Genomic DNA, 55367 nt, shown 5'->3' on the forward strand with positions numbered 1-55367 from the left:
GAAAGTAGCCGGCGAGATCCAGTCTTTGGTCCAGGTAGCGATACTTGCCGATTCGCGTTTTCGGAAGGTCGTCCACCAGGGCGACATCGAGTGAAAAACCGCTGCCCAGTATCGCGCCCAGATGTGTCTGGATGTAACGACACCTTTCCTGGCCATCCGTCCCGGGCTCAACCTGAACCGACAATCGCAGCGCGCCCGGCTTGTCCTGAATCACCTTGAACTCCCGAATGCCTTTCCACTCCATATCGTTGTAGTTGAAGATCGCCGGCGCGAGCGGAACAAGGTTTCCGTTCAGATCGACGACGTAGTCCTGAATGCGCCCTTCGATGTCACTGATCATCGTGTAATTTCGTCCGCACGCGCATCCGGGAGCGCCACGAACCACGACATCTCCGGTACGGTAGCGGATGAAGGGAAAAACCGGGTTGTTGAAACCCGTCACGACCATTTCGCCTTTGCTGCCGACGGCCGTCAGCGGCGTTCCATCGGCCGCCAGGACCTCGACGACTCCCACCTGCGGCAAGAAATGCAGGCTGTTCGAGTGCGGACAGCTGATGCCGACCGCGGAGCCCTCGGTATGGCCGAATGTATTCACCAGCCGTGTTCCGAACGCAGTCTCGATCACCTGTCGCTGACCGTCCGTCAGGTATTCGCCATCGCAGAAGATCGCGTCGAGCCTTGTATTCAACGCCAGCCCCGTCTCCGCCATCGCGTGGGCCAACGGCAAGATCGAGGACGGGCGGGTATGAATGTAGCGAGGTGCGAACCCGTCGATAGCCGCGAGATAGGCCGGTGCCGTGTTACGCGTGACGTGATAGCACGACATGACAAGCTTGCGCTCGTCCACCACGCGCCAATAGGTTCCCTGGCCAACGAGGTCCTCGTCGATCTTGTCGCCGTAGATCCGCACCGATCGATGGGAAAAGATGTCGAGCCCGAAGACCCGCATGTAGTATTCGGTATTGGCCTTGTCCCGGGCGAAGAAATCGTCGTCCGAGTAAACGGTGAGCGGGGTGCCGGTGCTCCCGCCGGTCGTGCGGTATCTCAGGCTCTCCTTGGTCGTGTAGTCCGCAACGAACGCGTCGTAGTTGCTCTGGATAAGCGTCTTGTCGATCAGGGGGAAGCGACGGAGATCGTCGAGCGACCTGATGTCTTGCGCGCTGAAGCCGGCTTTCTTCATGTGGTCGCGATAGAACGGCACATGGCGTTCGACATGCTCGACGAGGTGCTGCAGGCGTCGCAGCTGGAAATCGAGCTGCTTCTCGGCACTCCAGAATTGGCTATGCTCCAGAAACCCAACGCGCTCGTCGAATACCGGTGAATGAAGAGGGTTCATTGTCGCTCAGAGTCCCGATCTACGGCATGTCTCCGTGACGCCATCGGCGCCGGCCAGGCAGTCTGGACGCCTGCCCGTGTCCCGGCGCCAGGCCCGAGCGACGGAACGACCTCCATACCCGTTCTCCGCGATGGTGCGTCAAGGCACCAACCTGGTCGTTTCGGCGGCTGGATCGCAAGGGCTCATGCGCAGGATCAAGCGGGCGAGCTTCGAGGTTTACCGTGATGGCGGATGCCGGCCGCCGTTGCTCCGGCCGCTGGTAAAGCAAAGTCGCACAGCCGCGCAAGGTCAACTTGCCGGGCGGCCGCGGGGCGTCGGTCGGCAACCGCGTCAAACCGGCGGCCACGCCGATCCTTCTCGGCCGTCGCGATCGGCTGGCGGGGCGCTTGTCCTCCGCCGATGCGTGCCCGGAACAAGAGCCCGCAACCGACGCCGCCGGGTTGGGCCGCGCGAGCCCATGCCGCGCATCTGCGGCAAAAACCCTGCGAGCGGGCTGCGCGGCGCGCTTGCCGAAAGCGCATCCACGCCTGGCACGGCCCATGGGCGCAGCGCCGATCTTGCAGCTCGATCCCGGAAGTGGTGAGCCGTGCAGGATTCGAACCTGCGACCCACTGATTAAAAGTCAGTTGCTCTACCAACTGAGCTAACGGCCCACTTGAGGCCTGTTCCCTAGAAAAACCGCGCGGGGGGGTCAAGGGCAAAAACCGCGACGATCGCACCGTGCGGCTGGATTCGTTCCGGCCGCGGGGTTATATCCCCGGCCCATGGTCGAGACACCTCCACAGAACGGCCTGCCCTTCATGAAGATGCACGGGCTGGGCAACGACTTCGTCGTGATCGACGCGCGGGCTGGCGCGGTGCGCCCGGCCCCCGCTCTCGTCGCGGCCATCGCCGACCGGCACCGGGGCGTGGGCTTCGACCAGCTCGCGGTGATCGAGGCGGCCCAGGACGCCGATGCGCGGCTGACCTTCTACAACGCCGACGGCTCGCCCTCGGCCACCTGCGGCAACGCCACGCGCTGCATCGCGCGCCACCTGATAGACGAGACCGGAAAGGCCGAACTGACGCTCGTGACCGAGCGGGGCCGCCTCGCGGCCCGGGACGCGGGCGGCGGGCGGACCTCGGTGAACATGGGGCAGCCGGTGCTCGACTGGCAGGCGATCCCGCTGGCCGAAGCGGTCGATCCCGACCACCTGCCGCTCGCGGGCGACCCGGTGGCCACCGGCATGGGCAACCCGCACTGCACCTTCTTCGTGCCCGATGCCGAGGCGGTGGACCTCGCGACCTTCGGCCCCGCCCACGAAACCCTGCCGCTGTTCCCCGCGCGCACCAACGTGCAGGTCGTGCATCCGGCAGGCCCCGACCGGCTGCGGATGCGCGTCTGGGAGCGGGGCACGGGCATCACCCTGGCGTCGGGGTCGTCCTCCTGCGCCGTCGCGGTCGCCGCCGCCCGCCGCGGGCTGACGGGCCGGCGGGTCACGGTAGAGCTGGACGGCGGATCGCTCGATATCGACTGGCGCGCCGATGGCGTCTGGATGACCGGCGAGACGATGCATGTCTTCGACGGCGTCTTCACCCCCGCCTTCCTGGAGTCGGCCTGATGGACCGCGCCGCCCCCCGCTTCACCACGCTCGGCTGCCGGCTGAACGCCTATGAGAGCGAGGCGATGAAGGAGCTCGTGACCGCCGCGGGGGTGGAGAACGTGCAGGTGGTCAACACCTGCGCTGTGACGGCCGAGGCGGTGCGCAAGGCCCGCCAGGAAATCCGCCGGCTGCGCCGCGCGCACCCGCGCGCGACGATCGTCGTGACAGGCTGCGCCGCCCAGACCGACCCGGACCGGTTCGCCGCGATGGACGAGGTGGACCTCGTCCTCGGCAATGCCGAGAAGATGCGGGGCGAAACCTGGACGCGGCTGGCCGGGCCCGATTTCATCGGCGCCACCGAAAAGGTGATGGTCGACGACATCATGGCGGTGCGCGAGACGGCGGGCCACCTGATCGACGGGTTCGGCACGCGGTCCCGCGCCTATGTCCAGATCCAGAACGGCTGCGACCACCGCTGCACCTTCTGCATCATCCCCTATGGCCGGGGCAATTCGCGGTCGGTCCCCGCGGGCGTGGTGGTGGACCAGATCGCGCGCCTGGCGGAGCGCGGCTACAACGAGGTGGTGCTGACCGGCGTGGACCTGACCAGCTGGGGCGCCGACCTGCCCGGCGGCCCGCGGCTGGGCGCGCTGGTGCGGCGCATCCTGAACCTGGTGCCCGGCCTGCAGCGGCTGCGCATCTCGTCCATTGACTCCATCGAGGCCGACCCCGCGCTGATGGCCGCGATCGCCGAGGAAGACCGGCTGATGCCGCATCTGCACCTGTCGCTGCAGGCCGGCGACGACCTGATCCTGAAACGGATGAAGCGCCGCCATTCGCGCGCCGACGCCATCCGCTTCTGTCAGGAGGCGCGGCGCCTGCGCCCGGACATGACGTTCGGCGCCGACATCATCGCGGGCTTCCCGACCGAGACCGAGGCGATGTTCGACAACTCCCTGCGGCTCGTCGAGGAGTGCGGGCTGACCTGGCTGCATGTCTTTCCCTATTCCCCGCGCCCCGGCACCCCGGCCGCCCGGATGCCGCAGGTGGACGGCAATGCGATCAAGGACCGCGCCGCGCGGTTGCGCGCGGCGGGCAAGGCGCAGGTCGCAACCCACCTTGCCGCGCAGGTGGGCCGCACCCACCGCATCCTGACGGAAAGCCCCCGCATGGGCCGGACCGAACAGTTCACGGAAGTCGATTTCGCCGCCGACCGGCCCGTGGGCCGGATCGTCACCGCCAGCGTCACCGGCCATGACGGGACGCGACTTCAGGCGGAATAGGGTCTGTTTGTGTCCGAAATCACTCGTGAATGGACAGGCGCCGGGCGCTCGCCTATCTTTAAGGCATGCGAACAGGAACCGCCTGAGATGCCTCTGCCCCTCGCCCCGATCGCCAGCGTCGCGCTGCGCTACGGTCTCCGCTACGGCGCGGTTGCCGTGGCGGCCTATGCGCTCAGCCACCGCTCGCGCACGCCGCTGCGGCGCGACCAGCGCGCCGAGGATGCGATGGACGAGATGCACGAGGGGCTGCATTTCCGCCGCGAGGACGAACAGGTGAACAGCGGCGCGCGGTTCAAGCGCACGCTTCGCTTCGGCCATGACGGCCCCGGGGTCGAGATCGACGCCAGCGCGCTCGGCCGCGTCCGCCTCCGCCGCGTGTGATGCGGCTTTACGACAACCCGGCCTCGCCGTTCTGCCGCAAGGTCCGGATCGTCCTGATCGAAACCGGCCTGACCGACCAGGTCGAGATCGTGCCGGCGGCAGGCCACGCGCTCGACACCGGGCGCATGCCGCTCAGCGAGAACCCGCTGGGCAAGATCCCCGTTCTGACCCGCGCCGACGGCCCCGCGCTCTATGACAGCCGGGTGATCTGCCGGTATCTCGACGCGCTCGCCGGGGGCGGGCTCTACCCCGACAGCCGCCTGTGGGAGGTGCTGACGCTGGAGGCCACCGCCGAGGGCATCATGGATGCCGCGGTGCTGATGGTCTACGAACACCGCTGCCGCCCCGAGGCCGCGCAGAGCCCCGCCTGGGTCGAGGCGCAATGGTCCAGGATCACCCGCGCGCTGGACGCGGTCGAGGCGCGCTGGACCAGCCACCTCGCCGGCAAGCTCACCATCGCCCAGATCGCCCTGGGCGCGGGCCTGGGCTATCTCGACTTCCGCCATGGCGACCGCGACTGGCGGGCCGGCCGGCCCGCCCTCGCCGCGTGGGAGTCGCAGTTCGCCACCCGCCCGGCGATGCGCGAGACCGCGCCCGGCGCGTGACGGCGCGCTCAAAACCGCGTGAGCGAAACGGGCGCCGCAGGACGCAATCCCGCGCTGTCACTGCGGTCTAACGTCTCAGAACGCTTCTAAAACGCCAGATTCCTCTGGCTGCATGCACGGGCGGCGGGTATACGGCAGTCGACCGGATTCCGATCCGGCCTCCGGCCCGCGCTGCGCGACTATGTCCGCTGGACGCAAATAGGCGTGGAGGCTAGGTAACTCTGGTAAACGGCCGGGCTTTCAGCCCTGGCACGTTTTGTAGAATCGACCGGGCAACCGGTCATGGAAAGGAGCATTCTCGTGTCTCACGCAGAAGATACCGACGGCACCCGCCGCGATTTCCTTTACTACGCCACGGCGGGCGCCGCTGCTGTTACCGCGGGCGCGGCTGTCTGGCCGCTGGTCGACCAGATGAACCCCTCCGCCGACGTGCAGGCGCTGAGCTCGATCCGGGTGGACATCTCGTCGGTGATGGAAGGCCAGCAGCTGACGGTCAAATTCCTCGGCAAGCCCGTGTTCATCCGCCAGCGCACCCAGGAAGACATCGAGCTCGCCCGCTCGGTGGATCTCGACGACCTCGTCGACACGGTCGCCCGCAACCCCAACCTCGAGGGCAACGCCGCGGCGACCGACGACAACCGCACGCTGGATGCCGAGGGCAAGTGGCTGGTGATGATCGGCGTCTGCACCCATCTGGGCTGCGTTCCGATCGGCAACCAGTCGGGCGATTACGGGGGCTGGTTCTGCCCCTGCCACGGGTCGCACTATGACTCGGCCGGCCGCATCCGCAAGGGCCCGGCGCCCGAGAACCTCTACATCCCGGTCGCGGCCTTCGTGGACGAGACGACCATCCAACTCGGTTAAGGGAGCAGCCGATGTCCGGTATTCCTCACGATCACTACGAGCCGAAATCGGGCTCCGAGAAGTGGCTGCACCGGCGCCTGCCGGTCGTCAGCCTGATCTACGACACGCTCATGATCCCCACCCCCAAGAACCTCAACTGGATGTGGATCTGGGGCGTCGTCCTGTTCTTCGCCCTGGTGCTGCAGATCGTCACCGGCATCGTGCTGGCGATGCATTACGTGCCGCATGCCGACATGGCCTTCACCTCGGTCGAGCACATCATGCGCAACGTGAACGGCGGCCATTTCCTGCGCTACCTGCACTCCAACGGCGCCTCGCTGTTCTTCATCGCGGTCTACCTGCACATCTTCCGCGGCATCTACTACGGCTCCTACAAGACGCCGCGCGAGGTGACCTGGATCATCGGCATCCTGATCTACCTGGCGATGATGGCGACCGCGTTCATGGGCTACGTCCTGCCCTGGGGGCAGATGTCGTTCTGGGGCGCCACCGTGATCACCGGCCTGTTCGGCGCGATCCCGTGGATCGGCGACGACATCCTGATCTGGCTGCAGGGCGGCCCGGCGGTCGGCAACCCGACGCTGACCCGCTTCTTCTCGCTGCACTACCTGCTGCCCTTCGTGATCCTGGGGCTGTCGATCGTCCATGTCTGGGCGTTCCACACCACCGGCAACAACAACCCCACCGGGGTCGAGGTGCGCCGCAGCTCGAAGGCCGAGGCCGACAAGGACACCCTGCCATTCTGGCCCTACTTCGTGATGAAGGACCTGTTCGCCCTCGGCGTGGTTCTGATCGTGTTCCTCGCGGTCGTCGGCTTCATGCCCAACTACCTGGGCCACCCCGACAACTACATTCCGGCCGACCCGATGGTGACGCCGGCGCATATCGTGCCCGAATGGTACTTCCTGCCGTTCTACGCGATCCTGCGCGCCTTTGACGGCGAGGTCTGGGTGGTGCAGCTGCTCGACTGGATGTCCTTCGGCGTGATCGATGCCAAGTTCTTCGGCGTGCTCGCGATGTTCGGCTCGATCATCGTGATGGCGCTGCTGCCCTGGCTCGACACCTCGAACGTCCGTTCGGGCCGCTACCGGCCGATGTTCAAGATCGCGTTCTGGGTCTTCGTCATCGACTTCTTCGTCCTGATGTGGGCAGGCGCCATGCCGGCCGAGGGCCTCTACCCGACCATCGCGCTGATCGGTTCGGCGGTCTGGTTCGCCTTCTTCCTCGTGGTGCTGCCGGTGCTCGGCGTGATCGAAAAGCCGCTGCCGCAGCCCGAAACCATCGAGGAAGACTTCAACGCCCATTACGGCGAGGGGGCGGCCACCGGTTCCGCCGCCAGCCCCACCCCCGCCGAGTGACAGAAGGGATCGCATCAGATGTTGATGAAACGCACGATCGCCGCGCTGACCGCCCTGACCCTCGGGGCGGGCGGCGCGCTCGCCGCCGGCGAAGGCGGGCATGTCCGGGACTTCGATTTCTCGTTCGAGGGTCCCTTCGGCAAGTATGACCAGGCGCAACTCCAGCGCGGCCTGCAAATCTATACCGAGCTCTGCTCGGCCTGCCACGGGCTGGAACGGGTGCCGTTCCGCACGCTGGCGGACCCGGGCGGCCCGTCGCTGAGCCAAGAGGCGATGCGGGAATACACCTCGACCTGGGAAGTCTACGACGAGGCGAACGACGAGTGGGTCGAGGCCAAGCCGGTCGATCACTTCCCCGAGTCGATGGACCCGAACGCCCCAGACCTCAGCCTGATGGCCAAGGCGCGCGCGGGCTTCCACGGGCCGGGCGGCACCGGTCTCAACCAGCTCTTCAAGGGGATGGGCGGCCCGGAATACATCGCGACCTACCTGATCTCGTTCACAGACGATACGAAGGACGAGGCGGGCTCGTTCTTCTATTACAACGAGGTGTTCCCCGACAACTGGAGCCAGATGGCGCCGATCCTCTACGGCGAGGACGTGTTCTATGCCGACGGCACCGAGGCCACGATGGAGCAGGAGGCGCAGGACGTCGCCGCGTTCCTGATGTGGGCGGCCGAGCCCAAGATGATGCAGCGCAAGCAGGCGGGCTTCATCTCGGTCGGGTTCCTCACCGTGCTGACGGTGCTGCTCTACCTCACCAACAAGCGGCTCTGGGCGCCCTACAAGCCCAAGAAAGAGGTCTAGGCCGGGCACCGCCCGTCGGATCCGAAAGCGCGCCCCGCGGGGCGCGCTTTTTCGTTGCGGCACGGCTCAGCCGAGATAGGCGCGCAGCACCGGCGGCGGGTCGGACAACAGCGCCCCGGTCGGGCGCGGCGGCGTGGCGCGGCCCTCGGCGACCACCACCGTCTCCCCGGCGATGGCGCGCGCATCGGCCGGATCGTGCGTGACCAGCAGAACGGTCGCCCCGGTCTCGCCGGCGATCCGGGCCACAAGCGCCAGCATCTCGGCCTTCAGCGCGGGGCCGAGCGCGGCGAAGGGTTCGTCCAGCAGCATCAGCGGCCGGTTCCGCAACAGCATCCGGGCCAGCCCGACGCGCCCCCGCTGCCCGCCCGACAGCGCCGCCGGTTTCCGCGCCCCGAGCCCGGACAGCCCGACCCGGTCCAGCACCTCCTCGACCCGCGCCCGGTCGGCGGCCGTCAGCCGCAGGTCGGGCTTCAGCCCCAGCGCCACGTTCCGGAACGCCGTCAGGTGCGGAAACAGGTTGTTGTCCTGGAACAGCATCGACAGCGGCCGCGCGCCGGGCGGCCGCGGCGCAAGGTCCTCGCCGTCCCACAGCACGCGCCCCGAGGTCGGCGGCAGAAAGCCCGCGATCACGTCCAGCAGGGTGGATTTCCCGGCCCCGGACGGCCCCAGCAGGGCCACGATGCGCCCGGTCTCGATGGCCAGGTCGGCCTCCAGCCGGAACGCGCCCTGCGCGATCACCAGCCGCTCAAGCCTCAGCATTCACGCGCCCCCCACGGTCGAAGACCCAGAACAGCGCGAGGCTGAGGGCCAGCAACACCAGCGCCGCGCCCGCCGCCGCCTCCATCCGGTAGGCGCCCATCAGCCGGTAGAGCTGCAGCGGCAGCGTCGCCTGGGACGGGTCGGCGAAAAGCGCAATCACGCCCAGATCGCCCATCGACAAGGCCGCCGACAGGCCCAGCGCGAACCCGATGGGCCGGCGCAACCGCGGCAGCAGAACGAGGCGCAGCCGCGCCATGCCGGTCATCCCGACGCTGTCGGCCAGACGGCCGAAGCCCGCCTCGGTCTCGGCCACGGCCGGCACCAGCGCGCGCAGCGCGAAGGGCAGGCTCATCGCCGCATTCACCAGCGCCGTGACCGGCAGCGCCAGCGCGACCGGGTCGGCCACCGGGTACAGCAGGATGAACAGCCCCGTCCCCATCACCAGCGGCGAGGCCGCGATCGACAGCGTGCCCGCCGCCTGCAGCGCCGCGCCCCGCGCACGCCCCAGCCGCGCCGCCGCCACCGCCATCGGCAGCGCCAGCGCCAGCGTCAGCGCCGCCGAGCCCAGCGCGACGGCCAGCGACCGCAGCGCCGCCTGCCAGACCGAGGGCGGCAGCGCCGCGACCCCGCCGATCCCGCGCAGCAGGATCATCGCCAGGGGCAGGATCAGGAACAGCCCCGCCAGGGCCAGCCACGCGGTATCCTGCAGCCGAAGCGCCCGGCTGTCCGCGTCCCACCGCGCCACCGGCCTGTCGAGCCCCGCGCCGAAGCCCCCCGGCACCGTCACGGCAAGGGCCAGCACCGCGGCCAGCGCGCAAAGGCCGAACTGCAGCAGCGACAGGAGCGCGGCATGGCCCAGGTCGAACTCGAACCGGAACGCCTGGTAGATCGCCAGTTCCACCGTGGTCGCCCGCGGCCCGCCCCCCAGCGTCAGCGCCACGGCGAAACTGGTGGTGCAGATCAGGAAGACGACCAGGAACGCCCCCGGCAGAACCGCGCGCAGCATCGGCCATTCCAGGCGCCGCGCGACCTCCCCCGGCCCGAAGCCCAGGGCGGCGGCCAGCCGGAACCGCTCGGCCGGGATCGCCAGCCAGCCTTGCAGGATCAGCCGGGTCGCCAGCGGCAGGTTGAAGAAGACATGCGCCAGCACGACCCCTTCCAGCCCGTAGATGTCGATGGGGCCGAGGCCGAACACCGCCAGCGCCCGGCTGACCAGCCCGCCCCGCCCGAACACCGCCAGCAGGCCGATGACCGCAACGATCACCGGCAGGATGAAGGGCGCGCCCAAGAGCGTGATCAGCAGCCCGCGCCCCGGGAACCGCCGCCGCGCCAGGGCACGCGCGACCGGCACCGCCAGGGCGACGCTCAGCGCCGCCGAGATCAGCGCCTGTGTCACCGTGAACCGCAGCGCCGCCCAGTCCGCCGGGCCAAGCGCCGCCGCCCCCTCGGCCCGCCAGGCCACCGCGCCAAGCGTGCCCAGCGTCAGCGCCAGCATCACCCCGCCGGCGCCGACCCCGGCCCACACCCCTAGCGGCTGAGCGCGGCGCGCCATGCGGCCATCGCCTCGTCCCGAATGGCATCCGCCTCCCCGGCCGGAAGCAGAAGGGCGGTTTCGGGCCGGATCAGGGTCTCGAACCCGTCCGGCAGGCCGCCCTCGGGCGTCACCGCCGGATACATCCAGTTGGTCGTCGGGATCACCGACTGGAAGGCGTCGGACAGCATGAAGCCGAGGAAGGACCGCGCCAGGTCCGGCTGGTCCGAGCTGGCCACGCGCCCCGCCACCTCGATCTGCATGTAATGCCCTTCCTCGAACGCGGCGGCGGCCTTGGTCTCGTCGCCCTCCGCGATCAGGTGATAGGCGGGCGAGGTGGTGTAGCTCAGCACCATGTCGGCTTCGCCGTCGATGAACATGCCGTAGGCCTCGGACCAGCCCTTGGTGACCGTCAACACATGCGGCGCAAGCCCCGCCCAGATCTCGGGCGCGCGGTCGCCATACGCGGCCTCGACCCAGTAGAGCAGGCCGAGCCCCGGCGTGGAACTGCGCGGGTCCTGGATCACGATCTTCAGATCGTCGGACGCGGCGGTCAGGTCCTCGAAGCTGCCGGGCACGTCCTCCAGCCGGGCGGTGTCGTAGACGAATGCGAAATAGCCCCAGTCATAGGGCAGGAAGGTCTCGTCCTGCCAGTCCACCGGAAGGTCGAGCTCCGGCGGCTCGATCCCGTGGGGCGCGAAGAGCCCGCTCTCCGCGGCCGCCGCGGTCAGGTTGGTGTCGAGCCCCAGCACGACATCCGCCTCGGTGCGCGCCCCTTCCAGCCGCAGCCGCGCCAGAAGCGCGGCGCTGTCGCCGGCCGCCACGAAGCGCAGGTCGCAGCCGCAGACCTCCTCGAAGGCGGCTTCCACCTGCGGCCCCGGCCCCCATTCGGAGACGAAGCTGTCATAGGTATAGACGGTGAGCACGGGGGTTTGCGCCCAGGCCGCGCCGGCGCAGCACAGCCCCGCGGCGATGATCGGAAATCTCATGGTCCTCCTCCTTTGCAGGGGCGGACGGGCAAGGGTGGATGTTCTCCATGGACCTTCCCTCCGCCGGTTCTAACCGGGTCAGGTTCGACGGGTTCGCGCAGGCGCGCATCTCAGCCCCATGGGGCACCCCGAGGTAAGCCGAACCCTAGAGCGCGCCCCCGCCCCGCGCAAGGGAAAGCGCTTGAGGGGGAAGGGCGGCACGGCTATGCCGGAGGCGCTGAGAGGAGAGCCCGCCCATGAGCCTCAACACGTTCGGCCACCTGTTCCGGGTCACCACCTGGGGCGAAAGCCACGGCCCCGCGCTGGGGGCCACGGTGGACGGCTGCCCGCCGGGCGTCGCGCTGGACGCGGGCGCGCTGCAACACTGGCTCGACCGCCGGAAGCCGGGGCAGTCCAAGTTCACCACCCAGCGGCGCGAGGCCGACGCGGTCGAAATCCTGTCGGGCGTGTTCGAGGGACAGACCACCGGCACGCCGATCCAGCTGATGATCCGCAACACCGACCAGCGGTCCAAGGATTACGGCGACATCGCCGAGAAATTCCGCCCCGGCCATGCCGACATCACCTACTGGCAGAAATACGGCATCCGCGACCATCGCGGCGGCGGCCGGTCATCGGCGCGCGAGACGGCGGCGCGGGTGGCCGCGGGCGGCGTGGCGCGGGCGGCGCTGGCGGCGCTTGCGCCCGGGGTCACGATCACCGGCTACATGGTGCAGATGGGGCCGCACGCCATCGACCGCGACCGCTTCGATTGGGCCGAAATCGGGTCGAATCCGTTCTGGGTCCCGGATGCGCAGGCCGCCGCCGACTGGGCCGATTATCTCGACACGCTCCGCAAGGCGGGCAACTCGGTCGGGGCGGTGATCGAGGTCGCGGCCCAGGGCGTGCCCCCCGGCCTCGGCGCGCCGGTCTACGGCAAGCTCGACACCGATCTGGCGGCTGCGATGATGAGCATCAACGCGGTGAAGGGCGTCGAGATCGGCGAGGGCATGGCCGCGGCCGCGCTCACCGGCAGCGCGAATGCCGACGAGATATTCATGGGCGAGGATGGCCGCCCGGCCTATTCCTCGAACCATGCCGGCGGCATCCTCGGCGGCATCTCGACCGGCCAGGAGATCGTGCTGCGCTTCGCGGTCAAGCCGACCTCCTCGATCCTGACGCCGCGCCGGACGATCACGAAGTCGGGCGAACCGGCCGAAATCGTCACCAAGGGCCGCCACGACCCCTGCGTCGGCATCCGCGCGGTGCCGGTCGGCGAGGCGATGATGGCCTGCGTCCTGCTCGACCACCTGCTGCTGCACCGCGGCCAGGTGGGCGAAAACCGCGGGAAGATCGGCTAACGGAACTTCAGCACGACGAAGGCCGCAAAAGCGCGGCGATCGGATTTCGGAACCCTCTGGAAGGCGCTTATCGCCTCCTCGACCCGTTTGATGAGGACAAGCACCTCGCTTCGCGTGAAGCGCGACCCGGGATCGTAATCGGCGCGATGCCGCGCGTCTTGCGCCTCTATGAAGAGAGCCGCGAAATCCTCAACATCCTTCGGGAATCTCTTGATCGTTCCGTTCTTGCATTGGTTCTTGGCCTGACCGTGGTCGATTGCACGATAGGCCTGCAACCAGGCCGGCTGCGAGCGCGCGCTCTTGGTGCTGCCGATGAGCATATCGGCGGTATTCCGGCACATCGCGTGGAAGACCGCATAATAGGCCGTGCTGACTGCGCGTTTCAGATCGGTCTGCCGGGGTTTCCCTGTAGCCTTGGCCAATCGTCTGGCCGTGGCAATGAGATCGGTCGGCTTCAGGCCGCTTCCCCCTCGAAATCAGCCTGTGAGATGAATCGGGTGTAGGGGAAGCGCTCGTCTCCCAAGTCGAAGAGACGAGACCGAAGATGTCTCGTGATCCCTGACAGCTTCGCGGCGTCCAAATCCTTGATTTCGGAGTCGAAGACCACCCTGACGAAGAAGACCTGATCGCCGTCGTGATCTTGCCCTTCTTCGACATCGACCCGTACGATCCTGACGTCCGCAAAGCGGTCACGAACCACTTCCTCGATGGCCTTTGCAATATTTTCCATAGCTTTAGGCCCCGCTCTCCGCCGTGCGCGTCATTTTATAACATGTAAGTCGTCTTGTGAATCCCTCAACGGCCCGTCGTTTTGACGGCGCTGAGCGTCTGCTTCGACAGCTGCACCGCGAGGATGCCGGCCATGATCACCGCCACACCGGCCACGTCCAGCGGCCCCAGCCGTTCGCCCAGCAGGATCGCCGCGATCGTCACCCCGAAGAACGGGCTGAGAAAGTGGAAGGTCGCGGCCCGCACCGCGCCCACCCGGCGGACCAGCAGGAACCAGATCAGCGTCGCGATCAGGCCGGGGAACAGCGTGGTATAGGCGAAGGCCGCGATCAGCTTCCAGCTCCATGTAACGGCCCAGGTCTCGCCGGCGGCCAGGGCCGCGACCTCCAGCGCCGCCGCGCCCATCAGCATCTGCAGCCCCACGATCATCAGAACGTTGCCGCCCGAGGACGCGCTGCGCACGGCAAGCGTGGCGGCGGTCAGCGCGAAGACCCCGGCGATGCACAGCGCCAGCCCGTAGAGGTCCACCCCTTGCGTGATCCGGCTGCCCATGATGATCGCGACACCCGCGAACCCGATGGCCAGCCCCAGCATGCCCAGCGGCCGCACCCGCTCGCCCAGCACGATCCAGCCGAACAGCGCGACCAGCAGCGGCATGGTCGAGGCGATGATCGCGGCCATCGACGCCTCCAGCGTCTGCATCGCGACGAAGTTCAGGCCGAGATAGAGACCGTTCTGCGCGATCCCGAACAGCGCGGTCGCCTGCCATTGCGCGCGGGTCAGCCGCCAGCTCTGCCCCAGCGCCAGCGCGATCCCCACGCCCAGGCACCCGGAAATCAGGAACCGCAGCGCGAGCGCGCTGAGCGGCGGCGCATCCGCCACGATGATCCGCGCCGAGGTGAAGGCCGAGGCCCAGATGAAGGCGAAGGCCAGCCCCATCGCCAGCGCGCGGAAATCCATGCATCCTCCCGAAACGAAAAGGGTCGCCCATGGGCGACCCTATACCGTTTGCCGATCCCGACAAATGTGCAAGCGCTCAGTCGTTGACGCTGTCCTTCAGCGCCTTGGCGATGGTCACCTTGACGACCTTGTCGGCCTCTTTCTTGAACTGCTCGCCGGTGGCGGGGTTGCGCACCATGCGCTCGGGGCGTTCGCGGCAGTAGATCTTGCCCACACCCGGCAGGGTCACGGCACCGCCGGCCGCCACCTCGCGGGTGATGATTCCGGTGATCGCGTCCAGCGCGGTGGACGCGGTCTTCTTGTCGGCCCCCATCTCTTCGGCCAGGGCCGCAACCAGCTGGGTCTTGGTCATCGGTTTCGCCATGTACGGTCTCCTCGTCTTGCCCTCTATGGGGGCTCATTTGCGCAGAATAACGCGATATTGCGGATCAACACAACGATTTGTGGTCGAAAACCGTCCTTTCGGACGCATTTTGTGGGCATTTTCCGGCTAAAGGAACGCCGTTTCCTCGAAGCTGCGCAGTTTCCGGCTGTGGATGCGTTCCAGCGGCATGTCGCGCAGGAGTTCCATCGCGCGGATCCCGATCGCCAGATGGCGCGACACCTGCGTCTTGTAGAAGTCGCTGGCCATGCCCGGCAGCTTCAATTCGCCATGCAGCGGCTTGTCCGAGACGCAGAGCAGCGTGCCGTAGGGCACCCGGAACCGGAACCCGTTGGCCGCGATCGTGGCGCTTTCCATGTCCAGCGCGATGGCGCGGGATTGCGACAGGCGCTGCACCGGGCCGGACTGGTCGCGCAGCTCCCAGTTGCGGTTGTCGATGGTCGCCACGGTGCCGGTCCGCATGATCCGTTTCAGATCGAACCCTTCCAGCCGGGTGATCTCCTCCACCGCGTCTTCGAGGGCCACCTGGATCTCGGCCAGCGCCGGGATCGGCACCCACACCGGCAGATCGTCGTCCAGCACGTGATCATCGCGCAGATAGCCATGGGCCAGCACGAAATCGCCCAGCCGCTGGGAATTCCGCAAGCCGGCGCAATGGCCGACCATGATCCAGGCATGCGGGCGCAGCACCGCGATATGGTCGGTCGCAGTCTTGGCGTTGGACGGCCCCACGCCGATATTGACCAGCGTCACGCCCTGACCGTCGGCCCGCTTCAGGTGAAAGGTCGGCATCTGCGGCAGCTTCGCGGGCATCGGCAGCGGATCGTCGGGCCCCGAGATCTCGGCATTGCCGGGGCCGACCAGCGCGACATAGCCGCTGTCGGGATCGCGCAGCGCGGCCCGGGCGAAGGCTTCGAACTCCTCGACATAGAACTGGTAGTTGGTGAACAGCACGTGGTTCTGGAAATGCTCGGGCGCGGTCGCGGTGTAATGCGCCAGCCGCGCCAGAGAATAGTCCACCCGCTGCGCGGTGAACGGCGCCAGCGGCCGCGGCGCACCCTCGGCGGGCTTCGCCAGGCCGTTGACGATGTCGTCGTTCGTGGTGGTCAGGTCCGGCACGTCGAAGAGATCGCGCAGCGGAAAGTCCAGCACCCCCTCTTGCGGCACGGTCAGACCGGCATCGCCGCCCACCGCGAAATGCACCGGGATCGGCGTGTCCGACGGCCCGATCACCACCGGCTGGCCGTGGTTCCCGACCAGAAGCCCGATCTGCTGGCGCAGGTAATTGGCGAAGAGGTCGGGCCGGGTCACCGTCGCGGCATAGGTGCCCGGCTCGGCCACGTGGCCGAAGCTCAGCCGGCTGTCCACCTGCGCATGGGTCGCGGTGGAAAACCGGATCTCGGGATAGACGGCGCGGAACCGGGCGCGCGGGGTGCGGCCGGTCAGCGTTTCCCGGAACCGCGCGCGCAGGAATTCGGTCGCGGCGTCGTAGATCTCCACCAGCCGCGCGACCGCCGCCTCCGCATCGGTAAACGCCTCGGCTGCGGGCACATCCGGGCTCTCGACGGGCAGATCGACGGCGGTATCGGGCATTGGCGGTCTCGTTCGGCAGGGCGCTTGCGTCCGGGCTCAACTCTCACGCTTTGGGTGCGCCGCGCAAGCCCCGGAACCGCGCGGGGTTGCCCCGCCGGCCCTGCGGACCCATTTTCTGCCCCATGACAGACACTCTTCTTTCCATAGGTCACGGCTATTCCGCGCAGGCGCTGGCCGCCAGGCTCTGCCCCGGCTGGCGGGTCATCGGCACCACGCGCGACGCGGCAAAGGCCGCGGCCCTCCGCGCCGCGGGGGTGGAGCCGCTGGTCTGGCCCGGCACCGACCTCGCGCCGGCGCTGGACCGCGCGACCCATCTGCTCAGTTCCGTTCCGCCGGGGCCCCAGGGCGACCCGGTCGTGGCGGAACTGGAGGCGCAGTTGCGCGCCGCGGATCACCTGGAATGGGTCGGATATCTCTCCACCACCGGGGTCTATGGCGACCATGACGGCGGCTGGGTGGACGAAAGCACACCGCTTTCCCCCACGACCTCGCGCGGGCAGGCCCGCGTCGCGGCCGAGGCGGCCTGGGCCGCGCTGGGTCTGCCGCTGCACATCTTCCGCTTGGCGGGTATCTACGGCCCTGGCCGCTCGCCGCTGGACCGCGTGCGCGCAGGCACCGCGCGGCGTATCGTCAAGCCGGGCCAGGTCTTTTCCCGCATCCATGTCGAGGACATCGCGCAGGTGCTGGCCGCCTCGATGGCCCGGCCACGGCCGGGCGCGGTCTACAATGTCGCCGATGACGAACCCGCCCCGCCGCAGGACGTGATCGCCTTCGCCGCGCGGATGCTGGGCCGGCCGCTGCCGCCGGAAACCCCCTTCGAAGAGGCCGACCTCAGCCCGATGGCGCGCAGCTTCTATGCCGAGTCCAAGCGGGTGGCGAACAACCGGATCAAGGCGGAACTGGGCGTTCACCTGCGCCACCCGGACTACCGCACCGGGCTCGCCGCCGAAGTCGAGACCGAACGCGACGCCCGCCGCAAGGCCTGAGCCGGGCGCGCGGCGGCCCGGCCATCCCGCCGGGAAACGCCCGCAACCGCCGGGCGCCCGTGGACCGTCCGGGCGGCTACGCCCGTTTGGCCATGCGATCCGCCGCGCCGAGCACCTCGACCACCTTCGCCTCGATCTCCGGCGCGTTGAGCCCGGCCACCGCATACATGTCCGCCGGGCTCGCCTGGTCGATGAAGATGTCGGGCAGCACCATCGAACGATAGGTGAGCCCGGCGTCGAACACCCCGTTCTCGGCGAGCAATTGCGCGACATGGCTGCCGAAGCCGCCCACCGCGCCCTCCTCGATGGTAATCAGCGCGGCATGGTCGCGCGCAAGGCCCAGGATCATCTCCTCGTCCAGCGGCTTGGCGAAGCGCGCATCGGCGATCGTCGGCGTGATGCCGCGGGCCTCCAGCGCCTGCGCGGCCTCGCGCACCTCCTTCAGCCGCGCGCCGAAGTTCAACAGCGCGACCCGCTCGCCCTCCTGCACGATCCGGCCCTTGCCGATTTCCAGCGGCACGCCCTTCTCGGGCAGGTCCACGCCCACGCCCTCGCCGCGGGGGAAGCGGAAGGCGATGGGGCCCTCGTCATGGGCCACGGCGGTCGCCACCATGTGCACCAGTTCCGCCTCGTCGGCGGCGGCCATCACCACGAATCCCGGCAGGTTCGCCAGGAACGCGGTATCGAAAGCGCCCGCATGGGTCGGCCCGTCGGCGCCGACCAGCCCCGCCCGGTCGATGGCGAAGCGCACCGGCAGGCGCTGGATCGCCACGTCATGCACGATCTGGTCATAGCCGCGCTGCAGGAAGGTGGAATAGATCGCGCAGAACGGCTTTTGCCCGCCCGCCGCCAGCCCGGCCGAGAAGGTCACCCCGTGCTGTTCGGCAATGCCGACATCGAAACACCGCTCGGGGAACCGTTCGGCAAACAGGTTCAGCCCGGTCCCGTCGGGCATCGCCGCGGTCACCGCGCAGACCTTGCGATCCGCCCGGGCCTCGGCGATCAGCGCGTTGGCGAAGACCTTGGTATAGCTCGGCGCGTTGGCCGGCGTCTTCTTCTGCTCGCCGGTGGCGATGTCGAACTTGGCCACGCCATGCCCGCAATCGGGCGCGTTCTCGGCCGGGCCGTAGCCCTTGCCCTTCTTCGTGATCGCGTGGATCAGCATCGGCCCCGTCGCGCGCGCCTTGACCGTGCGCAGGATCGGCAAGAGCTGGTCGAGGTCGTGCCCGTCCACCGGCCCGACATAGGAAAACCCCAGCTCCTCGAACAGCGTGCCGCCCACGGTGACATGCTTGATCAGGTCCTTGGCGCGCTTGGCGCCCTCCTGGAACGGCGCGGGCAGGAAGTTCACGGCGCCCTTGGCGATGGACTTGAACTCCTGGAACGGCGCGCCGGTATAAAGCCGGTTGAGGTAGTTCGACATCGCCCCCACCGGCGGCGCGATCGACATCTCGTTGTCGTTCAGGATCACGATCATCCGGGTGCCCAGATGGCCGGCATGGTTCAGCGCCTCATAGGCCATCCCCGCCGACAGCGCGCCGTCGCCGATCACCGCGATCGCGTCGCCCACGCCCGCCTCGGGCGCGGTGCCCAGGTCGCGCGCGACGGCGTAGCCCAGCGCCGAGGAAATGGAGGTGGACGAATGCCCCGCCCCGAAGGCGTCGTACTCGCTTTCCTTCATCTTGCAGAAGCCCGACAGCCCGTCCTTCTGCCGAAGCGTGCGGATGCGGTCGCGCCGCCCGGTCAGGATCTTGTGCGGGTAGCACTGGTGGCTGACGTCCCAGATCAGCCGGTCGCGCGGCGTGTCGAACACGGCGTGCAACGCCACCGTCAGCTCCACCACGCCCAGCCCCGCGCCCAGGTGGCCGCCGGTTTCGGAGACCGCGGAAACCGTTTCCTGCCGCAGCTCGGTGGCGAGTTGCTTCAGTTCGGTATCCGACAGGGCTTTGAGGTCGGTCGGGCTGGAAACGCGGTCGAGCAGCGGTGTCTGCGGGCGGTCGGTCAAGGTTTCAGCCCTCCTGGGCGGGTTTCAGGTGTCCCGCGCAATAACGAAGCGGGCGGTCTCCCGCAAGATATCGGCCCGCGCGCCGAACGGGGCGAGCGCGTCGCAGGCCTCGTCCACCAAGGTGCGCGCCCGCGCTTTCGCGCCGTCGAGACCCAGAAGCGACACGAAGGTCGCCTTGCCCGCCTCGGCATCCTTCTGCACGCGCTTGCCGGTCTTGGCGGCCTCGCCTTCCACATCAAGGATGTCGTCGGCGATCTGGAAGGCCAGGCCCAGCGCGCTCGCATAGGTTGACAAGGGCGCGATCTCGGCCCGACCCAGCCGCGCGCCGGCCTCGGCCGACCAGCGGATCAGCGCGCCGGTCTTGTTGGCCTGCAACTCGGTGATCTCGTCCAGCGTCAGCGGCCGCCCGGCGCTTTCGGCGGCGATATCCTGCGCCTGGCCCAGCACCATCCCGTCGATCCCGCTGGCCCGCGCCAGCGACGACACCAGGTCGATCCGCACGCCCGCGTCCGGGTGGCAGGCGGGGTCCGACACCAGTTCGAAGGCCAGCGTCTGCAACGCGTCGCCGACCAGGAGCGCCGTGCCCTCGTCCCATTTCACATGCACCGTGGGCTGGCCCCGGCGCAGGTCGTCGTCGTCCATGCAGGGCATGTCGTCATGCACGAGGCTGTAGGCATGCACCGCCTCGATGGCCGCCGCCGCATGCACCGCGTCATCCGCCGGCACCCCGTAAAGCGCCGCGCCCTCGATCACCAGGAACCCGCGCAGCCGCTTGCCGCCCGACACCGCATAGCGCATCGCCCGCGTCACCGGCTGGTCGGCCCGGTCGGCCAGCGCCGCGATCAGCCGGGCCTCGATCAGCGTCGCGGCGTCCTTCAGCTGCGACTGGAACATCTCACATCCCCTCGACGGGGGTGGTGCCCGTGGCGTTGCCCTCGGCATCGGCCGTGATCTGGGCGACCTTTTCCTCGGCGGCCTTCAGTTTCTTCTCGCAGTGCCGTTTCAGCTCCGCCGCGTGTTCCGACAGCTTGATCGAGTCCTCCAGCGGCACGTCGCCCTGTTCCAGCGCGGCCACCGCGTCCTCCAGCGCCTTCATCGCCTCTTCGAACGTCATCTCGGACACCGGCTTGTCGCTCATGCTCCCCGCTCCATCAGCACCCGCACATGGGCCGCCACACAGGCGCCCAGCGCATCCAGATCATAGCCACCCTCCAGTGTCGAGACCATCCGGCCGCCGCAATGCGCGTCCGCGATGTCGCAGAGCCGTTCGGTCACCCAGGCGAAATCCTCCACGCCCAGGTCGAGCTGCGCCAGCGGGTCGGCGCGGTGCGCATCGAACCCGGCCGACACCAGGACAAGGTCCGGCGCGAACGCGTCGAGCCGGGGCAGCACCTGTCGTTCGATTTCAGCGCGAAACCGGGCCCCGTCGGCATGGGGCGGCAACGGCACGTTCAGCACGTTGTCATGGGCGCCGCGTTCTTCCGGCGCGCCGGTGAACGGCCAAAGCGGCATCTGGTGGCTCGACACGAACAGCGCGCGCGGCTCGTCCCACAGGATGTCCTGGGTGCCGTTGCCGTGATGCACGTCGAAATCCACCACCGCGACGCGGGTCAGCCCGTGGTGGTCCAGCGCATGTTTCGCCGCGATCGCGGCATTGGAAAACAGGCAGAACCCCATCGCGCGGGTCGCCTCGGCGTGGTGGCCGGGCGGGCGGATCGCGCAAAAGGCGTTTCGCACCTCCCCCGCCTGCAACATGTCGACGGCGTGCAGATTGGCGCCCAGCCCGCGCAGGATCGCCTCCAGCGAGCCCGGCGAAAGGTAGGTATCGGGGTCGAGCTGCGCCCAGCCCGAGGCCGGGATCGCCGCCTTCACCGCGTCGAGATAGCCCCGGCCGTGGCCGCGCAGCACGTCCGCGTCGCCGGCCAAAGGCGCCTCTTCGCGCACCAGCAGCGTGAACTCGGGCGCGGTCAGCGCCTCGTTCACCGCCTCGATCCGGGCCACCCGCTCGGGATGCCCCGGCGGGGTGACATGGCCGAGGCTCGCCGAATGAGAGATCAGCGCCGTGGTCATGGGGGGAGGCTAGGGGGGCGCCGCCCGCGCGGCAAGGCTCAATCCGGCGCCAGCATGTAGCCCGAGCCGCGCACCGTCTGCAGGTAGCGTGGCTGTTTCGGATCGAGTTCCAGCTTGCGCCGCAGCCGGGTGATCTGGACGTCCACCGCGCGTTCCTGCGCCTGCCCGCCGTCGCGCCCCAGCTCTTCCACCAGCCGCGTGCGGCTGACCGCCTCGCCGGGACAGGCCGAGAAGATGCGCATCAGCTGCGCCTCGGTCGCGGTCAGGCGCACCCGCTCCTCCCCCTGCCACAGCTCGCCGCGCGAGACGTCGTAGCGCACCGGGCCGAGATGCAGCACCTTGGGCAGGTCGATCGCCTCGGTCACGACCGGCACCCGCCGCAGGATGGCGTTGATTCGCAGCAGCAGTTCCTTCGGCTCGAAGGGTTTGGGCAGGTAGTCGTCGGCCCCCGCCTCCAGCCCCGCGATCCGGTCCGAGGTCTCGCCCCGCGCCGTCAGCAGCAGGATCGGCGTGGCGCAGTGTTGCCGGAACGCCCGCGCAAACGCGATGCCGTCCTCCCCCGGCATCATCACGTCCAGCACGATCAGGTCGAACTCCAGCCCCGCCAGCAGCTTGCGCGCATGCGCGGCGTCGCGCGCGGCGCTGACCCAGAAGCCCTGGCGCACCAGGAACTTGCGCAGCAGCTCGCGGATGCGCGCGTCGTCGTCCACGATCAGCAGGTGAAGGTCGGCCTCGCCGTTCATTTGCCGCCATCCGCCAGCCGATGGAAATGCCGCCGCATCTCGGGGTCCATCATCGCCTCCAGTACCTGGCGAAACCCCGCCACCGCCGTCGGCCCCGCCGCACGGTAAGCCGCGCGCATCCGCTCGCGCTGGGCGTCCGACAATTGCTGCTCCAGCGCCTCGCCCGTCTCGGTCAGGTACAGGTGCCGCTCGCGCTTGTCGCGGTGGCCCACCCGGCTTTCCACCAGCCCGTCCTCGATCAGCGCGCGCAGCACCCGGTTCAGCGACTGCTTCGTGACGCCGAGGATGCCCAGCAGGTTGTTGACCGTCGTCCCCGGCGCGCGGTGGATGAAATGGATCGCCCGGTGATGCGCCCGGCCATAGCCGTGCTCTTCCAGGATGCGGTCGGGATCGGCGGTGAACCCGCGATAGGCGAAGAACATCGCCTCGATCCCCTTCCGCAACTGCTCGTCGGTCAGGAACAGCAGACTCTCGCCGCTCTTCTGCGTGACCGCGGATGCGCCCTGGGCCATGCCGCCCTCCCCTAGGTTTCACCCCTGACCAATTCCCGGCGATCTTATGTCAGCCTTGTTGACTTTCCAAGACTCAACTGCTAGCGAACCGTGAATTTGGCGCAACATTATGCCCGATGCGGACCTAATTCGCGCAACATTCGCAAAGCCAACCGCCCCCGAGGGGCAAGACGAAGGGAAAGGCCATGTCTGGCTACGACGACCGCGACGGCTTCATCTGGATGGACGGGAAACTGGTGCCCTGGCGCGAGGCCAACGTGCACATCCTGACCCACGCGATGCACTACGCCTCGTCGGTATTCGAGGGCGAGCGGGCCTATGGCGGCACCATCTTCAAGTCGCGCGACCATTCCGAGCGGCTTAAGCGCTCCGCCGACCTGATCGATTTCGAGATCCCCTGGACGGTCGACCAGATCGAGGCCGCCAAGGCCGAGGTGATGCAGGCCAACGGCCTGACCGATGCCTATGTCCGCGCCGTCGCCTGGCGCGGCGCGGGCGAGGACATGGGCGTCGCCAGCGCCCGCAACCCCGTGCGCACCGCCATCGCGGTCTGGGAATGGGGCGCCTATTACGGCGACGCCAAGCTGAAGGGCGCCAAGCTGGACGTTTCCAAGTGGAAGCGCCCCAGCCCCGAGACCGCGCCCAGCCAGGCCAAGGCCGCCGGGCTCTACATGATCTGCACCATGTCCAAGCACACCGCCGAGGCGAAGGGCTGTTCCGACGCGATGATGTTCGACTATCGCGGCTACGTGGCCGAGGCGACGGGCGCCAACATCTTCTTCGTGAAGGATGGCGAGGTCCACACGCCGAAACCCGACTGCTTCCTCAACGGGATCACCCGCCAGACCGTGATCGGCCTGTTGGAGGACCGCCAGATCAAGGTGCATGAACGCCATATCGAGCCCGCCGAACTCGAAGGCTTCCAGCAATGCTGGCTGACCGGCACCGCCGCCGAGGTCACGCCCGTCGGCCAGATCGGCGACTACGCTTTCGAGGTGGGCAGCCTCGCCCGTGAAATGGTCGACAGCTACGAGAAACTGGTGCGCGCCTGAGTTCTGACGGTCCATGGCGACCGCCCCGCCTGAGGCCGGGTCCGACACGCGTGCAGGCGGGCGTCCCCGCGGTGCCCGCCCTGCCTGTCGAAAAGGCCAATCGCAACGCGCGCGCTTTGCTGTTAAGAATTGGCTGTGCCTTTGCACGTGAGCACGGGAGGGTGGGGAAGCCCTGACCGTGGTAATTGTTATTATTTGGGGAAGACCTGATATGCGTAAACACCTCATGGCAACAGCCGCCGTCGGCTGCATGGCCGCCAGCAGCGCGTCTGCGGCCACTCTGAACGGCGAGTTCTGGGATGTCGCGGCCAATACGATCGCCAGCATCGACCAGGCAATCGCCCAAGTGGACGGCGGCACCGACCCGATCACGGCAAGCTTCACGTCGACCGCAATCAACTACGGCGACGGTCCCGGCTGGTCCATCGGATCGCTCTCCGCTTTCCTGAATGCCGACGCCGGGTCCATCGTGGGAACCGACCCGTCCCTCATCCAGGAATCGGTGTTCCGCCTGACCGGCCAGGTGGCTCTCGATGACGGCGACCGGATCGACGTGACGTCCGACGACGGTTTCCGCCTGATCATCGACGGCAGCACCGTCAGCGAGTTCACCGGCCTGCGCGGTCCGAACAATACCACGTCGGCACTCTGGGGCGGCGGCAGCGGCGTGTTCGAGGCGACGTTGTGGTATTTCGAAGGAAACATCTCGCAGGCGCAACTGATCTCGAACCTCGGAGACTACGCGGTCGAACCGGTGCCGGGTCCGGCGGCGGGTCTGCTGCTGCTGACGGGGCTGGGCGGCATGACCGCGCTGCGTCGCCGCCGCAAGGCGGCCTGACAGGGCCCATCGCACGGCAGGGGGCTGCGCCGCGGCGCAGCCCCTTTTCTTTTGTCCTGCGCCCACCGCCCGGCCCTTGCGCTCGCCCGGTCGACGCTTAATCTCGCCCCCGATCAACGAAGGGCAGGGCCCACCGATGACCAAGGACACCCGGACGGTGCCGGCCGGTCCCCCCATCTCCGAACGCGCCGCCAACACCGCCCCCGACAAACGCGCCCCCTCGCTCGCCGCAGCGCTCCGGGCCACCGGCCTCCGCGACGGCGCCACTGTCAGCTTTCACCACCACCTGCGGAACGGCGACGCGCTCCTGAACCTGGCGATGGACCGGATTGCCGCGCTGGGGGTCGGAGACCTTCACCTCGCGCCCTCGTCGCTCTTCCCGGTCCACGCGCCGCTGGCCGATCACATCCGGCGCGGCACCGTCACCCGGCTCTCCACGGCCTATGTGTCCGGTCCCGTGGCGCAGGCCCTGGCCGAGGGCGCGCTGCAGACCCCGGCCGCGCTGCAAACCCATGGCGGCCGCGCCCGCGCGATCGAGGCGGGCGAGTTGCCCATCGACCTCGCCATCGTCGCCGCGCCGATGGCGGACGCCCAAGGGAACCTGACCGGCGCCCACGGCCCCGCGGCCTGCGGCCCGCTCGGCTACCCGATGGTCGATGTCGCCCGCGCGCGCCACGTGATCGCCGTCACCGACTGCCTGTCGGACAGGCCGCTGACCGAGCCCGAAATCCCCGGCGGCCGCGTCGACCAGGTCGTGACCGTCCCGCGCCTCGGCGATGCGGGCCAGATCGTCTCGGGCACCACGCGGCCCACCGAGAAACCGCAGGCGCTGCAGATCGCGACCCTCGCCGCCCGCGTCATCGCCGAATCCGGCCTGCTGACCGACGGCTTTTCCTTCCAGACCGGGGCGGGCGGCATCTCGCTCGCCGCGGCCCGCGACCTCGGCCACATCATGGCCGAGCGCGGCGTCACCGGCAGCTTCGCGTCGGGGGGCATCACCGGCACCCTGGTCGATCTCTTCCGCGCCGGCCTCTTCGCCGAGCTTCTCGACGTGCAGTGCTTCGACCTCGCGGCCGTCGCCTCGTTCCGCGAGGACGCGGCCCACCGCGCGATCTCGGCCAGCGCATACGCCAATCCCCGGCACCGCGACCCGGTCGCGCACCGGCTCGACGCGGTGATCCTCGGCGCGGCCGAGGTCGATCTCGACTTCAACGTGAACGTGACGCTGGGGGCGGACGGGGTGATCCTCGGCGGCTCGGGCGGCCATGCCGACACCGCGGCGGGCGCGAAACTGACCGTGATCACCACCGCGCTCACCGCCCGCGGAACCCCCAAGATCGTGCCGCGCGTCGCCTGCGTCACGACGCCCGGCGCGACCGTCGATGTCGTCGTCACCGAGGCCGGCATCGCCGTGAACCCCCGCGCCGCGGCGCTGGCGGACCGCCTGCGGCACGCGGGCCTGCCGCTCGTGGCCATGGCCGACCTGATGCGGGCCGCGGGCGGCGAAAACAGACCCTGTTCCGGCCCGAAAGGCCCCGTCGTCGCCGTCTCGGAATATCGCGACGGGCGGGTGACGGACGTGATCCACGCCCCTGCGCCCTAGCCCTGCGGCGTCATCCCCTTGCGCGCGCGGCCGCGCTCCAGCCCCAGCCGACGCTCGCGCCAGATGATGAAGACGCCCGCCGCGATCACCAGGCTCGCCCCCGCCAGCATCACCGGCGTCGGCGCCTCGTCGAAGACGATATAGCCGACCGCCAGCGCCAGCAGCATCGAGGCATAGTCGAAGGGCGCCACCACCGCGGCCTCGGCAAACCGGTAGGCCGAGGTCAGGCAGATCTGCGCAAGCCCCCCGAGCAGCCCCGCCAGAACCAGCATCGCCGCCTCGGGCGCGGAGGGCACCACCCAACCGAAGGGCACCGTGGCGAGCGACAGAACCGAGGCCGTCACCGAGAACCAGAACACGATGGCCGAGGTGCGTTCCGTCGCCACCAGCTTGCGCACGAAGACCTGCGCGAGCGCGGCACAGGTCGCGCCCCCCAGCACCACCACCGCGCCCAGCGCCTCGCGCGCGTTCATCGCGTCGCTGCCGAAGGCGCTCAGGCGCGGGCTGAGCACGACCAGGACCCCGACGAGCCCCAGCCCCACCGCGCTGAGCCGGAAGAGCCGCACCCGTTCGCCGAGGAACATCGCGGCGAAGATCACCACCAGGAGCGGCGCGGCATAGCCGATGGCGGTGACCTCGGGCAGCGGCAGCAGGCCGAGGCCGGCGAACATCAGCCCCATCGCGGTGCCGCCCACCAGCCCGCGCCAGAGATGCCCCACGGGATTGCGGGTGCGCAGCCCGTCGGCGAGCGCGCCCTGCCAGGCAAGCCAGGCCAGGATCACGGGGATCGCGAAGAAGGAGCGGAAGAACACCGCCTCGCCCGGCGGCACATGGTCCGCCGTCGCCTTGATCAGCGCCGACATCGCCACGAAGAGGGCGACGGAGGCGAGTTTCAGGGCGATGGCGCGGGCGGGGTTCATGGGAGACTCGGAGGAGGACGGTCCCTGCCTACGCCCGCGGCGGCCGATTGGGAAGGGTCCGGGTTTCGCCTTGCTGCGCAAGGCGACCCGCCGGGGGCTCCGCCCCCGGACCCCCGGAGTACTTGCGCCAAGAAGAAGACGGGGTCAGCCGCCGGAGAGGCGCCCGACCGCCCAGCGCGCGGCATCGGCCACGGCCGGATCGGGGTCGTGGATCAGTCTCCGTACCGGCCCGATCAGGCCCGTGTCGCCGGAATTGCCGATGGCGTAGCAGACATTGCGCACGAAGCGGTCGCGCCCGATCCGCTTGATCGGCGAGCCCGAGAAGCGGGCGCGGAACCCGGCATCGTCGAGCCCGGCCAGCTCTGCGAGCGGAGGCGCGAGAAGGTCGGGGCGGGCGGCGTATCTCGCCTCGGACGCGGCCGCCGCGAACTTGTTCCAGGGGCAGACGGCCAGGCAGTCGTCGCAGCCGTAGATGCGGTTGCCGAGGCCGGGGCGGAGGTCTTCGTCCACCGGCCCCTTGTGCTCGATCGTCAGGTAGGAAATGCAGCGCCGCGCATCGAGTTGAAACGGCGCGGGGAAGGCGCGCGTCGGGCAGATGTCCAGACACGCCGTGCAGCTGCCGCAATGGTCCGCCTCGGGCGGGTCGGGCGGCAACGCGACCGTGGTGAACAGCGCGCCGAGGAAGACCCAGTTGCCCAGATCGCGGCCCAGGAGGTTGGTGTGCTTGCCCTGCCAGCCCAGCCCGGCGGCCTGGGCCAGCGGTTTTTCCATCACCGGGGCGGTGTCGACGAAGACCTTGATTTCCGCCCCCGGCGCCTGCTCGATCAGCCAGCGGCCCAGCCGTTTCAGCCGTTTCTTGACCACGTCGTGATAGTCGCGGTTCTGCGCGTAGACCGAGATCGCCGCGCGGTCGCGCCTTTTCACGACGTCGAGCGGGTCATGGTCGGGCGTATAGGGCTCGGCCAGCATCACCACCGACCGCGCGGCGGGCCAGAGCGCGGCGGGGTTGCCGCGCCAGGCCATCCGCTCGGCCATCCAGCCCATCTGGCCGTGGCGGCCCCGGTCGACGAATGCGGCCAGCCGGGCGGGGGCCTCGGGGATGGCGTCCGGGCGGCAGACGCCCATCGCGGCGAAGCCTTCCGCACGGGCGCGCGCCTTCAGGCGATCCTTCAGCGCCTCGGTCAAAAGTCGAGATTGGCGTAGTGCCGGGGCGGCGGAAAGCCCGGCACTTGGTCGGCCAGGATGTTGCGGAAGGCGGGGCGGGACTTGATCTTGGCGTACCAGTCCTTGACCGCGGAATTGCGGTTCCAGTCCACGTCCGAGATGTAGTCGAGCGCCGAGAGATGCGCGGCCGCCGCGAAATCGGCCAGCGTCATCACGTCGCCGGCCAGCCACCGCCGCTGGTCCAGGAGCCACCCCATGTAGTCGAGGTGATACTTGATCGCCTGCAGCCCCGCCTTGACCGCCCGGCTGTCGGGATAGCCCTCGCCGGTGATCTTCTTGTTCACCTTCTCGTAGATCAGCCGCGCGGTGACCTCGTGGTGGAACTTGTCGTCGAACCAGAAGCAGAGCCGCCGCGCCTCGGCGCGCTCGGCCGGGCCGCCGGGCAACAGCGGCGGTTCGGGGTGGGCCTCGTCGAGATATTCGCAGATCGCCTGGCTTTCGGCGAGGGTCCGGCCGTCCATCCGCAGCACCGGCACCTTGCCGGCGGGGTTGCGGCGCAGGAAGTCGGCGTCGCGCTCCCAGTAGCGTTCCTCGATCAGCTCGACCTCGATCCGCTTTTCGGCCAGCACCAGCCGCACCTTGCGGCAGAAGGGCGACAGCGCGACGTGGTAGAGGCGGTTCATGACATGATCTCCGGGGTTCGGTCCGTGATGCCGCGCCGGGCGGCGTTTTTCAACTCTCGAAGCAGTCGTCGCGCCCGTCGGCGCGAATCGTCGCCGCGCCCTCGCGGATCTGCGCCGCGCGGCGTTGCAGCGCGGGGCTCAGCCGCGCGGGGGTGCGGGCCTTGGGGTCGGGAAGCACGGCCGCCAGCGCGGCCGCCTGCGTGGCCGACAGCGCGGCGGGCGGCACGCCGAAATAGTGCCGCGCGGCGGCATCGATACCGAACACGCCCTCGCCGAACTCGGCGACGTTCAGATAGACCTCCAGGATGCGCCGCTTGGACCAGGTCAGTTCCACCAGCGGCGTGATCACCGCCTCCAGCGCCTTGCGGGTCCAGCTCCGGCCCTGCCAGAGATAGACGTTCTTCACCGTCTGCTGGCTGATCGTCGAGGCGCCGTAGCGCGCGCCCTCGGCCAGCGCGCCGCGGATCGCCGGTATGTCGAAGCCCCAGTGCAGGCAGAAATTCGCGTCCTCGGCGGCCACCGTGGCGCGCCGCATCTCGGGCGCGATGTCCGCGATCGGCACCCAGTGGCGCTCGACCCCGCCCAGCCGGCGCGCCTCGGACCAGATGGTGTAGGTGATGGGCGGGTTCACGACCGAGGGGGCGACGATCAGCGCCCCGGCCAGGGCCAGCGCGGCCAGCGCGCCCCGGCGCAGCCCGCGCCGCAGCCGCACGCGCAGGGGCGCGCGCTCCTTGGCCGCCGCCGTCTTGCGCGTGCGCGCGCCCTTCGCGGGGGCCTTCTTTCGTTTCGTGCTGCTCCGTGCCATGGCCCGCCTGATACCCCAGCGCGCGGCCCTTGACCATCGCCGCGCGCGGCCCCGGCGCAACGAAAAACCCCCGCGGCGGGCACCGCGGGGGTCGGTTCGGCTCGCCGGCAAACAGGCTCTATTCCGCCGGAACCGCGCGTTCCTCGATGCCGAGGGGGTGGCTCAGATGCGGCAGCATCTCCCTGGGGCAGACCTGCAGGAAGTTGCCCTTCTCCAGCTCCCAGTGGTCGAGGATGTCGCGGGCCTTGCGGCTGCCGGTCTCTTCGGCGTGGCGCGCGATCAGGCCCTTCAGCTCCGCCTCCCAGTGCTTCACGGTCACGCCGCAGGTCACCAGCGTTTCCATGTTCATCCGGTCGGTCGCCTCGCCCTCCGGGTCGTAGAGATAGGCCATGCCGCCGGTCATGCCCGCGCCGAAATTGGCCCCGATCGACCCCAGGATCACCGCGATGCCGCCGGTCATGTACTCGCAGCCGTTCGAGCCGCAGCCCTCGACCACGACCTTCGCCCCCGAGTTCCGCACGGCGAAGCGTTCGCCCGCCCGGCCCAGCGCGAAGAGATGCCCGGCCGTCGCGCCGTAAAGCACCGTGTTGCCGATGATCGTGTTGTCCGACGCCTCCAGGGTCGAGGACAGCGGCGGGCGCACCACGATGGTCGCCCCCGACAGCCCCTTGCCGACATAGTCGTTGGCGTCGCCCGCGACGACGATCTTCAACCCCGGCGCGCCGAACGCGCCCAGGGACTGCCCCGCGCTGCCCGCCAGCTTCACCGTCAGGTGGTCGGGCTGCAGCTTGTTGCGCATCCCGAACCGCTTGACGATGTGGCTGGAGGCGCGGGTGCCGATGGTGCGGTCGGTGTTCCGCACCGCGTAGGACACCTGCATCTTCTCGCCGTCCTCGAAGAACGGCGCCGCGTCGCGCAGGATTTCCGCGTCCAGCGTGTCGGGCACCGCCGTGCGCGCCCGCGTGCGGTCGAGCTGCGGCCGGTCGGACGCGTCGACCTGCACCAGCAGCGGGTTCAGGTCGAGATCGTCCAGATGGCCCGAACCGCGGCTGATCTGGGTCAGGAGGTCGGTGCGCCCGATCACCTCGTCGAGGCTGCGCGCGCCGATCTGGCTGAGGATTTCCCGCACTTCCTGCGCGTAGAAGGTGATCAGGTTCACCACCTTGTCGGCATTGCCGGTGAACTTGGCCCGCAGGCGTTCGTCCTGGGTGCAGACGCCCACCGGGCAGGTGTTCGACTGGCACTGCCGCACCATGATGCAGCCCATCGAGATCAGCGCGGCGGTGCCGATGCCGTATTCCTCGGCCCCCATCATCGCCGCCATGACGATGTCGCGCCCGGTGCGCAGGCCCCCGTCGGTCCTCAGCGTCACCCGCTCGCGCAGGTTGTTCATGGTCAGCACCTGGTGCGCCTCTGTCAGGCCCATCTCCCACGGGAGCCCGGCATACTTGATCGAGGTCGCCGGCGAGGCCCCGGTGCCGCCGTTATGCCCCGAAATCAGGATCACGTCGGCCTTGGCCTTGGCCACGCCCGCCGCGATCGTGCCGACGCCGGAAGAGGCCACCAGCTTGACCGTCACCTTGGCGCGCGGGTTGATCTGTTTCAGGTCATAGATCAGCTGCGCCAGGTCCTCGATCGAGTAGATGTCGTGGTGCGGCGGGGGCGAGATCAGCGTCACGCCCTTGGTGGAATGGCGCAGCCGCGCGATGAGGTCGGTGACCTTCATCCCCGGCAACTGGCCGCCCTCGCCGGGCTTGGCGCCCTGGGCGACCTTGATTTCCAGTTCCTCGCAGTGGTTGAGGTATTCCGCCGTCACGCCGAACCGCCCCGAGGCGACCTGCTTGATCTTGGCCGAGGCATTGTCGCCGTTCGGCTCGGGGTGGAAATGCGCCGGGTCCTCGCCGCCCTCGCCCGAGTCCGACTTGGCGCCGATCCGGTTCATCGCCACGTTCAGCGTCTTGTGCGCCTCGGGCGACAGCGCGCCCAGGCTCATCCCCGGCGTGACGAACCGCTTGCGGATCGAGGTGATCGATTCCACCTCCTCGATCGGGATCGGCTTGCCCGCGGGCTTGATGTCCAGCAGGTCGCGCAGGTGGATCGGCGGATGCGCCCGCATCGCCGCCGAAAACTGCTTCCACATCTCGTAGGAGGCGTTGTCGCAGGCCCTCTGCATGATCGCCATGGTCTTGGCTTCCCAGGCGTGGGTCTCGCCGGTGCGCCGCGCCTTGTAGAAGCCGCCGATCGGCAGCACGTCCTGCCCCCCGCGCCAGCCGCGCCGGTGCACCTCTTCCAGCTTGCGCTGGATGCCGGTCACGCCGATGCCCGAGATGCGGCTGTGCATGCCGGGGAAATACTCCGCGCACAGCGCCCGGCTCAGCCCCACGGCCTCGAAGTTGAGCCCGCCGCGATAGGACGAGATCACCGAGATGCCCATCTTGGACATGATCTTCAAAAGGCCCAGGTCGGTGGCCTTGCGGAACCGCGCCACGGCTTCGGTCAGCGAACAGTCCAGCAGCCCGCGCTCGATCCGGTCGGCCAGCGTGTCTTCGGCGAGGTAGGCGTTGACCGTCGTCGCCCCGCAGCCCACCAGCACCGCGAAGTAATGCGGGTCGATGCATTCCGCCGAGCGCACGTTGAGCGAGGTGAAGGTCCGCAGCCCCTTGCGCGTCAGCCAGCTATGCACGGCGCTGGTCGCAAGGATCATCGGCATCGGCACCTTGGCCTCGTTCTGGTGCTGGTCGGTCAGCACCAGGTGCCCCGCGCCCGAGCGCACGGCATCCTCCGCCTCGGCCCGGATCCGGTGCAGCGCGTCGCGCAGCGCATCCGGCCCCGCGCCCGCCGGGAAGGTGCAGTCGATCTCGGTCATCGGGACGACGAACTGGTCGACCAGCGCCTGGAACTGCGCGTTGCCCAGGAACGGGCTTTCCAGGATGATGATCCGGGTCTGGCTGCCGTCCTCGTCCAGCACGTTGCGCAGGTTGCCGAACCGCGTCTTCAGGCTCATCACCCGGTATTCGCGCAAACTATCGATCGGCGGGTTCGTCACCTGGCTGAAATTCTGCCGGAAGAAGTGGCTGAGCGGGCGATACTTCTCGGACAGCACCGCGCTGGGCGTGTCGTCGCCCATCGACGCGATGGCCTCCTTGCCGTCCTCGGCCATCGGCATCAGGATCGTCTCGACCTCCTCGACCGAGAAGCCCGCCGCGATCTGCCGCTTGCGCAGCTCGCCGCCCTGGAACAGCGGCGCCTCCTCGGCGCTGGACAGCGAGGCGTCAAGCTCGTGCACCTTCTCCAGCCAGTTGCCGAAGGGCTGGCTCGCGGCCAGCATGTCCTTGAGCTCGCCGTCGTGGTAGAGCTTGCCCTCCTTCATATCCACGGCGATCATCTGCCCCGGACCCAGCGCGCCCTTCTCGCGCGCGATCGCCTCGTCGGTCGGCACCATCCCGATTTCCGACCCGGCCACCAGCAGCCCGTCGCCGGTCACCACATAGCGCATCGGCCGCAGCCCGTTGCGGTCGAGCCCCCCGCAGACCCAGCGCCCATCGGTCATCGCCAGCGCGGCGGGGCCGTCCCAGGGCTCCATCACCGAGTTCACATAGGCATACATGCTGCGCCAGCTTTCGGGCAGCTCCACCGCCTGGTTCGACCAGGCCTCGGGCACCAGCATCGTCTTGGCCATCGGCGCGTTGCGGCCCGCCCGCACCAGCACCTCGAACACCGAATCCAGCGCCGCGGAGTCGGACGAGCCCTGCGCCACGATCGGCTTGATATCCTCGGCCAGGTCCCCGAAGGCCGAGGACGCCATGCGGATTTCATGGCTCTTCAGCCAGTTCAGGTTGCCCTTCAGCGTGTTGATCTCGCCGTTATGGGCGAGCATGCGGAAGGGTTGCGCCAGCCACCATTGCGGGAAGGTGTTGGTGGAATAGCGCTGGTGGTAGATGGCGAAGGCCGACGCGAAGCGTTCGTCCTGCAGGTCGGGATAGAACTCAGCCACCTGCTCGGCCAGCATCATGCCCTTGTAGATCACGCTGCGGCAGGACAGCGAACACAGATAGAGCGTCGGCACCTGCGCGGCGGCCGCGGCCTTCTCGATCCGGCGGCGGATCACGTAAAGCTCGCGCTCGAAGGTGTCCTCGTCCACGCCCTTGGAATTCGAGATCAGGATCTGCTCGATCTCGGGGCGCGTCGCGTTGGCCTTCTCGCCCAGCACCTCGGTATTCACCGGCACGTGGCGCCAGCCGTAGATGTAATAGCCCATCCGCAGGACCTCGGTCTCCACGATGGTCCGGCAGACCTCCTGCGCGGCGAAATCGGTCCGCGGCAGGAACACCTGGCCGACCGCGATCAGCCGCTCGGGATGCGGTTCGTGCCCGGTGCGGCGGATCTGGTCGTAGAAGAACGGCACCGGGATCTGCACATGGATGCCCGCGCCATCACCGGTCTTGCCGTCGGCATCCACCGCGCCGCGGTGCCAGACCGCCTTGAGCGCGTCGATCCCGTTCTCGACCACCTTGCGCGACGGCTTGCCGTCGATCGCGACGACCAGGCCGACCCCGCAGGAGGCATGCTCGTCATCGGGGCGGTACAGGCCGGTCTCGGCCATGCAGGCACGCTTGGCTTCCTCGCGGGCCACCCAGGCGGCGTCGTACTTGGTCATGACGTCTCTCCTTGATCCGTGACTCCGTAAAGCGCGAGCGTTTCGGCTTCGGTCAGTCTCTGATGGTCGCCGGCAAAGGCATGGCCGGACGGTTTGGCGTCGATATAGATCTCTTGGGTCATCTCCAGCCCCTCGAGGCTGTCCAGCGTGCCGGCCATGACCGCCGTCATGCCCTGCATCGGCCCCGGCGCGGTCATCCGCCAGAACAGGTTGGCGCCGCAGACCCCGCAAAAGCCGCGCTCGGCCCAGTCGGACGAGGCGTAGGTGCGGATGTTCTCCGCGCCCTCCCAGGCGATGCCGCCGGGGGCGACGTCGATCGCGAAGGCCAGCGCCCCGGTCCAGCGGCGGCACATGCCGCAATGGCAGGCGCCATAGCCCTCGGGCGTCTCTGTCAGCCGATAGCGCACCGCCCCGCACAGGCAGCCGCCCTGACGTGATGCTCCGGTCATTCGTTCGCTCCCTCGACAAAGCGGTGGCACGCCTCGTACGCGGCCTGGCTCACCCGCGCATGCGATCCCTGCAGCCGGACGCAGGCAAGGGCCCGTTCGGCATAAACCTCTCGGTCCAGCGCAAAACCGGCCGCAGCGTCGAACAGGCCCGGCATCAGGTCGTAATCTCCGCCGTCGTCCCGGATCCACAGATGCGTGCCGCAGACCGGACAGAACGCGCGCTCGGCGAAAGGTGACGACCGGAAGGCCGCGACCTCGCCGGTGACGCGGACATCCTCGGCGGCCGCCGTCACGACCCACATCGCCGCGCCGGTCCAGCGACGGCAGGCCGCACAATGGCATGCGGAAACCGCTGCCGACCGGGGCGCGGCGTCGATCCGCACCCCTCCGCAGAGGCATTGTCCGTCGATCGTGGCGGTTTGCGCGTTCATCTTTCCTCAAGATTGCGGGTCAGTATCGCTGTCTCATCTGCGGGCGGCGGTCCGACAAAAGTCCGATGGAAGTCCGACGGAATTCCGATGAAAGTCCGATTGCCGCTTTTCCGTGCAGGCGACCGGCTCCGCGTCACTCCGCGGCCACCTGCGCGGGCTGGGCGAGGTAGTCGAGAATGCTGTCGGCCGCCTCGCGCCCGTCGCGGATCGCCCAGACCACCAGGCTCGCGCCGCGCACGATATCGCCCACCGCGAACACGCCCGGCAGGCTGGTCTCGTGGCTGCGGAAATCGGCCTTGACCGTGCCCCAGCGGGTGACTTCCAGCGCGGTCTCGCCCCACAGCGTCGGCAGGTCCTCGGCTTCGAAGCCCAGCGCCTTGATGACCAGATCGGCGGGTTCGACGTAATCGGCGCCCTCGATCACCTCGGGGGTCTGGCGCCCGGTGGCATCCGGCGGGCCCAGGCGCATCTTCTGCACCATGACCGATTCCACCGGGTCGCCGGCAAAGCCCTTGGGCGCCGAAAGCCACACGAATTCAACGCCTTCCTCCTCGGCGTTCTGCACCTCGCGCTGGCTGCCCGGCATGTTGGCCCGGTCGCGGCGATAGAGGCATTTCACGCTCTCCGCGCCCTGCCGCACGGCGGTCCGCACGCAGTCCATGGCCGTGTCGCCGCCGCCGATCACCACGACGCGCTTGCCCTGCGCGTTCAACTCGCCGCTGTCGTATTCCGGCACGCTGTCGCCGAAGCCCACGCGGTTGGACGCGGTCAGGTAGTCGATGGCGCGCACGATGCCCGGCACGCCGACGCCCGGCGCCTGCAGGTCGCGCGACTTGTAGACACCCGTGGCGATCAGCACCGCGTCGTGCTTGGCGCGCAGGTCGTCGAAGCCGATATCCTCGCCCACGTTGCAGTTCAGAACGAACTCCACCCCGCCCTCTTCGAGCTGGGTGTTGCGGCGCATCACGACCTCTTTCTCAAGCTTGAAGCCGGGAATGCCATAGGTCATCAGCCCGCCCGCGCGGTCGTAGCGGTCATAGACGGTGACCTGCAGCCCCGCCCGGCGCAGCCGGTCGGCGGCGGCAAGCCCGCCGGGCCCCGCGCCGATGATTCCCACGCTTTCGGGCCGGTCCTCGGCCGGCCGGATCGGCTGGACCCAGCCCTCTTCCCAGGCGGTGTCGGTGATGTATTTCTCGACCGCGCCGATGGTGACGGTGCCGTGGCCCGACTGTTCGATCACGCAATTGCCTTCGCACAGCCGGTCCTGCGGGCAGATGCGGCCGCAGATCTCGGGAAAGGTGTTCGTGGCCTGGCTGATCTCGTAGGCCTCCCGCAGCCGGCCCTCGGCGGTCAGGCGCAGCCAGTCGGGGATGTTGTTGTGCAGCGGGCAATGGGTCTGGCAGTAGGGCACGCCGCACTGGCTGCAGCGCGCGGCCTGCTCGGCGGCCTTCTCGGCGGCGTATTCGCCGTAGATCTCGTGAAAGTCGTGGGCGCGCGTGTCGGCGGCCCGCTTGGCAGGCATTTCCTTGGCGACGCTGACGAACTGAAGCATCTGACGCTTCGACATGGGAACTCCTCCGACACGGATTCCGGGCGCTTCGAGCCGCTTCTATACGCAGCTTGTCCGCGAATTAAAAGTCACAACCACTGACATAAAAGGAGTTCATCTCACGCGGCCGTTATTTTGCGCGCTTCGAATCGCGGATTTCTGGGCAGTATTTATGACCTAAATGCCGCCTTTCCTCTCCAAATCAACCGCCTATGCTACAGGCGTCGCGTTGAGGAAGCTGCCCGGCATGGAACTCTACAACCTTCTGCTGATCGCCGTGATCCAGGGGATCACCGAGTTCCTGCCGATTTCCTCGTCGGGGCACCTGATTCTGTTGCCGCAACTCACGGGGCTCGACGATCAGGGCCAGGTGATCGACGTCGCCGTGCATGTCGGCACCCTCGGCGCCGTGATCCTCTACTTCCGCAAGGACGCAATGCTGGCTCTAGGGGGGCTCGGCCGCCTGATGAAGGGCCAGATCGACACGCCGGGGGCCTTTCTCGCGCTCTGCCTTGTCGTGGCGACCCTCCCGGTGGTGGTTCTGGGCCTGATCATCGAACTCACCGGGCTGGACGAGGCGATGCGCAACATCGCCGTGATCGGCTGGACGATGCTCGCCTTCGGCCTCGTGCTGTGGTGGGTCGACACCCGCGCGCCCCAGACCCGCAAGGCCCCGGGCTGGACGCTGAAGCACGCCGCGATCATGGGGATGTGGCAGGCGATCGCCCTGATCCCCGGCACCTCGCGCTCGGGCATCACCATCACCGGCGCGCGGGCGCTTGGCTATGCGCGGCCCGACGCCGCAAGGCTGGCCATGCTGATGTCGATTCCCACCATCCTGGCCTCGGGGCTGCTTCTGGGCGGCGAGGTGATCCTGGAGGCGGACCTTGCCATGGCGCGCGACGGCGCGATCGCCGCCGGCTTCGCCTTCGTCTCGGCGCTGATCGCGCTGGCGGTGATGATGCGGCTCGCCCGCTCGATCAGCTTCACGCCCTACGTGATCTACCGGGTGATCCTCGGCATCACCCTCTTGGCGATCGCCTACGGCTAAGAGCGCATACGCTTGGCCGATTCCCGGATTTCGTAAAACTGGCCGGACGGGCGATAGCGCCAGAGATATTCCGGAATCACCGCTTCCATCGCCACCGGGTCGATCCCGAGATCGGCGAAGCCGCGGGCGTCGGCGGCCACCACGTTGTCGACGGCCAGATTCGCCACCTGGTCGCGCGTGAGCATGGAATTCTTGAACAGCTCCAACGACAGCCGCTGCAGCAGGTCGAAGAAGGTGCCCATCGCGGCGGACAGGAAGAGCGGCAGGTTCAGCACGATCCGGTTCGGCCGCGCGATCACCTCGAGCATTTCTTCCATGAGTTCGGAGAACGTCCGCACCTCGGGCCCACCCAGTTCGTAGATGCCGGGCTCTGCCTGCCCGGTCACGCCCAGCATCGCGGCCTTGGCGACATCGTCCACGTAGACCGGCTGAAACCGGGTGCCCCCACCCGTCACCGGCAGCACCGGCGAGAACCGGGCCATCGAGGCGAAGCGGTTGAAGAACTGGTCCTCGGGTCCGAAGATCACCGAGGGGCGCAGGATGACGGCATTGGGGAAATGCGTTCGCACGGCCTCCTCGCCCTGTGCCTTGGTCTGCGCATAGGTGCTTTTCGACCTGGCGTCCGCACCGATCGCCGAGACATGCACAAGACGCTGGACCCCGGCCTTCGCGGCCTCCTCGGCCACGTGCAGCGCGCCGTAGTGCTGGACAAGGCCGAAGGTGTTGCGCCCCACCTCGTTGAGGATGCCCACGCAGTTGACCGCCGCATCCGCCCCCTGCAGCACGGAGGCCACCGACTCTCGGTCGCGGATGTTGCACAGCACGGGCTCCAACTGGCCGACCGCCCCGTAGGTGCGCACGAAGATCGCCTCGTTCGGCCGCCGCACGGCGACGCGCACCCGCCACCCGGCCTCGGCCATGCGCCGCGCCACATAACGGCCCACGAAGCCCGAGCCTCCGAAGATCGTGACCAGTCCGGTCATGAGCTGCCTCCCTCGCGAATTGCGCCTTGTCCCGCAATATAGGGCGCATCCCCCCCCTGCAAGACATCGGCCCGGCCCCTGCAAATCGGCGTTGACTCCCCCTCCGGCGCTCTGTAAGTGACCGCCTCACGACACCTGCCCAGGTGGCGGAATTGGTAGACGCGCTAGCTTCAGGTGCTAGTGTCCGTATGGACGTGGAGGTTCGAGTCCTCTCCTGGGCACCAACCCCTCAGCTTCAGGGGCCGCAGTGGCGAACTTCCTGCATGTAAACGATATTCCCGCGGATCTCGACCTCGGGCCCTGCGTCGCGATCGATTGCGAGACGATGGGGCTCAACCCGCATCGCGATCGGCTGTGCGTGGTGCAGATGTCCGGCGGCGACGGGGACGCGCACCTGGTGCAGATCGGGCAGGGCCAGACCCAGGCGCCGAACCTGGCGCGGATGCTGGCCGACCCTAACGTTCTGAAACTGTTCCATTTCGGCCGGTTCGACATAGCAGCGCTGCTGAACACGTTCGGCGTCCTGACCGCGCCGGTCTACTGCACCAAGATCGCGTCGAAACTGGTGCGAACCTACACCGACCGGCACGGGCTGAAATACCTCCTCCAGGAACTGCTGGAGATCGACATCTCGAAACAGCAGCAAAGCTCCGACTGGGGCGCGGCGACGCTGAGCGAGGCGCAACTCGCCTACGCGGCTTCGGATGTGCTCCACCTGCATGCGCTCAAGGCCAAGCTCGACGGGATGCTGGCGCGCGAGGGTCGGAACGAAATGGCGCAGGCCTGTTTCGACTTCCTGCCGATGCGCGCGCGGCTCGACCTCGCCGGCTGGCCCGAGATCGACGTGTTCGCCCATTGAGGCCATCGCGATGAACCGCGACGCCTATATCGCCATCGGCCGCCGGGTGCTGTCGCGCGAGGCCGCCGCGGTTGCCGCGCTGGGCGACGCGCTGGGCGACAGCTTTGCCGCCGCTGTGGAGTTGGTCCTCGCCGCGCCAGGCCGGGTCATCGTTTCGGGCATGGGGAAATCGGGCCATGTCGGGCGCAAGATCGCGGCGACGCTGGCCTCCACCGGCACGCCCGCCCATTTCGTCCACCCCGCCGAGGCGAGCCATGGCGACCTCGGCATGCTGGCGCGGGGCGACGTGTGTCTCGTGCTGTCGAATTCGGGCGAGACGCCGGAACTGGCCGACATCATCGGCTACACCCGCCGCTTCGCGATCCCGCTGATCGGGGTGGCGGGCCGCGCCGACAGCACGCTCTTGCGTCAGGCCGACGTCGCGCTGCTGCTGCCCTCCGCCGAGGAAGCCTGCCCCATGGGCCTCGCCCCCACGACCTCGACCACGATGACGCTCGCGCTGGGCGACGCCTTGGCCGTGGCGCTGATGGAGCACCGCCAGTTCTCGCCCGAGAACTACCGCGAGTTCCATCCGGGTGGAAAGCTGGGCGCGCGGCTGTCGAAGGTCGCCGACCTGATGCATACCGGCGAGGAGGTGCCGCTGGTGCCCCTGGACACGGCCATGGCCGATGCGCTCCTGACGATGAGCCGCAAGAGCTTCGGCGTCGTGGGCGTTACCGACGCCGAGGGCCGGCTGGCGGGCATCGTCACCGATGGCGACCTCCGGCGCCACATGGAGGGGCTCCTGGAGCGGCGCGTGGACGAGGTGATGACGGCCTCGCCCCTGACCATCGGCCCCGACGATCTGGCCGAAAAGGCGCTGGGGATGATGAACGGGCGCAAGATCACCTGCCTGTTCGTGGTCGGCGCGGATGCGCGGCCGCAGGGCATCCTGCATATCCACGACTGCCTGCGCGCCGGGGTCGCCTGAGGCATGGCCTCGTGGGACAACACCTATTCCCGCTTCATCGCGCTTGCCAAGATCGTGCTTCCGCTGGCCGCGCTGGGCCTTCTCTCGACCCTGTTCCTGATTTCGCGGGGTCCGGGCGGCGGTGAAGACCTGCCCTACGCCCAGGTCGAGATCGACGAGTTGCTGCGCGAACAGAGGATCGGCGCGCCGACCTATGCCGGCGTCACCCGCGACGGCACCGCGATCGCCGTGACCGCCGAGACCGCGCGGCCCGACGCCGAGGCCCCGGGCCGCGCCACGGCGCAACGGATGCGCGCCCGGCTCGATCTGCCCGATGGCAGCCACGCCGACATCTCGGCGGCCCAGGGCACCATCGACACCGCCGCGCAGACGGCCATCCTGGACGGGCGCGCGCGCATCGAGACGTCGACCGGATACCAGGTGCGGGCCGCGCGCATCACCTCCGCCCTCGGTCGGACCGAAGTGATCGCCGACGGCCCTGTAGATGCCGACGGGCCCCCCGGCCGGATCGATGCGGGTGCCATGGAGCTTACCGCGGCACCCGGCGCCGAAACGCGCTACGTTCTGGTTTTCAAGGACGGCGTCAAGCTGGTATACGATCCCGGTCGGTAGGGAAGGGCTTTGATTTTGACGTTTCGCACCAGCGTGATCGCATCGATCCTCGCGTTGGCGCCAGCCCTTGCGGTGGCGCAGGGGGCGCAGATCGCGTTCGGCGCGCTCTCCCACGATGCCAGCCAGCCCGTCGAGGTCACGTCGGAGCGGCTGGACGTCGACCAGGGCGACGGCACCGCGGTTTTTTCCGGCGAGGTTCTGGTCGGCCAGGGCGACATGCGCCTGTCGGCCGACGAAGTGCTGGTCGTCTATGCGGAAGACGCCGCCGCGGGCAGCGGCCGCATCGCGCGGCTGGAGGCGATGGGCAGCGTGCTGCTGGCGCTGGGCGACGAGGCCGCCGAGGCCCAGCGCGCGGTCTACAGCATCGACAGCGGGACCATCGTGATGTCCGGCAACGTGCTGCTGACCCAGGGTCCGAGCGCGATCGGCGGAGAGCGGCTTGTCGTCGACCTCGACAGCGGGACGGGCACCATGGAGGGTCGGGTGCGCACCGTGCTGCAGCCCGGCAACGGCGAATGAGCGCGGATGGCGGCGCGCTGCGGGTCGCCGAAGGCGCGGCCGGGCTGAAGGTCACCGACCTGCGCAAGAACTATCGCCGCCGCCCGGTGATCCGCGACGTGAGCCTCAGCCTCGACCGGGGCGAGGTGGTGGCGCTCTTGGGGCCCAATGGATCGGGCAAGACGACATGTTTCTACGCCGTCGCCGGGCTCGTCCGGCCCGAGGGCGGGCGGGTGATGATCGACGGGCGCGACGTGACGGGGCTGCCGATGTATCGCCGCGCGCGCATGGGCATCGGCTACCTGCCGCAGGAAGTCTCGATTTTTCGCGGGCTCAGCGTCGAAGACAACATCAACGCCATCCTGGAGATCGTGGAGCCCGACCGCCACAAGCGGCGCGAACGGCTGGAAGAATTGCTCTCCGAGTTTTCCATCGAGCATCTTCGCCGCGCGCCGGCTCTCTCTCTCTCTGGCGGCGAACGCCGGCGGGTCGAGATCGCGCGCTGCCTTGCCGCGAACCCGAAATACCTGCTGCTGGACGAACCCTTCGCCGGGGTCGACCCGATCGCCGTCGGCGAGATCCGCACGCTCGTCGCGGACCTCAGGACCCGCGGGATCGGCGTGCTCATCACCGACCACAACGTCCGCGAGACGCTGGAAATCGTCGACCGCGCCTATATCCTGCACGATGGCAAGGTGCTGATGAGCGGCACGACCCAGGAGGTGATCCGCGACGAAAATGTGCGCAGGGTCTATCTCGGCCACAGTTTCCGGATCACCTGACCCTTGGCCATGGGCCTCCGCCCCGACCTATCGCCCCGCCCGTCGCAGGGCCTGCGCCTGACCCCCGGACTGCGCCAGGGGCTCGCGATCCTGAGGATGCCGGCCACCGATCTGGCCGCCGAGTTGCGCCGCGCGGCCGATGAGAACCCGCTGATCCGGCTGTCCGACCCCGACGGCGCCGCCACCGGCGCACCGGGCACGCCTCCGACATCGGAGATCGCCGCGCCTGACAGCCTCGGCGAACGCTTGCGCCGACAACTGGCGTTGATGCCGCTTGCCCCGCCGGTGGCCGCAGTCGCCCGTTTTCTCTGCGGCGACATCGACGAGGACGGCTATCTCGACGAGGAGGCTGCCGGAAACCTCGAAGGCATGGGCGTCGCGCCGGACGAGGTCGCGGCCGCAATCGAGGCGCTGCAAGCCTGCGACCCGCCCGGCGTCGGGGCGCGCAGCCTGGAGGAATGCCTCGCCCTGCAGATGCGCGAGCACGGCATGGAAGAGTCGGCGGCGCGCGCAGTCTGCGCGCGGCTCGACCTGCTGGCCGAGCGGCGGCTGGACGATCTGGGCCGGGCGACCGGTCTCGACGGCGCAACGCTGGCCGGCATGGCGCGCCTCTTGCCGCGCCTCACCCCCCGCCCGGGGGCGAGCGCCGCGCAGGACCCGCTTCCACCGGCACCGGAAATCATCGTGGAGGAGGCCCCGGACGGCCGCGTCGCCGCGACGCTCGACGGGCGGATCGTGCCGCGCGCCGAGTTCGACACGCGTCTCGCCCGCGAGCTTTCCGGGCAGAAGCAGGCGGCAAACCTGCGCGAGGAGGCCCAGACCCTTGTCGGTGCGCTGCGCTTTCGCGAGCGAACGCTCGAGACGCTTGCATTCTTCATCGTCGACCACCAGGCCCGGTTTTTCATCGAAGGGCCGGAGCATCTGGTCCCGATGACCCGAGCCGAGATGGCCGAGGCCCTGGGCCTGCACCCCTCGACGGTCGGCCGCGCGCTAGCCGACAAGGCGCTCTCCTACCGCGGCGTTGTGCATCCGCTGTCGCGCTTCGTCTCGCGGCCGCTGCCCTCCAACGGCGCGGGTCCGGTCACCGCCTACGGTGTCCAGCGCCACATCCGGCGCCTGATCGAGGCGGAAACGCCGTGCAGCATTCTCTCGGACGAGGAAATCGCCGCAATCCTCCGACGCGAGGGCGTTGACATCGCGCGCAGAACCGTCGCCAAATACAGGCAAGGGTTGACCATCCCCTCGTCCTTCGAACGCAGGAAGCGAAAGGCGCAACAGGTATGACTCGCGTTGCGTATCCCCGTTGACCCCGCGCCGTCCCGCCTTTAACGGAGAGCGAACCTGCGCGGGCGGGCAATATCAGGAGGCAAGATGCTGTACCAGATCAGCGGCAAACAGATCGACATTGGCGAGGCCCTGCAGACCCATGTGAAGGACGAGCTCAATGCCGCCGTCCAGAAGTATGCGGAGCGGCCGACCGACGCGACCGTCGTGTTCTCGCGGAACGCGCACGAATATGTCTGCGAGGCGACGGTGCACCTGTCCACCGGGCTGACCGCCCAGGCCAAGGCCCACGCGACTGAGATCTATGCCGCCTTCGACAGCTGCTGCGACAAGATGGAAAAACAGCTGCGTCGCTACAAGCGTCGGCTGAAGGATCACCATCGCGACCGCTCCGAGCCGGTTGAATCGATCGGGGCGGCATCCTATATCCTCGCATCATCGGAAGCCGAGGAGGAGTCGGAGCCCGAAAGCCTCCAGCCCATGATCATCGCCGAGATGGAGACCAAGATCCCGTCGGTTTCCGTGGGCGAGGCGGTGATGCAGATGGAGCTTGCGGGCAAGGATGTGCTCGTGTTCCGGAACGAGAAGACCGGCAAGATCAACGTGGTGCATACCCGCGAGGACGGCAACGTCGGCTGGATCGACCCGTAAGCCCGGCCAGACCGGCCGCGCCGTCCGCCAAAGGCGGTTCGCCAGAAGCGAGAGGCCCATGCAGCTTTCCACCCTTTTGAAGCCCGAGGCGGTTCGGGTGCTCGGCACCATGTCCAGCAAGAAACGCCTGTTCCAGGAATTGGGCGAGGTCGCGCAGACGGTCTACGAGCTGTCGGCCAGCGACGCGGTCGATGCGTTGCAGGAACGCGAAAGCCTCGGCCCCACCGGCGTCGGCCACGGCGTGGCGCTGCCCCATGCACGCCTGCCCGGCCTTGAAAGGGTGCGCGGCGCCTTCATCCGGCTGGAGAAGCCGATCGATTTCGGCGCGGTCGACCGCCAGCCTGTGGACCTGATCTTCGCGCTGTTCGCGCCACAGGATTCGGGGGTCGATCACCTCAAGGCGCTGGCACTGGTCTCGCGGACGCTTCGCGACCAGACCGTGTGCGAGAAGCTGCGAGCCAACACCAACCCGGCGACGCTCCACGCCGTGCTGACCGAAGCACAGACCTCGACCCAGGCCGCCTGAGCTAGGACTTCCACGGCCCGTAGCCCAGCGCAACGTAATCGCGCCGGTAGGCCGCGCGGGCCGCGGCCTCCAGGTCCTCGTCGTAGATGTCGGAGAGCGGTACCGGCCCCTGGGGCAGCGGCGCGGGCGGAAGCGGCGCATCTGCCCCCACCTGCGCGGCCAGCGCGGCGAAATCCGCGGCCAAACGTTCCGCTCGCAGCACCATGTCGGGACAGGCGATCGGCGCCATCCCTTCCAGAACGCGGCTCTGCGACGCCCAGCTGGCATCGACGCGCAGCCCGGTCTGGCCGGCGAGATTGCCCTCGAGGAATCGCAGGAAGCCCAGGAACGCAGCGCGGTGCGCCGCGCGGTCGTAATCGGCCCCAGGCCCGTTCGCGGGCAGCGGCACACCGTAGCTGTCGCGCAGCGCGGCCCGGATCGCCGGGAAACTGTCCTTGCCGACCGGCAGGACATGCGTGCAGAACGCGCGATGCGCGCGGACCAACGGGTGCGTGACGACCGTGAAGCTGCGATGGCCGGGGTGGCGCCGCATCCACTGGCGCAGCGTCTTGCGGGTAAAGCCGCGCCGCAGCGCCCCCGGCCCGGTGCCGTCGAGCGCGGCGAGCCAGCCTTCGACCTGTGCCACGGGGCCGCCCCGGATCGCCAGGTAAAGCAGCGGGCTTTCGGCCGCCGCCACATAGGCCGGCACCGCCGGTCCGCGGCGCGGCTCGAAACAGGGAGTGCGCGACAGATCGAACCGGTCGAGTTCCGCGAGGGCCGCCGCCATGTCGTCCGGGTTCGTGACCTTGTCCGCAATCGGCTTTGGGTTCTGCTTCTTGAGCCGCTGCGAGACGGCGCGAAGCTGCGTGTCGAGCCCCAGGAAGCGCAGAAGCCCGTTCAGGACGTCGGCATCGGCGACATCTTCGTAGGCAAGGTAGAACGCCGTCTGCCCGCTGGTCTGAAGCGTCCGCAGGAGTTGAAGCTGAAAGCCCTGCACCGCGTCGAGATGGGCCACGAATTCGGCAGCGTCGAACCGCACCTGCGCCGCGCGCGCATGCCGGATGTCGGTCAGGCGCCACTGCCCGGTGCGCCCGGCGATCTTGCGCGAGACATAGGACTCGACCGGGTTGCGCGTGAGCACGATCTTGGCCCGGCGACGGTCGGCGAGGACGCGGGCCAGCACGCGCGGGTCGTGGTCGTGGAAGAAGCGAAAGCCGGGCATCCCCTCGCCCGCGCGCGCCATGGCCGCAAGAAGCATGTCGGGGTCGCGGTCGCGCTCGGCCCGGGACACGCCCAGAAGCGTGTGCCTGTCCTTGTGGCCGACGAACCGGGGGTTGAACGCTTCGCCGTAGCAGCGCAGGCCGGCCACCGCGTTCAGGTTCTCCTCAAGAAAGTTCGATCCCGTCCGCATCTCGGCGAAGATGACGAAGTTGTCGAAGGGGGCGCCGGTCTGCATGTCACCGCATCAGGTAGGGGGAGCTGGTCCGCGCCGGGCGGCGCGGCCGATCATCTCGGGCCGGGAAATCGCCCATCAGGTAGGGCGTCATGCCACGGTTCCGCAAATCCTGCAGGAACTGACCGAACCCGGCGAGGTCGGCCATAAGCGGCACCTCGGTCAAATGGTGCTGCGCGCGGGGCGCGATTTCGTCGACCAGGATTTGCAACGGCTCGATCGGGTTCTGCACGAAATCGGCCATGGTCCATACGCGCACCCGCGCCCGTGTGTGCGGTGAGCGCAGAATATCGAGGTGCGCAGACTCGATTCGCTGAAGCTCCGCGGCGCGCTTGCGCAGGTCGGCAAAGCTCCGCCGCGACAGGAAGAGCGGCACCGCCCAGGCACCGGTGATGACGGAAATCTGCGCGTTCGGATCGCCGGCCATGAACCAGCTGACATCCTGCCGGTCGCCGGGGCCGAACTGGAAGCACTGCCGTTCGCCGCGGGTGTTCCAGACGAGGCGCCTGAGGAAGGCGCACGCGTCGTAATCGCGCACGGCCGCTCTGTCCGACAGCCCGCCGTGATAGACGCACGCCCCGCCCGCGAACTGCACCCGTTCCGGGTGGTAGAGATGGCCGTGAACGCGCACGCCGACGTTCCGCCCAAGCCAGTCTTCGAAGTTCTCGAACAACTCGGCGAAACCCTCGAACACGGAATAGGGTGCGCAGGTGCGCCCGTTTTCCCAGCCGTCGCGCGGAAAGCGGCTTTGCATGTAGAGCCCCGCCCGCCCCCGGGTGCGCCGGTCGACCGCCTTCGTGAAGAGCCGGTCGATCTTGGCCGGGTTCGGCTCGGCGCAGGTCGCCTGGCTGCCGTCGGCCCCAAGGAAGGCGTCGTAGAGCCGGTCGGCCCGCGGCCAGATCTTGCGCGCGACGAAACAGTCCGAACGGCGCAGGAGTTGCAGGTGGTCGTCGTAGAAGATGTGCGGCTTGCCCTGGAAATCGAATTTCGACAGCGTGAGCGAGCGGCTCTCGATACGGTTGCCGTGCTTGCGCACCAGCGTCTGGAAATAGCTTTCGTCGGGGATCCAGACGCGGCGGAAATAGCGGTCATGGATCGGGCGGTCGGGGTCGGTCAGGATCGCGGTCAGGGTCTCGCGCGTCAGACACCACCATTGCGAACCGAGATGCGGCTCGAGCCCGGCCGGGATGCGGCGGCGGACCCGCAGGCGCCGCTGCAGCGCGACATGGCGGTCGAAAAGCCGGCGGTGACGCTTCCACGCGAAGGGAAAGCGCAGGGTGAAGCGTTCGCGTGCAAGGCCGCCGACGATCCAGGGCACCTCGTCGGTGGTCACGGACTCGATGAAATCGGTGCGGGGCCGGTCCGACAGGTAGGCGCGCAACTCGTCCCCGGACCGCAGGGGCAGGCAGGAACCGGAGGCGAGGTAGACATGGCTGAGCTCCGGAAACTCGGCCAGCGCCGTCTCGGTGCCTGCAAGCGTCGCGGCGACGATCGACCAGGTGCCCCATTCGCAGCGGTGGCGGCGGCAGAAGCGGATGTTTGGCAGATCGCCCAGCGCGGCGCGGAGGGCGTGGGCCACGCCGCGCGCCACGCGACGGTCGACATGGATCACCACCGGGCAGTCCTGCGTTGCCCAGTGCCGCGCCACCGCGGCCGCGCGGTCGAGCGCGGTATGAACCAGCAAGACGAAGCCCACTCTCATGCCCAGTTTCCCTTGGAGATGAGCCCCAGAAGCTCCAGCTGGCGCCAGTTGACGTATTTCTCGGACCACTTGCACCAGAGCTCCGGGCTGTCCTTCAGCGTCGTGTGATACGCACGGTATTCTTCGCCGCCGGCGTAGTGCTGGCGCCGGGTCAGTTCCTCGGCGGCCTTGCCCAAGACGCCGTCGAGGAACTTGGCATGAAGGAGCGCGCCCGACGCCTTTTCGCCGCCCCACTCGTCATAGACGAGGTTCAACCCGCGGGGCAGCAAGGCGTGGGTGGAACTGATATAGGCATAGCGCTTTTGCCATCGCACCAGCGGGATCTTGTTCAGCGCGGGGGCGCGCTCGGGCCGGTCGGGGAAGAACAGGCGCGCCCTGGGGCCGCCCTGGATCCAGAGATTGCGGTATTTCGGGTTCTTGCTGATCGTGTAATTGCCGCTGTCGAACCAGGAGGCGATCTCGAACGGGTCCTGGCCGGGGCGATAGGGCACCGCATCGATCGGGCCCTTGGGATACATGTCGATGAGCATCGCGCCGAACGACCGGATCGCCGCCGAATCCAGCCAGTCGCAGAGCGCCGGGATCGAGCGGGTGTCGCAGAACGGGTAGACGAAGAACTCGTCGACATCGACGGTCAGCGTCCAGTGGCCGTGCCCGTGGCGCATGAGCAGCCAGTTCAGCCAGTCCATCCCGAAATGCGACTTCCGGTAACTCGCCCGTGTCGACCAGAGCGAAACATCGGGCTGATCGGCCAGGAAGTCGCGCGATCCGTCATCCGATGCGTTGTCGACCATCAGAAAGTGCCCGATGCCACGCCGGCGGTAGTAGTCGAGGAAGTAGGGCAGCCGCACCGCCTCGTTCCGCAGCACGGTGAAGGCCAGCACATCGTCGGGTGCGATCTCGCGCGTTCGGTCGGCCACGCGGGACAACTGCCAGCGCTTGCAGCGCGCCCTGCGTTTCCAGCTCTTGCGCTCCAGACGCATGCGGTATGACGATAGCGCGCCCACTGGGCCTCCTGCCTGGACGCCCCAAGCGGGGCTCAGCCAGTGACTACCGAAAAGCGGCTAATCGTGCGTTAAGGACGTTGGGCGCCCCCGCCGTTCTCAGCCCCAGTCGCCGCGGGACATCAGCCCCAGCGCCTCAAGCTGGCGCCAGCCCTCAAGCCGGATCGACTCCGGGCACCAGAGCTCGGGGTTCGCGATGAGGGCGTCGTAATAGGTTTCGTAAAGCGCGCTGTTCGCGAAATGCTCGCGCCGGCGCTTTTCCTCGCGCGATTTCGCGACGATCGAAGGCAGGAACTTGGTGTGGAGCAGCACGCCCGAGGGCAGTCCGCCCGCCTCCAATCCCCGCACCCGGTTGAGCCGGGCCGGCAGCGCCGAGTGCGTCGAGCTGACATAGGCGTAGTGGCGCTTCCAGCGGATCAGCGGGGTCTTGGACAGGGTGGGCGCACGCGCCGGCGCATCGGCAAAGAACATGCGCGCCCGCACCCCGCCCCGCACGAGGAGGTTCCGCAGCGGTGGTTGGTATTTCGTCGTGATGTTGCCGGCATCGAACCAGCCCAGCACCTCGGTCGGGTCCTGACCGGGGCGATAGTCAGGCGCACCGACCGGCCCCTTGGGATAAAGGTCGAGCAGGATCGCCCCCATCGCCGGACGCCCCCGCGCGTCCAGCCACGCGGTGAGCGCGGTCAGGTCGCGGGTGTCATGATGCGGATAGACGAGCAACTCGTCAGCATCGAGCGTCAGGCACCAGTGGCCGTGGCCGAAACGCATCATCAGCCAGGTCAGCCAGTCGATCCCGAACCGCGACAGCTTGTAGCTGTGCCCCGTGCACCAGAGCGACACGTCGGGCTGGGCGGCGAGATAGTCGCGCGTGCCGTCGTCACTGGCATTGTCGACGAACAGGAAGTGCGCGACGCCCAGCGCGCGGTGATGGCGCAGGAAATAGGGCAACCGCTCGGCCTCGTTCCGCACGGTGGAGAAGCCGAGAATGTCGCCCTTGCGGATCGCAACCGTTCGGTCGACGACGGGCCGAAGCTGACTGTGCTTGCGCAGTGCCCGCACCAAGAGCCGACGCCGCGTCCACCGCATGCGATAGGCTGTCCAAGCGGACTGAAGGCCCCGCCGGGACGGCGCAGCCGGAGCGCTATCGAACGGGGGGCGGGCGTGGTGCACGAGCCTCGCGGCTTACTCGGCCGCCTTGCGCACGCCAACCAGTTCGCGCAGGTAGCGCTCGAACTCTGCGTTCAGTTCCGGGCGGGCCAGCGCAAAGGACACCGTCGCCTGCAAGAAGCCCGCCTTCGAGCCACAGTCGAACCGCTGGCCCTTGAAACGGAAGCCGTAGACGCCCTGGCCATCGATCTCCTGCGCGATGGCATCGGTCAACTGCAACTCGCCGCCGGCGCCGGTGCGGTTGTCCTTGCGGTTCTGGTCGAGGTTATGCAGCACCTTCGGCGTCAGGATGTAGCGTCCGATAACAGCAAGATTCGACGGCGCCTCGTCCACCTCGGGCTTTTCCACCATGCCCTTGACGAGCACTCTGTCACCCATGTCGCGGTCGACATCCAGAATCCCGTAAGCCTTTGTCTTGTCATGGGGCACTTCCATTGCGGCCACCATGTTGGCGCCGGTCTCCTCGTAGGATTCGATCATCTGCTGCAGGCAGGGCTTGTCGGCGGCGATCACGTCGTCGGGCAGGATCACCGCGAAGGGTTCGTTCGCGATCAGCCGGCGCGCACACCACACCGCATGGCCCAGGCCAAGGGGCCGTTGCTGGCGGATATACGCGATCGCCCCGCTTTCCATGTTGGTGGACTTCAACAGTTCGAGAAGGTCGTCCTTACCCGCCTTGCGCAGCGAGGCCTCGAGCGTGGGCGCGGCATCGAAATAGTCTTCGAGCGCGCTCTTGCCGCGGGAGGTGACGAAGATGAACTCCCTGATGCCGGCCGCGCGCGCCTCGTCGATGGCGTACTGGATCAGCGGCCGGTCGACCAGAGTCATGATCTCCTTCGGGATCGACTTGGTTGCGGGAAGAAAACGCGTGCCAAGGCCCGCGACGGGAAAGACGGCTTTGGTGACCTTACGCTGCATGACCTCTTCGCCTCTTCTTCATTTCCAACACGCTTCGCCGCCACGCCCACCGCGTCCGGCGTTCCCCCGTGGCGATCCATACTGCACCGGCAGCGTATCAAAAAGGTTATACCGAGTTGATTCCCTTGTGACGGGCCATTGAAGCAACAAAATGGCCTGTCCGGCGCGGCCTATGCCCGCCCTGGCACATGGGCGCCGACGGCCGCGTGTGGTCTTGCGGGCCCCCTCACGCGATCCCAAGCATGGCCAGCATCGCCTCGATGCGGGGCACGTCCTCGGGGTTGTTGAGTTCCCAGAACGGCCGTCCCCGCGCCTCGACCTCGACGCAGAGCACCGGGCGCTCGCGTTCCAGGAAGCGCAGCTGTTCCAGCCCCTCGAGCCGCTCCAGCGGCCCGGCCTCCCACCGTGGATAGGCGGCCAGCGCGGAGGGGCGGTAGGCATAGACGCCGACATGGTGGAAGACGGGCGTCAGGGCGTCGTCCGCGTAGCTTTGCCCGGTATAGGGGATCACCTCCTTGGAGAAGTAGAGCGCGCGGCGGTCCCAGCCGAAGACGGCGGTGGTGCCGCCCACACGGCCGGCGTGCCGATCCTCCAGCAGTGCCGAGAGCCCCTGCCCGTCGCAGCGCAGGACAGGCGTTGCGACCTCGGCCACCGGGTCGGCCGCCAACCCCGCCACGAGGTCCTCGATGAACCAGGCCGGGGTGAGCGGCGCGTCGCCCTGCAGGTTCACCACGATCTCGTGGCCGCCGCCGAGCCGGTCGAACGCGTCTGCAACCCGCTCGGTGCCGTTGGCGCACGTCTCCGAGGTCATGACCACCTCGGCGCCGAAGGCTTCTGCAGCCGCGCGAATGCGCGAATCGTCGGTCGCGATCACGGCGCGCTCTACACCCGAAACGCCTTGCGCCGCCTCCCAGGCGCGCTGGACAAGATTCTTTTCCTGCCCGGAGGCGCCCCTCAGCGGCACCAAGGGCTTCCCCGGGAAACGGCTGGAGGCATAGCGCGCCGGAATGACGATCAGGACGGACATCAGACGGGCTGCAGGGTCACGCCTGGCGCATGGGCGATGAAGAACGGGTTCTCGTAGCCCGGCTTGCCATAGGTCAGCGGCGCATGATCGTCGAAGCGCACGACCTTGCCGCCGGCCCCCGACAGAACCGCATGCCCCGCGGCGGTGTCCCATTCCATGGTGCGTCCGAGCCGCGGGTAAAGGTGCGCCTCGCCGCTCGCAACGAGGCAGAACTTGAGCGAGGACCCGGCGCTCGTCATGTCGGCCACTGCGTATTTCGCGATGTAATCGTCGGTCGCCTGGTCGCGGTGCGATTTCGAGGCCACAACCACGAGGGCCTCGTTCCCAGGCGCGGAGACCGAGAGCGGGCGAAGCGTGTCGGGCCGGTCGAAATCGAAGGCCCCGGTTTCCTCGACCGCCGCGCCGTCCGCGCGCGTGTAGAAAAGCCGCCCCTTGGCCGGAGCGTAGACGACACCGCGGACGGGATGCCCGCCCTCGACCCAGGCGATGTTCACCGTGAACTCGCCGCGCCGTTTCACGAATTCCTTGGTTCCGTCCAGCGGATCGACGATCAGGAAATTCTCGGCGCGCCCGGCATGGCTTTCGGCCTGTTCCTCGGTGACGATCAGCGTGTTGGGAAAGGCATTGGCGAGCTGCTCGTAAATGAGAGCATCGGCGGCCTCGTCGGCGGCGGTCACCGGGCTGTCGTCCGCCTTGGAGCGCACCTCGAAATCGTCGGCCTCGTAGATCTCCATGATCCGCGCCCCGGCCATGAGGGCCGTCCGACGCATCACCTGTTCGAGCGTTTCGTAATCCAAAAACCGGCTCCCTCTGCGCCTCGATCGTAAGGAAATCGCAAGGCCCTTATGCTTGCGTGTAAGCGCAACGGCAAGGGCGGCCAACGCCCCCGAACGCGGAAGAGGCAATGTTTCAGCCGAGCAGACCCAGATCGACCACCATGGGCCTCGTTCGCCTGCTCGGTCTGATTTATCATGGCAGCGTCCGCCATGTGCGCCGCAGCCATCGCAATGCCGTCGTCGGGCTGATCATGAACATCATGCAGACGGTGATCTTCATCCTCGCCTTCTACCTGATGTTCACCCTGGTGCCCGGCATGCGCGGCTCGGCGGTCCGGGGCGATTTCCTGCTCTACCTGATGTCGGGCATCTTCCTTTTCCTGACCTTCAACAAGACGATGTCCGCGGTGATCGGCTCGGAAGGTCCGGCCTCGCCGATGATGCAGCACGCCCCGATGAACACCATCGTCGCGATCGGGTCGGCCGCGATCGGCGCGCTCTACGTCCAGCTTCTTTCGATGTTCGTGGTCCTGTTCGTCTACCACGTCGCTTTCACGCCGATCACCATCTACAATCCGGTCGGCGCGATCGGCATGGTGCTGTTGTCATGGTTCTCCGGCTTCTCGATCGGTCTCGTCCTGCTGGCGATGAAGCCTTGGGCCCCCGGCGCCGTCGGGCTGGTCTCGATGATCTACCAGCGGCTGAACATGATCGCCTCGGGCAAGATGTTCCTCGCCAACACGCTGCCGGGCTACATGCTGACGTTGTTCGACTGGAACCCGCTGTTCCACTGCATCGATCAGGCGCGCGGCTATACCTTCATCAACTACAGCCCCCAGTTCACGGCCGTCTCCTACCCTATCTATGTCAGCGTCGCGCTTATCATGATCGGACTGATGGGCGAGTTCTACACGCGGAAATTCGCCTCGGCGAGTTGGTACGCGCGGCGCTAGGACTCGAACGCTTGCCCGCCCGACGGCCCATGCGCAGCGGGCCGGGCCAACCCCAAGGACTTCTCGGCGCCCGGGGCGTGAGGCGTTGGCCCCACGGGCACGTCAATCCACGACCCGCAACGTCAGGTTCAGCCGGCCCCCGCCCTTGAGAAGAGTAGAGGATCCGGGCCGGACACGGTCGATTCCGTGATGCACCAGCCGCGCTTCTCCGCCCATCACCAGCACGTCGCCGGAATTCAACCAGACGCTTTCGGTGGCCCCGCCGCGTTCGATATTGCCGATTCGGAACCGTGCCGCGTCCCCCAGCGAAATCGACAGGACCGGCCAGCCGAAATCGGCCTCGTCCCGGTCCTGGTGCATCCCCATTTTCGCCCCCTCGGCATAGTAGTTGACGAGGCAGCAGTCGGGCCGCCGGTCGAGCCCGGTGATCGCCTCCCAGACCGCAAGGACCGAGGCCGGGATCGGCGGCCAGGCCACGCCCGAGGGATGGCGCCGCTCGTAGCGGTAGCCGCGCCGGTCCGACACCCAGCCGTAGCGCCCCGCCGACGTCATACGGACACTCATCTTCCGGCCGAACCGCGTCTCGGGCTGGAAGAAGGGCGCCGCGGCCACCACCGCACGCAGATCTTCGACCATCTCCGCCTGCGCGGGCGGCTCTAGCCAGCCCGGGAAAATCTCGACCCCGCGCAGCAGAAGGCCAGGCGTCGGGCGGGGGTGCGGGGGTGTTTCGGACATCCTTCACCATCCTCACATTTCTGTCATAAGCCACGCTTGCAGGGTCGATGACCCCTCCTTATATACCCCCGAGACACGGGTCCGGGACCAGTTCCCGGCCCACGTATTTTGGGATCGGAGGGCGGAGGCCGCATCTGGGTCTGCCTTCCAGAACATCGCCGAAGAAGAGGTAACACACATGGCCAAAGTCATCGGGATCGACCTCGGGACGACCAACTCCTGCGTCGCCATCATGGATGGGTCGCAGCCTCGCGTGATCGAGAACGCCGAAGGCGCGCGCACCACCCCCTCGATCGTCGCCTTCACCGACAACGAACGCCTCGTGGGCCAGCCCGCCAAACGGCAGGCCGTCACCAACCCCGACAACACGGTGTTTGCGGTCAAGCGCCTGATCGGGCGCCGCCTGACCGACGCGGAGGTGGAGAAGGACAGGAAACTCGTTCCCTACTCCATCGTCGACGGCGGCAATG

Annotated in this window: 55 protein-coding genes, 2 tRNA genes and 1 riboswitch (2 of these 58 running past the window's edge); of the genes, 24 read left to right on the forward strand and 33 right to left on the reverse strand. The window is 68.4% G+C overall.

What is annotated here, in order from left to right; all coding sequences use genetic code 11:
- Nucleotides 1–1180: the 5' portion of a phenylacetate--CoA ligase family protein gene (locus tag BUR28_RS12600; protein ID WP_175566947.1), read on the reverse strand. The gene continues 32 nt to the left of window position 1, outside the view; the window shows 1180 of its 1212 coding nt (coding positions 1–1180); it begins with the start codon at nucleotides 1178–1180; its stop codon lies beyond the left edge, outside the window.
- A gap of 733 nt (nucleotides 1181–1913) precedes the next feature.
- Nucleotides 1914–1989 (reverse strand) — tRNA-Lys (locus tag BUR28_RS12605).
- A 111-nt stretch (nucleotides 1990–2100) separates the two neighbouring features.
- On the opposite strand from BUR28_RS12605, the gene dapF reads away from it, so the two are divergent.
- From dapF to BUR28_RS12640, 7 genes are all read left to right on the forward strand, one after another.
- Entirely contained in the window at nucleotides 2101–2937 is an 837-nt protein-coding gene (gene dapF / locus BUR28_RS12610; protein ID WP_074220445.1) for a diaminopimelate epimerase, read from the forward strand.
- Nucleotides 2937–4202, forward strand: a complete 1266-nt coding sequence (gene mtaB, locus BUR28_RS12615; RefSeq protein WP_074220446.1) for a tRNA (N(6)-L-threonylcarbamoyladenosine(37)-C(2))-methylthiotransferase MtaB — start codon at nucleotides 2937–2939, stop codon at nucleotides 4200–4202. Before dapF ends, mtaB begins: the two co-directional genes overlap by 1 nt.
- Before the next feature lie 87 nt (nucleotides 4203–4289).
- Entirely contained in the window at nucleotides 4290–4583 is a 294-nt protein-coding gene (locus tag BUR28_RS12620; RefSeq protein WP_074220447.1) for a hypothetical protein, read from the forward strand.
- On the forward strand, nucleotides 4583–5188 hold the full coding sequence (locus tag BUR28_RS12625; protein WP_074220448.1) for a glutathione S-transferase: 606 nt from the start codon (nucleotides 4583–4585) through the stop codon (nucleotides 5186–5188). The genes BUR28_RS12620 and BUR28_RS12625 overlap by 1 nt, the downstream gene beginning before the upstream one ends.
- 300 nt (nucleotides 5189–5488) lie before the next feature.
- Complete coding sequence (gene petA / locus BUR28_RS12630; RefSeq protein ID WP_074220449.1) at nucleotides 5489–6052, forward strand: ubiquinol-cytochrome c reductase iron-sulfur subunit; 564 nt, start codon at nucleotides 5489–5491, stop codon at nucleotides 6050–6052.
- Nucleotides 6053–6063: 11 nt separating this feature from the next.
- Nucleotides 6064–7410 (forward strand): cytochrome b, encoded by a 1347-nt coding sequence (locus BUR28_RS12635; RefSeq protein ID WP_074220450.1) that lies wholly within the window; start codon nucleotides 6064–6066, stop codon nucleotides 7408–7410.
- A gap of 18 nt (nucleotides 7411–7428) precedes the next feature.
- Nucleotides 7429–8217 (forward strand): cytochrome c1, encoded by a 789-nt coding sequence (locus BUR28_RS12640; RefSeq protein ID WP_074220451.1) that lies wholly within the window; start codon nucleotides 7429–7431, stop codon nucleotides 8215–8217.
- A 66-nt stretch (nucleotides 8218–8283) separates the two neighbouring features.
- Here the strand turns inward: BUR28_RS12640 and BUR28_RS12645 are convergent, their stop codons facing one another.
- Genes BUR28_RS12645 through thiB form a run of 3 tightly spaced genes read right to left on the reverse strand, consistent with a single transcriptional unit; the run spans nucleotide 8284 to nucleotide 11496 of the window.
- Entirely contained in the window at nucleotides 8284–8976 is a 693-nt protein-coding gene (locus tag BUR28_RS12645) for a thiamine ABC transporter ATP-binding protein (RefSeq protein WP_074220452.1), read from the reverse strand.
- The gene (locus BUR28_RS12650; RefSeq protein ID WP_074220453.1) at nucleotides 8963–10528 is read right to left on the reverse strand and encodes a thiamine/thiamine pyrophosphate ABC transporter permease ThiP; all 1566 of its coding nucleotides are present in this window, start codon (nucleotides 10526–10528) and stop codon (nucleotides 8963–8965) included. The genes BUR28_RS12645 and BUR28_RS12650 overlap by 14 nt, the downstream gene beginning before the upstream one ends.
- On the reverse strand, nucleotides 10504–11496 hold the full coding sequence (thiB, locus tag BUR28_RS12655) for a thiamine ABC transporter substrate binding subunit (protein ID WP_074220454.1): 993 nt from the start codon (nucleotides 11494–11496) through the stop codon (nucleotides 10504–10506). Before thiB ends, BUR28_RS12650 begins: the two co-directional genes overlap by 25 nt.
- Before the next feature lie 38 nt (nucleotides 11497–11534).
- Nucleotides 11535–11637, reverse strand: a riboswitch (TPP riboswitch).
- Between the two features lie 95 nt (nucleotides 11638–11732).
- On the opposite strand from thiB, the gene aroC reads away from it, so the two are divergent.
- Nucleotides 11733–12836, forward strand: coding sequence for a chorismate synthase (gene aroC, locus BUR28_RS12660; protein WP_074220455.1), 1104 nt, complete (start codon nucleotides 11733–11735; stop codon nucleotides 12834–12836).
- On the opposite strand, the gene BUR28_RS12665 is transcribed toward aroC, so the two are convergent.
- From BUR28_RS12665 to BUR28_RS12685, 5 genes are all read right to left on the reverse strand, one after another.
- A complete protein-coding gene (locus tag BUR28_RS12665) occupies nucleotides 12833–13258 on the reverse strand; it encodes a hypothetical protein (protein ID WP_217693526.1) in 426 nt (141 codons plus the stop codon). The genes aroC and BUR28_RS12665 overlap by 4 nt on opposite strands.
- Nucleotides 13259–13290: 32 nt before the next feature.
- Nucleotides 13291–13566, reverse strand: coding sequence for a hypothetical protein (locus BUR28_RS12670; RefSeq protein WP_074220457.1), 276 nt, complete (start codon nucleotides 13564–13566; stop codon nucleotides 13291–13293).
- Nucleotides 13567–13631: 65 nt separating this feature from the next.
- Nucleotides 13632–14525: a DMT family transporter gene (locus tag BUR28_RS12675; RefSeq protein ID WP_074220458.1), complete on the reverse strand. Its 894-nt coding sequence runs from the start codon at nucleotides 14523–14525 to the stop codon at nucleotides 13632–13634.
- Between the two features lie 76 nt (nucleotides 14526–14601).
- Complete coding sequence (locus BUR28_RS12680; protein WP_074220459.1) at nucleotides 14602–14889, reverse strand: HU family DNA-binding protein; 288 nt, start codon at nucleotides 14887–14889, stop codon at nucleotides 14602–14604.
- Between the two features lie 126 nt (nucleotides 14890–15015).
- Complete coding sequence (locus tag BUR28_RS12685) at nucleotides 15016–16500, reverse strand: AMP nucleosidase (RefSeq protein ID WP_074220460.1); 1485 nt, start codon at nucleotides 16498–16500, stop codon at nucleotides 15016–15018.
- A 122-nt stretch (nucleotides 16501–16622) separates the two neighbouring features.
- On the opposite strand from BUR28_RS12685, the gene BUR28_RS12690 reads away from it, so the two are divergent.
- Nucleotides 16623–17486, forward strand: coding sequence for an SDR family oxidoreductase (locus tag BUR28_RS12690; protein ID WP_074220461.1), 864 nt, complete (start codon nucleotides 16623–16625; stop codon nucleotides 17484–17486).
- A gap of 76 nt (nucleotides 17487–17562) precedes the next feature.
- Here the strand turns inward: BUR28_RS12690 and dxs are convergent, their stop codons facing one another.
- The 6 genes from dxs to BUR28_RS12720 are packed head-to-tail and all read right to left on the reverse strand — an operon-like array spanning nucleotide 17563 to nucleotide 22816.
- A complete protein-coding gene (dxs, locus tag BUR28_RS12695) occupies nucleotides 17563–19491 on the reverse strand; it encodes a 1-deoxy-D-xylulose-5-phosphate synthase (RefSeq protein WP_074220462.1) in 1929 nt (642 codons plus the stop codon).
- A gap of 24 nt (nucleotides 19492–19515) precedes the next feature.
- Nucleotides 19516–20385, reverse strand: a complete 870-nt coding sequence (locus BUR28_RS12700; RefSeq protein WP_074220463.1) for a polyprenyl synthetase family protein — start codon at nucleotides 20383–20385, stop codon at nucleotides 19516–19518.
- Nucleotide 20386: 1 nt separating this feature from the next.
- Nucleotides 20387–20629 carry an exodeoxyribonuclease VII small subunit gene (locus BUR28_RS12705; protein ID WP_074220464.1) on the reverse strand — a complete coding sequence of 81 codons (243 nt, stop codon included), beginning with the start codon at nucleotides 20627–20629 and terminating at the stop codon, nucleotides 20387–20389.
- Nucleotides 20626–21561, reverse strand: a complete 936-nt coding sequence (locus BUR28_RS12710) for a histone deacetylase family protein (RefSeq protein ID WP_074220465.1) — start codon at nucleotides 21559–21561, stop codon at nucleotides 20626–20628. The genes BUR28_RS12705 and BUR28_RS12710 overlap by 4 nt, the downstream gene beginning before the upstream one ends.
- A 38-nt stretch (nucleotides 21562–21599) precedes the next feature.
- Nucleotides 21600–22304 (reverse strand): response regulator, encoded by a 705-nt coding sequence (locus tag BUR28_RS12715; protein ID WP_074220466.1) that lies wholly within the window; start codon nucleotides 22302–22304, stop codon nucleotides 21600–21602.
- Nucleotides 22301–22816, reverse strand: coding sequence for a MarR family winged helix-turn-helix transcriptional regulator (locus tag BUR28_RS12720; protein ID WP_074220467.1), 516 nt, complete (start codon nucleotides 22814–22816; stop codon nucleotides 22301–22303). Before BUR28_RS12720 ends, BUR28_RS12715 begins: the two co-directional genes overlap by 4 nt.
- Nucleotides 22817–23001: 185 nt before the next feature.
- Here BUR28_RS12720 and BUR28_RS12725 point away from each other — a divergent pair, with 185 nt between their 5' ends.
- The 3 genes from BUR28_RS12725 to BUR28_RS12735 all read left to right on the forward strand — a co-directional run bounded on the left by BUR28_RS12725 (nucleotide 23002) and on the right by BUR28_RS12735 (nucleotide 26309).
- Nucleotides 23002–23868, forward strand: a complete 867-nt coding sequence (locus BUR28_RS12725) for a branched-chain amino acid aminotransferase (protein WP_074220468.1) — start codon at nucleotides 23002–23004, stop codon at nucleotides 23866–23868.
- Nucleotides 23869–24079: 211 nt separating this feature from the next.
- Nucleotides 24080–24706, forward strand: coding sequence for a VPLPA-CTERM sorting domain-containing protein (locus tag BUR28_RS12730; RefSeq protein ID WP_083626632.1), 627 nt, complete (start codon nucleotides 24080–24082; stop codon nucleotides 24704–24706).
- A gap of 136 nt (nucleotides 24707–24842) precedes the next feature.
- Complete coding sequence (locus tag BUR28_RS12735; protein ID WP_083626634.1) at nucleotides 24843–26309, forward strand: citrate lyase subunit alpha; 1467 nt, start codon at nucleotides 24843–24845, stop codon at nucleotides 26307–26309.
- Here BUR28_RS12735 and BUR28_RS12740 read toward each other — a convergent pair.
- The 8 genes from BUR28_RS12740 to BUR28_RS12775 form a co-directional block, all read right to left on the reverse strand.
- Nucleotides 26306–27229 carry a DMT family transporter gene (locus tag BUR28_RS12740; protein WP_074220471.1) on the reverse strand — a complete coding sequence of 308 codons (924 nt, stop codon included), beginning with the start codon at nucleotides 27227–27229 and terminating at the stop codon, nucleotides 26306–26308. The two genes, BUR28_RS12735 and BUR28_RS12740, sit on opposite strands and share 4 nt — an antisense overlap.
- Before the next feature lie 144 nt (nucleotides 27230–27373).
- Complete coding sequence (queG, locus tag BUR28_RS12745) at nucleotides 27374–28414, reverse strand: tRNA epoxyqueuosine(34) reductase QueG (protein WP_256370885.1); 1041 nt, start codon at nucleotides 28412–28414, stop codon at nucleotides 27374–27376.
- Nucleotides 28411–29076 (reverse strand): FtsZ-binding protein FzlA, encoded by a 666-nt coding sequence (locus BUR28_RS12750; RefSeq protein ID WP_074220472.1) that lies wholly within the window; start codon nucleotides 29074–29076, stop codon nucleotides 28411–28413. Before BUR28_RS12750 ends, queG begins: the two co-directional genes overlap by 4 nt.
- Before the next feature lie 49 nt (nucleotides 29077–29125).
- Complete coding sequence (mtgA, locus tag BUR28_RS12755; protein ID WP_074220473.1) at nucleotides 29126–29881, reverse strand: monofunctional biosynthetic peptidoglycan transglycosylase; 756 nt, start codon at nucleotides 29879–29881, stop codon at nucleotides 29126–29128.
- 118 nt (nucleotides 29882–29999) lie between these two features.
- A complete protein-coding gene (gene gltB, locus BUR28_RS12760) occupies nucleotides 30000–34538 on the reverse strand; it encodes a glutamate synthase large subunit (protein ID WP_074220474.1) in 4539 nt (1512 codons plus the stop codon).
- Nucleotides 34535–34987, reverse strand: coding sequence for a GFA family protein (locus BUR28_RS12765; RefSeq protein WP_074220475.1), 453 nt, complete (start codon nucleotides 34985–34987; stop codon nucleotides 34535–34537). Before BUR28_RS12765 ends, gltB begins: the two co-directional genes overlap by 4 nt.
- On the reverse strand, nucleotides 34984–35370 hold the full coding sequence (locus BUR28_RS12770; RefSeq protein WP_254813745.1) for a GFA family protein: 387 nt from the start codon (nucleotides 35368–35370) through the stop codon (nucleotides 34984–34986). The genes BUR28_RS12765 and BUR28_RS12770 overlap by 4 nt, the downstream gene beginning before the upstream one ends.
- 181 nt (nucleotides 35371–35551) lie before the next feature.
- Nucleotides 35552–36985: an NAD(P)-dependent oxidoreductase gene (locus BUR28_RS12775; protein WP_074220477.1), complete on the reverse strand. Its 1434-nt coding sequence runs from the start codon at nucleotides 36983–36985 to the stop codon at nucleotides 35552–35554.
- 229 nt (nucleotides 36986–37214) lie between these two features.
- Here BUR28_RS12775 and BUR28_RS12780 point away from each other — a divergent pair, with 229 nt between their 5' ends.
- Nucleotides 37215–38018, forward strand: coding sequence for an undecaprenyl-diphosphate phosphatase (locus BUR28_RS12780; protein ID WP_074220478.1), 804 nt, complete (start codon nucleotides 37215–37217; stop codon nucleotides 38016–38018).
- Here BUR28_RS12780 and BUR28_RS12785 read toward each other — a convergent pair.
- Nucleotides 38015–39001 carry a complex I NDUFA9 subunit family protein gene (locus tag BUR28_RS12785; protein WP_074220479.1) on the reverse strand — a complete coding sequence of 329 codons (987 nt, stop codon included), beginning with the start codon at nucleotides 38999–39001 and terminating at the stop codon, nucleotides 38015–38017. The two genes, BUR28_RS12780 and BUR28_RS12785, sit on opposite strands and share 4 nt — an antisense overlap.
- Before the next feature lie 137 nt (nucleotides 39002–39138).
- Between BUR28_RS12785 and BUR28_RS12790 the strand changes: the two genes are divergently transcribed.
- From BUR28_RS12790 to BUR28_RS12830, 9 genes are all read left to right on the forward strand, one after another.
- Nucleotides 39139–39225: transfer RNA gene (locus BUR28_RS12790), tRNA-Leu, on the forward strand.
- A 23-nt stretch (nucleotides 39226–39248) separates the two neighbouring features.
- Nucleotides 39249–39860: a ribonuclease D gene (locus tag BUR28_RS12795; protein WP_074220480.1), complete on the forward strand. Its 612-nt coding sequence runs from the start codon at nucleotides 39249–39251 to the stop codon at nucleotides 39858–39860.
- A gap of 10 nt (nucleotides 39861–39870) precedes the next feature.
- Complete coding sequence (locus tag BUR28_RS12800; RefSeq protein ID WP_074220481.1) at nucleotides 39871–40830, forward strand: KpsF/GutQ family sugar-phosphate isomerase; 960 nt, start codon at nucleotides 39871–39873, stop codon at nucleotides 40828–40830.
- 3 nt (nucleotides 40831–40833) lie between these two features.
- The gene (locus tag BUR28_RS12805; RefSeq protein ID WP_074220482.1) at nucleotides 40834–41442 is read left to right on the forward strand and encodes a hypothetical protein; all 609 of its coding nucleotides are present in this window, start codon (nucleotides 40834–40836) and stop codon (nucleotides 41440–41442) included.
- Nucleotides 41443–41478: 36 nt separating this feature from the next.
- On the forward strand, nucleotides 41479–41961 hold the full coding sequence (locus BUR28_RS12810; protein WP_083626808.1) for an LptA/OstA family protein: 483 nt from the start codon (nucleotides 41479–41481) through the stop codon (nucleotides 41959–41961).
- Nucleotides 41958–42722: an LPS export ABC transporter ATP-binding protein gene (gene lptB, locus BUR28_RS12815; RefSeq protein ID WP_074220484.1), complete on the forward strand. Its 765-nt coding sequence runs from the start codon at nucleotides 41958–41960 to the stop codon at nucleotides 42720–42722. Before BUR28_RS12810 ends, lptB begins: the two co-directional genes overlap by 4 nt.
- 9 nt (nucleotides 42723–42731) lie before the next feature.
- Nucleotides 42732–44006, forward strand: coding sequence for an RNA polymerase factor sigma-54 (locus BUR28_RS12820; protein ID WP_074220485.1), 1275 nt, complete (start codon nucleotides 42732–42734; stop codon nucleotides 44004–44006).
- Nucleotides 44007–44093: 87 nt separating this feature from the next.
- Complete coding sequence (gene hpf / locus BUR28_RS12825; RefSeq protein WP_074220486.1) at nucleotides 44094–44657, forward strand: ribosome hibernation-promoting factor, HPF/YfiA family; 564 nt, start codon at nucleotides 44094–44096, stop codon at nucleotides 44655–44657.
- Nucleotides 44658–44715: 58 nt separating this feature from the next.
- Nucleotides 44716–45183 (forward strand): PTS sugar transporter subunit IIA, encoded by a 468-nt coding sequence (locus BUR28_RS12830; RefSeq protein ID WP_074220487.1) that lies wholly within the window; start codon nucleotides 44716–44718, stop codon nucleotides 45181–45183.
- A gap of 1 nt (nucleotide 45184) precedes the next feature.
- Here the strand turns inward: BUR28_RS12830 and BUR28_RS12835 are convergent, their stop codons facing one another.
- The 7 genes from BUR28_RS12835 to cysQ all read right to left on the reverse strand — a co-directional run bounded on the left by BUR28_RS12835 (nucleotide 45185) and on the right by cysQ (nucleotide 53230).
- Entirely contained in the window at nucleotides 45185–46618 is a 1434-nt protein-coding gene (locus tag BUR28_RS12835) for a nodulation protein NodH (RefSeq protein ID WP_074220488.1), read from the reverse strand.
- 1 nt (nucleotide 46619) lies between these two features.
- A complete protein-coding gene (locus BUR28_RS12840) occupies nucleotides 46620–48317 on the reverse strand; it encodes a DUF5927 domain-containing protein (protein WP_074220489.1) in 1698 nt (565 codons plus the stop codon).
- Complete coding sequence (locus BUR28_RS12845) at nucleotides 48314–49300, reverse strand: glycosyltransferase family 2 protein (RefSeq protein ID WP_074220490.1); 987 nt, start codon at nucleotides 49298–49300, stop codon at nucleotides 48314–48316. Before BUR28_RS12845 ends, BUR28_RS12840 begins: the two co-directional genes overlap by 4 nt.
- A 120-nt stretch (nucleotides 49301–49420) precedes the next feature.
- Nucleotides 49421–50407 (reverse strand): glycosyltransferase family 2 protein, encoded by a 987-nt coding sequence (locus tag BUR28_RS12850; RefSeq protein WP_074220491.1) that lies wholly within the window; start codon nucleotides 50405–50407, stop codon nucleotides 49421–49423.
- A gap of 96 nt (nucleotides 50408–50503) precedes the next feature.
- On the reverse strand, nucleotides 50504–51406 hold the full coding sequence (locus BUR28_RS12855) for a UTP--glucose-1-phosphate uridylyltransferase (protein WP_074220492.1): 903 nt from the start codon (nucleotides 51404–51406) through the stop codon (nucleotides 50504–50506).
- Nucleotides 51407–51632: 226 nt separating this feature from the next.
- Entirely contained in the window at nucleotides 51633–52433 is an 801-nt protein-coding gene (locus tag BUR28_RS12860; protein ID WP_074220493.1) for a 3-deoxy-manno-octulosonate cytidylyltransferase family protein, read from the reverse strand.
- Nucleotides 52433–53230 carry a 3'(2'),5'-bisphosphate nucleotidase CysQ gene (gene cysQ / locus BUR28_RS12865; RefSeq protein ID WP_074220494.1) on the reverse strand — a complete coding sequence of 266 codons (798 nt, stop codon included), beginning with the start codon at nucleotides 53228–53230 and terminating at the stop codon, nucleotides 52433–52435. The genes BUR28_RS12860 and cysQ overlap by 1 nt, the downstream gene beginning before the upstream one ends.
- 107 nt (nucleotides 53231–53337) lie before the next feature.
- Here cysQ and BUR28_RS12870 point away from each other — a divergent pair, with 107 nt between their 5' ends.
- Nucleotides 53338–54162, forward strand: a complete 825-nt coding sequence (locus BUR28_RS12870) for an ABC transporter permease (protein ID WP_074220495.1) — start codon at nucleotides 53338–53340, stop codon at nucleotides 54160–54162.
- 102 nt (nucleotides 54163–54264) lie between these two features.
- Here BUR28_RS12870 and BUR28_RS12875 read toward each other — a convergent pair whose 3' ends face one another.
- Nucleotides 54265–54897 carry an alpha-ketoglutarate-dependent dioxygenase AlkB family protein gene (locus BUR28_RS12875; RefSeq protein ID WP_074220496.1) on the reverse strand — a complete coding sequence of 211 codons (633 nt, stop codon included), beginning with the start codon at nucleotides 54895–54897 and terminating at the stop codon, nucleotides 54265–54267.
- A 178-nt stretch (nucleotides 54898–55075) separates the two neighbouring features.
- Between BUR28_RS12875 and dnaK the strand changes: the two genes are divergently transcribed.
- Nucleotides 55076–55367 carry the beginning of a molecular chaperone DnaK gene (dnaK, locus tag BUR28_RS12880; RefSeq protein ID WP_074220497.1) on the forward strand. Its footprint extends 1634 nt past the window's final position, so 292 of the gene's 1926 nt are visible here — the first part of the coding sequence; the start codon lies at nucleotides 55076–55078; its stop codon lies beyond the right edge, outside the window.

Source organism: Rhodovulum sp. ES.010 (assembly GCF_900142935.1).
Classification (GTDB): domain Bacteria; phylum Pseudomonadota; class Alphaproteobacteria; order Rhodobacterales; family Rhodobacteraceae; genus Rhodovulum.

Bases quoted from the DNA above. Each gene is read 5' to 3' on its own strand.
- BUR28_RS12670 (WP_074220457.1), bottom strand. From the start codon at position 13,566: ATGGAAAATATTGCAAAGGCCATCGAGGAAGTGGTTCGTGACCGCTTT.
- BUR28_RS12730 (WP_083626632.1), top strand. From the start codon at position 24,080: ATGCGTAAACACCTCATGGCAACAGCCGCCGTCGGCTGCATGGCCGCC.
- BUR28_RS12800 (WP_074220481.1), top strand. From the start codon at position 39,871: ATGAACCGCGACGCCTATATCGCCATCGGCCGCCGGGTGCTGTCGCGC.
- BUR28_RS12765 (WP_074220475.1), bottom strand. From the start codon at position 34,987: ATGACCGGAGCATCACGTCAGGGCGGCTGCCTGTGCGGGGCGGTGCGC.
- BUR28_RS12735 (WP_083626634.1), top strand. From the start codon at position 24,843: ATGACCAAGGACACCCGGACGGTGCCGGCCGGTCCCCCCATCTCCGAA.
- gltB (WP_074220474.1), bottom strand. From the start codon at position 34,538: ATGACCAAGTACGACGCCGCCTGGGTGGCCCGCGAGGAAGCCAAGCGT.
- lptB (WP_074220484.1), top strand. From the start codon at position 41,958: ATGAGCGCGGATGGCGGCGCGCTGCGGGTCGCCGAAGGCGCGGCCGGG.
- BUR28_RS12840 (WP_074220489.1), bottom strand. From the start codon at position 48,317: ATGAGAGTGGGCTTCGTCTTGCTGGTTCATACCGCGCTCGACCGCGCG.
- mtaB (WP_074220446.1), top strand. From the start codon at position 2,937: ATGGACCGCGCCGCCCCCCGCTTCACCACGCTCGGCTGCCGGCTGAAC.
- BUR28_RS12620 (WP_074220447.1), top strand. From the start codon at position 4,290: ATGCCTCTGCCCCTCGCCCCGATCGCCAGCGTCGCGCTGCGCTACGGT.
- BUR28_RS12675 (WP_074220458.1), bottom strand. From the start codon at position 14,525: ATGGATTTCCGCGCGCTGGCGATGGGGCTGGCCTTCGCCTTCATCTGG.
- BUR28_RS12860 (WP_074220493.1), bottom strand. From the start codon at position 52,433: ATGTCCGTCCTGATCGTCATTCCGGCGCGCTATGCCTCCAGCCGTTTC.
- BUR28_RS12830 (WP_074220487.1), top strand. From the start codon at position 44,716: ATGCAGCTTTCCACCCTTTTGAAGCCCGAGGCGGTTCGGGTGCTCGGC.
- BUR28_RS12805 (WP_074220482.1), top strand. From the start codon at position 40,834: ATGGCCTCGTGGGACAACACCTATTCCCGCTTCATCGCGCTTGCCAAG.
- BUR28_RS12835 (WP_074220488.1), bottom strand. From the start codon at position 46,618: ATGCAGACCGGCGCCCCCTTCGACAACTTCGTCATCTTCGCCGAGATG.
- hpf (WP_074220486.1), top strand. From the start codon at position 44,094: ATGCTGTACCAGATCAGCGGCAAACAGATCGACATTGGCGAGGCCCTG.
- BUR28_RS12715 (WP_074220466.1), bottom strand. From the start codon at position 22,304: ATGAACGGCGAGGCCGACCTTCACCTGCTGATCGTGGACGACGACGCG.
- BUR28_RS12685 (WP_074220460.1), bottom strand. From the start codon at position 16,500: ATGCCCGATACCGCCGTCGATCTGCCCGTCGAGAGCCCGGATGTGCCC.
- BUR28_RS12845 (WP_074220490.1), bottom strand. From the start codon at position 49,300: ATGCGTCTGGAGCGCAAGAGCTGGAAACGCAGGGCGCGCTGCAAGCGC.
- BUR28_RS12850 (WP_074220491.1), bottom strand. From the start codon at position 50,407: ATGCGGTGGACGCGGCGTCGGCTCTTGGTGCGGGCACTGCGCAAGCAC.
- BUR28_RS12690 (WP_074220461.1), top strand. From the start codon at position 16,623: ATGACAGACACTCTTCTTTCCATAGGTCACGGCTATTCCGCGCAGGCG.
- BUR28_RS12820 (WP_074220485.1), top strand. From the start codon at position 42,732: ATGGGCCTCCGCCCCGACCTATCGCCCCGCCCGTCGCAGGGCCTGCGC.
- BUR28_RS12725 (WP_074220468.1), top strand. From the start codon at position 23,002: ATGTCTGGCTACGACGACCGCGACGGCTTCATCTGGATGGACGGGAAA.
- BUR28_RS12750 (WP_074220472.1), bottom strand. From the start codon at position 29,076: ATGAACCGCCTCTACCACGTCGCGCTGTCGCCCTTCTGCCGCAAGGTG.
- BUR28_RS12720 (WP_074220467.1), bottom strand. From the start codon at position 22,816: ATGGCCCAGGGCGCATCCGCGGTCACGCAGAAGAGCGGCGAGAGTCTG.
- mtgA (WP_074220473.1), bottom strand. From the start codon at position 29,881: ATGGCACGGAGCAGCACGAAACGAAAGAAGGCCCCCGCGAAGGGCGCG.
- BUR28_RS12855 (WP_074220492.1), bottom strand. From the start codon at position 51,406: ATGCAGCGTAAGGTCACCAAAGCCGTCTTTCCCGTCGCGGGCCTTGGC.
- BUR28_RS12785 (WP_074220479.1), bottom strand. From the start codon at position 39,001: ATGACCGGACTGGTCACGATCTTCGGAGGCTCGGGCTTCGTGGGCCGT.
- BUR28_RS12650 (WP_074220453.1), bottom strand. From the start codon at position 10,528: ATGGCGCGCCGCGCTCAGCCGCTAGGGGTGTGGGCCGGGGTCGGCGCC.
- BUR28_RS12705 (WP_074220464.1), bottom strand. From the start codon at position 20,629: ATGAGCGACAAGCCGGTGTCCGAGATGACGTTCGAAGAGGCGATGAAG.
- BUR28_RS12875 (WP_074220496.1), bottom strand. From the start codon at position 54,897: ATGTCCGAAACACCCCCGCACCCCCGCCCGACGCCTGGCCTTCTGCTG.
- BUR28_RS12870 (WP_074220495.1), top strand. From the start codon at position 53,338: ATGTTTCAGCCGAGCAGACCCAGATCGACCACCATGGGCCTCGTTCGC.
- BUR28_RS12740 (WP_074220471.1), bottom strand. From the start codon at position 27,229: ATGAACCCCGCCCGCGCCATCGCCCTGAAACTCGCCTCCGTCGCCCTC.
- BUR28_RS12680 (WP_074220459.1), bottom strand. From the start codon at position 14,889: ATGGCGAAACCGATGACCAAGACCCAGCTGGTTGCGGCCCTGGCCGAA.
- dapF (WP_074220445.1), top strand. From the start codon at position 2,101: ATGGTCGAGACACCTCCACAGAACGGCCTGCCCTTCATGAAGATGCAC.
- thiB (WP_074220454.1), bottom strand. From the start codon at position 11,496: ATGAGATTTCCGATCATCGCCGCGGGGCTGTGCTGCGCCGGCGCGGCC.
- BUR28_RS12710 (WP_074220465.1), bottom strand. From the start codon at position 21,561: ATGACCACGGCGCTGATCTCTCATTCGGCGAGCCTCGGCCATGTCACC.
- BUR28_RS12625 (WP_074220448.1), top strand. From the start codon at position 4,583: ATGCGGCTTTACGACAACCCGGCCTCGCCGTTCTGCCGCAAGGTCCGG.
- BUR28_RS12775 (WP_074220477.1), bottom strand. From the start codon at position 36,985: ATGTCGAAGCGTCAGATGCTTCAGTTCGTCAGCGTCGCCAAGGAAATG.
- BUR28_RS12700 (WP_074220463.1), bottom strand. From the start codon at position 20,385: ATGTTCCAGTCGCAGCTGAAGGACGCCGCGACGCTGATCGAGGCCCGG.
- BUR28_RS12780 (WP_074220478.1), top strand. From the start codon at position 37,215: ATGGAACTCTACAACCTTCTGCTGATCGCCGTGATCCAGGGGATCACC.
- BUR28_RS12635 (WP_074220450.1), top strand. From the start codon at position 6,064: ATGTCCGGTATTCCTCACGATCACTACGAGCCGAAATCGGGCTCCGAG.
- aroC (WP_074220455.1), top strand. From the start codon at position 11,733: ATGAGCCTCAACACGTTCGGCCACCTGTTCCGGGTCACCACCTGGGGC.
- BUR28_RS12645 (WP_074220452.1), bottom strand. From the start codon at position 8,976: ATGCTGAGGCTTGAGCGGCTGGTGATCGCGCAGGGCGCGTTCCGGCTG.
- BUR28_RS12640 (WP_074220451.1), top strand. From the start codon at position 7,429: ATGTTGATGAAACGCACGATCGCCGCGCTGACCGCCCTGACCCTCGGG.